General features: G+C 60.1%; 57 protein-coding genes (2 of these 57 only partly in view). 23 read left to right on the top strand and 34 right to left on the bottom strand.

Going from position 1 to position 56500, the window contains the following annotated elements; genetic code table 11:
- Positions 1 to 674: the 3' portion of a murein L,D-transpeptidase catalytic domain family protein gene (locus HX817_RS04790; protein WP_023658766.1), read on the top strand. It extends 40 nt beyond the left edge of the window; the window shows 674 of its 714 coding nt (coding positions 41-714); the start codon falls outside the window, past its left edge; the stop codon is at positions 672 to 674.
- Positions 675 to 760: 86 nt separating this feature from the next.
- Positions 761 to 1510 carry a creatininase family protein gene (locus HX817_RS04785; protein ID WP_008435386.1) on the top strand — a complete coding sequence of 250 codons (750 nt, stop codon included), beginning with the start codon at positions 761 to 763 and terminating at the stop codon, positions 1508 to 1510.
- A 159-nt stretch (positions 1511 to 1669) separates the two neighbouring features.
- Here HX817_RS04785 and HX817_RS04780 read toward each other — a convergent pair whose 3' ends face one another.
- Complete coding sequence (locus HX817_RS04780; protein ID WP_003210199.1) at positions 1670 to 2011, bottom strand: hypothetical protein; 342 nt, start codon at positions 2009 to 2011, stop codon at positions 1670 to 1672.
- A 29-nt stretch (positions 2012 to 2040) separates the two neighbouring features.
- Positions 2041 to 2679, bottom strand: a complete 639-nt coding sequence (locus HX817_RS04775; RefSeq protein ID WP_177039875.1) for an ATPase — start codon at positions 2677 to 2679, stop codon at positions 2041 to 2043.
- A 143-nt stretch (positions 2680 to 2822) separates the two neighbouring features.
- Between HX817_RS04775 and HX817_RS04770 the strand changes: the two genes are divergently transcribed.
- Positions 2823 to 3086 (top strand): hypothetical protein, encoded by a 264-nt coding sequence (locus HX817_RS04770; protein WP_008435390.1) that lies wholly within the window; start codon positions 2823 to 2825, stop codon positions 3084 to 3086.
- Between the two features lie 15 nt (positions 3087 to 3101).
- Here HX817_RS04770 and HX817_RS04765 read toward each other — a convergent pair whose 3' ends face one another.
- Both HX817_RS04765 and yfcF read right to left on the bottom strand, forming a co-directional pair.
- The gene (locus tag HX817_RS04765) at positions 3102 to 3833 is read right to left on the bottom strand and encodes a GntR family transcriptional regulator (protein ID WP_177008612.1); all 732 of its coding nucleotides are present in this window, start codon (positions 3831 to 3833) and stop codon (positions 3102 to 3104) included.
- Between the two features lie 34 nt (positions 3834 to 3867).
- Positions 3868 to 4500: a glutathione transferase gene (gene yfcF / locus HX817_RS04760; protein ID WP_102368834.1), complete on the bottom strand. Its 633-nt coding sequence runs from the start codon at positions 4498 to 4500 to the stop codon at positions 3868 to 3870.
- 171 nt (positions 4501 to 4671) lie between these two features.
- Between yfcF and HX817_RS04755 the strand changes: the two genes are divergently transcribed.
- Positions 4672 to 6102, top strand: a complete 1431-nt coding sequence (locus HX817_RS04755) for a hypothetical protein (protein WP_177039874.1) — start codon at positions 4672 to 4674, stop codon at positions 6100 to 6102.
- On the opposite strand, the gene HX817_RS04750 is transcribed toward HX817_RS04755, so the two are convergent.
- On the bottom strand, positions 6099 to 6623 hold the full coding sequence (locus HX817_RS04750; protein ID WP_008435398.1) for a DUF924 family protein: 525 nt from the start codon (positions 6621 to 6623) through the stop codon (positions 6099 to 6101). The two genes, HX817_RS04755 and HX817_RS04750, sit on opposite strands and share 4 nt — an antisense overlap.
- Positions 6624 to 6750: 127 nt before the next feature.
- Here HX817_RS04750 and HX817_RS04745 point away from each other — a divergent pair, with 127 nt between their 5' ends.
- Positions 6751 to 7809 (top strand): HoxN/HupN/NixA family nickel/cobalt transporter, encoded by a 1059-nt coding sequence (locus tag HX817_RS04745; RefSeq protein WP_177039873.1) that lies wholly within the window; start codon positions 6751 to 6753, stop codon positions 7807 to 7809.
- A gap of 187 nt (positions 7810 to 7996) precedes the next feature.
- Here HX817_RS04745 and HX817_RS04740 read toward each other — a convergent pair whose 3' ends face one another.
- The 6 genes from HX817_RS04740 to HX817_RS04715 form a co-directional block, all read right to left on the bottom strand.
- Entirely contained in the window at positions 7997 to 10438 is a 2442-nt protein-coding gene (locus tag HX817_RS04740; RefSeq protein WP_177039872.1) for a TonB-dependent receptor, read from the bottom strand.
- 88 nt (positions 10439 to 10526) lie between these two features.
- Complete coding sequence (locus HX817_RS04735; RefSeq protein ID WP_177039871.1) at positions 10527 to 11474, bottom strand: FecR domain-containing protein; 948 nt, start codon at positions 11472 to 11474, stop codon at positions 10527 to 10529.
- On the bottom strand, positions 11471 to 11968 hold the full coding sequence (locus HX817_RS04730) for a sigma-70 family RNA polymerase sigma factor (RefSeq protein ID WP_087692459.1): 498 nt from the start codon (positions 11966 to 11968) through the stop codon (positions 11471 to 11473). Before HX817_RS04730 ends, HX817_RS04735 begins: the two co-directional genes overlap by 4 nt.
- A 247-nt stretch (positions 11969 to 12215) precedes the next feature.
- Positions 12216 to 14504, bottom strand: a complete 2289-nt coding sequence (gene metE, locus HX817_RS04725; protein WP_177039870.1) for a 5-methyltetrahydropteroyltriglutamate--homocysteine S-methyltransferase — start codon at positions 14502 to 14504, stop codon at positions 12216 to 12218.
- Positions 14505 to 14892: 388 nt separating this feature from the next.
- Entirely contained in the window at positions 14893 to 15738 is an 846-nt protein-coding gene (locus HX817_RS04720; protein WP_256344163.1) for a LysR family transcriptional regulator, read from the bottom strand.
- A gap of 21 nt (positions 15739 to 15759) precedes the next feature.
- Positions 15760 to 16650, bottom strand: coding sequence for a LysR substrate-binding domain-containing protein (locus tag HX817_RS04715; RefSeq protein WP_003210225.1), 891 nt, complete (start codon positions 16648 to 16650; stop codon positions 15760 to 15762).
- Between the two features lie 117 nt (positions 16651 to 16767).
- Here HX817_RS04715 and HX817_RS04710 point away from each other — a divergent pair, with 117 nt between their 5' ends.
- From HX817_RS04710 to HX817_RS04695, 4 genes are all read left to right on the top strand, one after another.
- Entirely contained in the window at positions 16768 to 18069 is a 1302-nt protein-coding gene (locus HX817_RS04710) for an FAD-binding oxidoreductase (RefSeq protein ID WP_177039869.1), read from the top strand.
- A 29-nt stretch (positions 18070 to 18098) separates the two neighbouring features.
- A complete protein-coding gene (locus HX817_RS04705; protein WP_003210229.1) occupies positions 18099 to 19187 on the top strand; it encodes a polyamine ABC transporter substrate-binding protein in 1089 nt (362 codons plus the stop codon).
- A 75-nt stretch (positions 19188 to 19262) separates the two neighbouring features.
- On the top strand, positions 19263 to 19655 hold the full coding sequence (locus tag HX817_RS04700) for a GFA family protein (RefSeq protein ID WP_003210231.1): 393 nt from the start codon (positions 19263 to 19265) through the stop codon (positions 19653 to 19655).
- A complete protein-coding gene (locus HX817_RS04695) occupies positions 19648 to 20121 on the top strand; it encodes a GNAT family N-acetyltransferase (RefSeq protein WP_177039868.1) in 474 nt (157 codons plus the stop codon). Before HX817_RS04700 ends, HX817_RS04695 begins: the two co-directional genes overlap by 8 nt.
- A 218-nt stretch (positions 20122 to 20339) precedes the next feature.
- On the opposite strand, the gene HX817_RS04690 is transcribed toward HX817_RS04695, so the two are convergent.
- Entirely contained in the window at positions 20340 to 21002 is a 663-nt protein-coding gene (locus tag HX817_RS04690) for a DUF2268 domain-containing putative Zn-dependent protease (protein WP_177039867.1), read from the bottom strand.
- A gap of 184 nt (positions 21003 to 21186) precedes the next feature.
- Between HX817_RS04690 and HX817_RS04685 the strand changes: the two genes are divergently transcribed.
- Together HX817_RS04685 and HX817_RS04680 are read left to right on the top strand one after the other, a co-directional pair.
- Entirely contained in the window at positions 21187 to 22284 is a 1098-nt protein-coding gene (locus tag HX817_RS04685; RefSeq protein ID WP_003211413.1) for a carboxynorspermidine decarboxylase, read from the top strand.
- 29 nt (positions 22285 to 22313) lie between these two features.
- Positions 22314 to 23558, top strand: coding sequence for a saccharopine dehydrogenase family protein (locus tag HX817_RS04680; RefSeq protein ID WP_003211412.1), 1245 nt, complete (start codon positions 22314 to 22316; stop codon positions 23556 to 23558).
- Between the two features lie 213 nt (positions 23559 to 23771).
- Here HX817_RS04680 and HX817_RS04675 read toward each other — a convergent pair whose 3' ends face one another.
- Complete coding sequence (locus HX817_RS04675; protein ID WP_008435411.1) at positions 23772 to 24551, bottom strand: IclR family transcriptional regulator; 780 nt, start codon at positions 24549 to 24551, stop codon at positions 23772 to 23774.
- A 215-nt stretch (positions 24552 to 24766) separates the two neighbouring features.
- Between HX817_RS04675 and HX817_RS04670 the strand changes: the two genes are divergently transcribed.
- Genes HX817_RS04670 through HX817_RS04655 form a run of 4 tightly spaced genes read left to right on the top strand, consistent with a single transcriptional unit; the run spans position 24767 to position 28225 of the window.
- Positions 24767 to 25549, top strand: a complete 783-nt coding sequence (locus tag HX817_RS04670; RefSeq protein ID WP_102605802.1) for an ABC transporter substrate-binding protein — start codon at positions 24767 to 24769, stop codon at positions 25547 to 25549.
- Complete coding sequence (gene ehuD, locus HX817_RS04665) at positions 25546 to 26214, top strand: ectoine/hydroxyectoine ABC transporter permease subunit EhuD (protein ID WP_003211406.1); 669 nt, start codon at positions 25546 to 25548, stop codon at positions 26212 to 26214. Before HX817_RS04670 ends, ehuD begins: the two co-directional genes overlap by 4 nt.
- Positions 26211 to 26963, top strand: a complete 753-nt coding sequence (locus HX817_RS04660) for an amino acid ABC transporter ATP-binding protein (RefSeq protein ID WP_087694235.1) — start codon at positions 26211 to 26213, stop codon at positions 26961 to 26963. Before ehuD ends, HX817_RS04660 begins: the two co-directional genes overlap by 4 nt.
- Positions 26960 to 28225: an FAD-binding oxidoreductase gene (locus tag HX817_RS04655; protein ID WP_177035428.1), complete on the top strand. Its 1266-nt coding sequence runs from the start codon at positions 26960 to 26962 to the stop codon at positions 28223 to 28225. Before HX817_RS04660 ends, HX817_RS04655 begins: the two co-directional genes overlap by 4 nt.
- 62 nt (positions 28226 to 28287) lie before the next feature.
- Here the strand turns inward: HX817_RS04655 and HX817_RS04650 are convergent, their stop codons facing one another.
- Entirely contained in the window at positions 28288 to 28974 is a 687-nt protein-coding gene (locus HX817_RS04650; RefSeq protein WP_177039866.1) for a M24 family metallopeptidase, read from the bottom strand.
- 562 nt (positions 28975 to 29536) lie between these two features.
- On the opposite strand from HX817_RS04650, the gene HX817_RS04645 reads away from it, so the two are divergent.
- Positions 29537 to 29884, top strand: coding sequence for a DUF6124 family protein (locus HX817_RS04645; protein ID WP_003211399.1), 348 nt, complete (start codon positions 29537 to 29539; stop codon positions 29882 to 29884).
- A gap of 115 nt (positions 29885 to 29999) precedes the next feature.
- Here the strand turns inward: HX817_RS04645 and glsB are convergent, their stop codons facing one another.
- Complete coding sequence (gene glsB / locus HX817_RS04640) at positions 30000 to 30908, bottom strand: glutaminase B (RefSeq protein WP_003211397.1); 909 nt, start codon at positions 30906 to 30908, stop codon at positions 30000 to 30002.
- Positions 30909 to 31117: 209 nt separating this feature from the next.
- Between glsB and HX817_RS04635 the strand changes: the two genes are divergently transcribed.
- Positions 31118 to 31576, top strand: a complete 459-nt coding sequence (locus HX817_RS04635; RefSeq protein WP_134327658.1) for a signal peptidase II — start codon at positions 31118 to 31120, stop codon at positions 31574 to 31576.
- A 166-nt stretch (positions 31577 to 31742) separates the two neighbouring features.
- Here HX817_RS04635 and HX817_RS04630 read toward each other — a convergent pair whose 3' ends face one another.
- Genes HX817_RS04630 through HX817_RS04620 form a run of 3 tightly spaced genes read right to left on the bottom strand, consistent with a single transcriptional unit; the run spans position 31743 to position 35197 of the window.
- Positions 31743 to 32957, bottom strand: a complete 1215-nt coding sequence (locus HX817_RS04630; protein ID WP_134326356.1) for a nucleoside permease — start codon at positions 32955 to 32957, stop codon at positions 31743 to 31745.
- Positions 32958 to 32999: 42 nt separating this feature from the next.
- The gene (locus HX817_RS04625; protein WP_008435420.1) at positions 33000 to 34052 is read right to left on the bottom strand and encodes a sugar phosphate isomerase/epimerase; all 1053 of its coding nucleotides are present in this window, start codon (positions 34050 to 34052) and stop codon (positions 33000 to 33002) included.
- Between the two features lie 14 nt (positions 34053 to 34066).
- Complete coding sequence (locus HX817_RS04620; protein ID WP_177039984.1) at positions 34067 to 35197, bottom strand: Gfo/Idh/MocA family protein; 1131 nt, start codon at positions 35195 to 35197, stop codon at positions 34067 to 34069.
- A 167-nt stretch (positions 35198 to 35364) separates the two neighbouring features.
- On the opposite strand from HX817_RS04620, the gene HX817_RS04615 reads away from it, so the two are divergent.
- Positions 35365 to 36360, top strand: coding sequence for a LacI family DNA-binding transcriptional regulator (locus HX817_RS04615; protein WP_008435422.1), 996 nt, complete (start codon positions 35365 to 35367; stop codon positions 36358 to 36360).
- Here the strand turns inward: HX817_RS04615 and HX817_RS04610 are convergent.
- Positions 36354 to 36764 (bottom strand): hypothetical protein, encoded by a 411-nt coding sequence (locus HX817_RS04610; RefSeq protein ID WP_003211385.1) that lies wholly within the window; start codon positions 36762 to 36764, stop codon positions 36354 to 36356. The two genes, HX817_RS04615 and HX817_RS04610, sit on opposite strands and share 7 nt — an antisense overlap.
- 109 nt (positions 36765 to 36873) lie before the next feature.
- Here HX817_RS04610 and HX817_RS04605 point away from each other — a divergent pair, with 109 nt between their 5' ends.
- The 5 genes from HX817_RS04605 (at position 36874) to HX817_RS04585 (ending at position 41830) form a co-directional block, all read left to right on the top strand.
- A complete protein-coding gene (locus tag HX817_RS04605) occupies positions 36874 to 37725 on the top strand; it encodes a helix-turn-helix domain-containing protein (RefSeq protein ID WP_008435424.1) in 852 nt (283 codons plus the stop codon).
- A 291-nt stretch (positions 37726 to 38016) separates the two neighbouring features.
- Positions 38017 to 38745, top strand: coding sequence for a winged helix-turn-helix domain-containing protein (locus HX817_RS04600; RefSeq protein ID WP_003211381.1), 729 nt, complete (start codon positions 38017 to 38019; stop codon positions 38743 to 38745).
- Positions 38738 to 39493, top strand: coding sequence for a hypothetical protein (locus HX817_RS31185; RefSeq protein ID WP_177039865.1), 756 nt, complete (start codon positions 38738 to 38740; stop codon positions 39491 to 39493). The genes HX817_RS04600 and HX817_RS31185 overlap by 8 nt, the downstream gene beginning before the upstream one ends.
- Before the next feature lie 32 nt (positions 39494 to 39525).
- Positions 39526 to 40215 (top strand): winged helix-turn-helix domain-containing protein, encoded by a 690-nt coding sequence (locus HX817_RS04590; protein ID WP_008435430.1) that lies wholly within the window; start codon positions 39526 to 39528, stop codon positions 40213 to 40215.
- A 220-nt stretch (positions 40216 to 40435) separates the two neighbouring features.
- The gene (locus HX817_RS04585) at positions 40436 to 41830 is read left to right on the top strand and encodes an undecaprenyl-phosphate glucose phosphotransferase (protein WP_087694227.1); all 1395 of its coding nucleotides are present in this window, start codon (positions 40436 to 40438) and stop codon (positions 41828 to 41830) included.
- 263 nt (positions 41831 to 42093) lie between these two features.
- On the opposite strand, the gene HX817_RS04580 is transcribed toward HX817_RS04585, so the two are convergent.
- From HX817_RS04580 to HX817_RS04510, 15 genes are all read right to left on the bottom strand, one after another.
- A complete protein-coding gene (locus tag HX817_RS04580; protein WP_177039864.1) occupies positions 42094 to 44184 on the bottom strand; it encodes a YjbH domain-containing protein in 2091 nt (696 codons plus the stop codon).
- The gene (locus tag HX817_RS04575; RefSeq protein WP_177039863.1) at positions 44181 to 44948 is read right to left on the bottom strand and encodes a capsule biosynthesis GfcC family protein; all 768 of its coding nucleotides are present in this window, start codon (positions 44946 to 44948) and stop codon (positions 44181 to 44183) included. The genes HX817_RS04580 and HX817_RS04575 overlap by 4 nt, the downstream gene beginning before the upstream one ends.
- Positions 44945 to 45604, bottom strand: a complete 660-nt coding sequence (locus HX817_RS04570) for a YjbF family lipoprotein (protein ID WP_032899416.1) — start codon at positions 45602 to 45604, stop codon at positions 44945 to 44947. The genes HX817_RS04575 and HX817_RS04570 overlap by 4 nt, the downstream gene beginning before the upstream one ends.
- Before the next feature lie 14 nt (positions 45605 to 45618).
- Positions 45619 to 46731 (bottom strand): polysaccharide export protein, encoded by a 1113-nt coding sequence (locus HX817_RS04565; RefSeq protein ID WP_143495494.1) that lies wholly within the window; start codon positions 46729 to 46731, stop codon positions 45619 to 45621.
- Between the two features lie 85 nt (positions 46732 to 46816).
- On the bottom strand, positions 46817 to 47101 hold the full coding sequence (locus HX817_RS04560; RefSeq protein WP_003211359.1) for a hypothetical protein: 285 nt from the start codon (positions 47099 to 47101) through the stop codon (positions 46817 to 46819).
- Between the two features lie 179 nt (positions 47102 to 47280).
- Entirely contained in the window at positions 47281 to 48624 is a 1344-nt protein-coding gene (locus HX817_RS04555) for a UDP-glucose/GDP-mannose dehydrogenase family protein (RefSeq protein ID WP_003211357.1), read from the bottom strand.
- Positions 48625 to 48636: 12 nt separating this feature from the next.
- Positions 48637 to 50064 carry a mannose-1-phosphate guanylyltransferase/mannose-6-phosphate isomerase gene (locus tag HX817_RS04550; RefSeq protein WP_177019926.1) on the bottom strand — a complete coding sequence of 476 codons (1428 nt, stop codon included), beginning with the start codon at positions 50062 to 50064 and terminating at the stop codon, positions 48637 to 48639.
- A 54-nt stretch (positions 50065 to 50118) separates the two neighbouring features.
- Positions 50119 to 50595: a glycosyltransferase gene (locus tag HX817_RS04545; protein ID WP_003211352.1), complete on the bottom strand. Its 477-nt coding sequence runs from the start codon at positions 50593 to 50595 to the stop codon at positions 50119 to 50121.
- Positions 50596 to 50994 carry a polysaccharide biosynthesis protein gene (locus tag HX817_RS04540; protein WP_003211350.1) on the bottom strand — a complete coding sequence of 133 codons (399 nt, stop codon included), beginning with the start codon at positions 50992 to 50994 and terminating at the stop codon, positions 50596 to 50598.
- Positions 50995 to 51086: 92 nt separating this feature from the next.
- Positions 51087 to 52049 carry a hypothetical protein gene (locus tag HX817_RS04535; RefSeq protein WP_087694223.1) on the bottom strand — a complete coding sequence of 321 codons (963 nt, stop codon included), beginning with the start codon at positions 52047 to 52049 and terminating at the stop codon, positions 51087 to 51089.
- Positions 52050 to 52103: 54 nt separating this feature from the next.
- Entirely contained in the window at positions 52104 to 52646 is a 543-nt protein-coding gene (locus tag HX817_RS04530) for a DapH/DapD/GlmU-related protein (RefSeq protein ID WP_087694222.1), read from the bottom strand.
- Entirely contained in the window at positions 52647 to 53492 is an 846-nt protein-coding gene (locus HX817_RS04525; protein WP_371317768.1) for a polysaccharide lyase, read from the bottom strand.
- 18 nt (positions 53493 to 53510) lie between these two features.
- The gene (locus tag HX817_RS04520) at positions 53511 to 54662 is read right to left on the bottom strand and encodes a polysaccharide pyruvyl transferase family protein (protein ID WP_134326349.1); all 1152 of its coding nucleotides are present in this window, start codon (positions 54660 to 54662) and stop codon (positions 53511 to 53513) included.
- Positions 54659 to 56119 carry an oligosaccharide flippase family protein gene (locus HX817_RS04515; protein ID WP_177022021.1) on the bottom strand — a complete coding sequence of 487 codons (1461 nt, stop codon included), beginning with the start codon at positions 56117 to 56119 and terminating at the stop codon, positions 54659 to 54661. Before HX817_RS04515 ends, HX817_RS04520 begins: the two co-directional genes overlap by 4 nt.
- Positions 56116 to 56500, bottom strand: the final stretch of a protein-coding gene (locus tag HX817_RS04510) for a DUF6369 family protein (protein ID WP_023658751.1). Its footprint extends 887 nt past the window's final position; the window shows 385 of its 1272 coding nt (coding positions 888-1272); its start codon lies beyond the right edge, outside the window — the gene reads right to left on this strand; the stop codon is at positions 56116 to 56118. Before HX817_RS04510 ends, HX817_RS04515 begins: the two co-directional genes overlap by 4 nt.

The following is a 56500-nucleotide window of genomic DNA, read 5'->3' as shown; positions in this document are numbered from 1 at the left end:
CCTTTGCCTCGCTGAGCACCGTTGCGCTCGCAGACACGGGTAAACCTCTTACTCTGTATAGCAGCCTCGCCCACGCCGCTCCAGAACTCAACCCCGATGTACTGAAAAGAGCCTTGAGCGCCATGCAATGCGCGGTGGGCAATGGCATCGAACAGTCCGACCGGCTGGCGGTGATCGACTATTCCCAACCTTCGACCGCTCGTCGCCTATGGATCTTCGACCTGCGCAAGAAGACATTAGTGCTGCGGGATTTGGTGGCCCACGGACAAAAATCCGGGGAAAACTTCGCCACCCAGTTCTCCAACCGTGAAGGCAGTTACCAGTCCAGCATTGGCTTGTTCCGCACCCAGGAGAGCTACGAAGGCGCCCACGGCTACTCGCTGCGCATGGACGGCCTGGAGCCGGGTTTCAATGACCGTGCACGGGACCGCGCCATCGTGATCCATGCCGCCGACTATGTAAGCCCGTTGTGGAGCAAGCGCGAAGGCCGTATCGGCCGCAGCCAGGGCTGCCCCGCCGTACGCCCGCAGGTAGCGCGCCAAGTGGTGGACAAACTCAAGGACGGCCAGTTCATGTTTTCCTGGTACCCCGACCAGCGCTGGCTGAAGTCCTCGGCTTACCTCAACTGCAAGCCGCGCCAGATGGCGAGTGCCGGTACTGTCAAAGGCGGTTGATGCTCTCGCTGTTGCCGTGCACCATGCGGCTCACGCCACCAGGAACTCCACCGTGTTCCTGGGCTTGATGAGAGAGAGAACCTGAGATGCTTTTACATCAATCCACCTGGATCGAGATTGGCCAGTTTCTGGAACGCAGCCGCAGCATCGTGATTCCCATCGGCTCCAACGAACAACACGGCCCCACCGGCCTGTTGGGCACCGACTGGATGTGCCCGGAAATCATTGCCCATGAAGCGCAGAAGAACGCCGACATCCTGATCGGCCCGACCTTCAACATCGGCATGGCCCAGCACCACCTGGGCTTCCCGGGCACCATTTCCCTGCGCCCTTCGACCTTTATCGCGGCGATTGGCGATTGGGTACGTTCGTTGGCAGGCCATGGTTTCGAGAAGATCCTGTTTCTCAATGGCCACGGCGGCAATATTGCCTCGATCGAAGCGGCGTTCTCCGAGCTGTATGCCGAGGCCAGCTTCAGCGGGCGCCCGTCGGGTTATGCGCTGAAACTGTGCAACTGGTGGGACCTGGAAGGCGTGAACGAACTGGCGCACCAGCAGTTCCCGGTGGGCCACGGCAGCCATGCCACGCCGTCGGAGATCGCCGTGACCCAATGGGCCTACCCGGACGCAATCAAGTCGGCAGACTACTCGCCGCAAATCGCCAACACCGGCCCGATTCGCGAAGCCCGCGACTTCCGCGCGCGTTTCCCGGATGGGCGCATGGGTTCAGACCCGGCGCTGGCCACCCCGCAAAAAGGCGGTGAGTTGGTGGCGTTGGCGGCCAAGGGGTTGGTGAAAGCGGTCGAGACGTTCAGCAGCGAGCCAAAGCCGAGCTGAATCATTCGCTCAAGACAATGAAGATCAACTGTGGGAGCTGTCGAGCTTTAGCGAGGCTGCGATGGGATCACCTCGGTGTCACTGTCATACCGCAGCGATGCCATCGCAGCCTCGCCGGGGCTCGACAGCTCCCACAGACCACAGACTGGCCCCAGTCGATTACAGGCAATCCTGCGCCGCATGCTCGAACCGCGACGGCTTGAACGTCGATGCCAACGGCTTGCGCTCGTACAGGAACACCTTGCCGCCGTCCTGGGACTTGTAGACTTCGAGGATGTTGTCCGCGGCGATCTTGCTGCTCACCACGATCCGGGCATGCCGCGAATTCTGCGTGACCGTGGAGGTCATGCCGTTTTTCTCGAACTTGGGCACCACGCACTGCACGTAGGCTTCAGGGTCCTTGGCGGTTTGCAGGGTGAGGGTTGGGGCATTGGGGGCGGATGCACAGCCCGTCATCAATAAAGAAGCAGAAGCCATCGCTGGCACTAACAACACGCGCATAAAAATTCCTGAAAAATAAACGAAGTGGGCTAACCGGCAGCGAGCAACGCCTTGAGCGAGGCATCGAACTGCTTTAATGCGTTCAACTGAACGTCGCGCTGCTGCCCAATCTGTGCAGCGATCTGGGGCGCCGTTTTGTCATGTACCCACACATTAGGCAAGTGCATTTGCATCGAACCCTCGGCTTTGGCGATGTATTGCAGGTCAAGGTCATAGAACTTGGCAACAAACCGCGCTTCCACCAGGTCGTTACGCTGGGTCAGCAATTGGTTGTAGGTATCGAGCATCACCACCACATCCGGGTGCGCCTGCAACAGCGCATCAAGGTTGTCGTAACGGGTGACCGAGGCAAAGGTGTGCCGCAACGAAGCCATCAGCCAGTCAATCGCCAGGTCCGGGTCGGAACTGTCGACGAAGGCCTGGCGAATCTGCTCGTCCAGCTGGCCCTTGGCACCATTGACCGCCATGGCGTGGTAGCGCGCCAGGTACTCAAGGTTGTCGAGGGTGTTGTCGCTGTAGAGCACGCCGACCGATTGCGAATGCTGCAACCCGACCGGGCTGGCGACGATTGGCGCCAGGTGGCTGGCTTGAAGCCCCCCGGCCGACGCAGAGCCAACCATTGTGCTCATCAGCAGCGCCACCAGGGCCAAACCGGTAAAAGTCCTCATCGCAGGGTCCTTGCACATCATGTTCAATGATGGCAATTGTCCTCCTTTTTCAGAAAAACAGAACTCGCAATACTTGATGGTGACTATTATCTAGAGCAATAGTGTCGTGCAGGCCGCCTCACACAAAATGATAAGGAACGCCTATGAAGCCCCACCAGAAAACCTTCGATCGCATCCGTGAAGCTGTGCTTCCGGAGTTTCGCGAGCGGGTTGCCGATTACCTGGTCGACTATGAGGAAGTGCTGCTGGACAACGCCGCCGAACCGGAAGTGGTCTACGCGATTGCCCAGCAATTGCGTGGCTACTTGCGCGGCTTGAACACCACCCGGGTGCTGGGCATGGCCGACTGGGAAGACCTTGACCGCCGGGTGGTGCAAAGCTGGCTGGTGCTGCTCAAAGCCGAATAGCACCGCGCCTCAAGCTCAGCGTATATCCACGCGATAACGGAAATGTTCGGCGTGGCCACGGCCGCGTCGCAACTCCAGGGGTTGGCCGGCGTAATCCCGGGCCAGCCGCTCGATCACCATCACCGGGCTGCCCACCGGCACCTGCAACCAGCGGGCCCACACGTCATCGATGGACTCGGCGGTGAGGGCTTCCTCGGCAGAAGCGACTACTTGCCCGCAGACTTCTTCGTAAGTGGGGTACAACAGCAATCCCTGCCGGGTCAGATCCACGTCCAGCAGCGTCTGGAACCGCTCGCGCGGCAGCCAGATTTCCTCGGCCAGCACTGGCCCGGTGTCCAGCACGTGTACCCGCACGATGCAGATTACCGGCGCATCCGCTGCCAGCCCCAGCACCTCGCTCACCGACAACGGCGCCTTCACCGGCTTGACCGACAGGATCCGGCTCTGCGGCAGCTGGCATTCACCGCCCGGGCCCTGGAAGCGGAAACACCGGAACAACGACGACTGAAACTTCGGGCGGCGCACAAACGTACCACGGCCCTGCTGGCGCTCCAGAATGCCCTCGCCCACCAACGCCTCGATCGCTTTACGCACGGTGCCGGTAGACAGCTGGTACTGGGTGGACAACACCGCTTCAGGGGGAATAGCCGCACCGGCACGCCAGTGATTATTGGCAATCTGCTCAATCAGATGATCCCGAAAACGCTGGTACAGCGGCAGGCGGGAGTCACTCGACAGTATATTCATGGACCAGGATTCACTTTGTAATTGAGGAGTGTGACTACAGCGACGGTCGTGCCTGCTTGACCCATTCCTGGACCGAAGGCCGTTGCCATTGGCGCTGGGCGTATGCCACCAGGTTGGCGGGTACGCTGTCACCGTTGAGGATCAGCCGGTTGAGCATCACGGCCAGGTCCACGTCGGCAATCGACCACGCGCCGAACAGGTAGTCGCGACCGTCGGCCAACAGCGCCTGCGCCGCGTTGATCAGCGTGTGGGCCGCTGCTTCAGCAACCGGCGACAGCGGTTCGCCCTTGAGCCCGTAAAACACCACCAGGGTCGAGCGTTCCTGCCGAATCGGCATCAAGTCACTGCGCAACCACGCCTGCACCTGCCGCGCCCTCGCCCGCTGGCGGGGTTCGGCCGGGTACACCGGCACCTGCGGGAACACATCCTCCAGGTACTCGGTTATCGCCGACGACTCGGACAGCGCAAACTCACCCTGCACCAGGGTCGGTACGCGCCCGGTCAGCGACAAGTGCGTGTACGCGTCAGTCTGGTTCTCGGCCGTGTCGAGGTTCAACGTGAGCAGTTCAAATTCAAGGCCCTTTTCCCGCAGGGTCACAAACGCCGACATCGCGTAGGGACTGGTGAAATGGGCGTCAACGTACAGGCTCAGCGGGCGATGGTTCACGGCGACATCTCCTTGGTGGGAGCACCACACTACGAGATCGCGCCGCGCAAATGAAATGCGCGGTTTTTATGGGGGCATTCCTGGCTGGAATACCATCGATAATGGCAATACTATGGCCCCTTGAACCCCACCCGTAACGCCCCGAAAAGCGGATCAAGGAACGATCACTAGATGAAACAAGCGGTTGTCGTCATCCACGGAATCGGCGAGCAGCGCCCGATGGATACCCTGCGTGGCTTCGTCGAAGCGGCGATCCCGGCGGACACCCCCGAGGCGACGCCTTTCTACTGGAGCAAACCCGACCGGTTTTCGCGCAACTTTGATTTGCGCGTGTTGAAGTCGGCGGGTCGCAACACCACCGATTTCTACGAGTACTACTGGGCCCACAAGATGCAGGGCACCAAGGTCGGGCACCTGCTCAGTTGGCTATGGGACATTTTCAAGCGTCCGCGCCGGGATATCCCGACGGCCATCGTGCCGATCTGGCGCGCCACGCGCTGGGCCTTGCTGGCCCTGCTCGTGCTGCTGGTCAGCGGAATCCTGGCGACGCTGTATGGCCGATTCCCCCACAGCGACAACCCCTTCGCCCTGATCCCGGTGCTGCTGGCGGTGATCGGCCTGGCCCTGAAGTACTCGGCACTGTCATACCTTGGCGATGCCGCCCGCTACCTGAGCCCCAACCCGCAGAACGTGGTGGTGCGCGAACAGATCCGCGCCGATGGCGTCGACCTGCTGCGCGCCCTGCATGACAAGGGTGATTACGACCGCATCATCGTCGTCGGCCACAGTTTGGGCAGCGTGATTGCCTACGACATCGTCGGCTACCTGTGGCACGAGCATCACGATCAGTTACGCCCCGGCGGCCCGGAACTCGCCGCCCGCTACGCCAACCACGAGCGATTGCAACCGGTGGTCCAGGACACGCTGCCAAAGGCTGGAAACGCCCTCGACGGCCGCCTGCAAAGCCTCCTCAGGTTCCGCGAACAGCAAGCCGAAGCCTTTATCGAACAACGCAACCTCGGCAACCCGTGGCGCATCACCGACCTCGTCACCCTCGGCAGCCCGATGGCCCACGCCAGCCTGTTGTTGGGCCGCAGCGTGAGCGACTTCAAGCGCCGCATCGAACGCCGCGAAGCCCCCGCCTGCCCGCCGACGCTCGACGATAAGGGCTACGGCTACAGCGGCCGGCTGCCCGTCACCGTCGGCGGTCGCCCATTTTCCCCCCTGTACTTGCACCATGCCGCGGCCTTCGCCGTGACCCGTTGGACCAACCTCTACTTCCCCGCGCCCCTGGGCCTGTTTGGCGACATCGTCGGCGGCCCGGTCAGCCCGGTGATGGGCCCCGGCGTACTGGACCTGCCGGTCAGCGTGGGCAAATGGAAAGGCTGGCTCGCCAGCTCCTGGCTCAGCCACACCCATTACTGGAGCGAACGCGGCGGCGCCAAGGGCTACCTGAATAAACTGACCACCGATGACGCGGCGATTACCCAAGGCGAACGTCCGTCGGCGACTGAAGCGTTGCGCTGGGCGATTGATCTCAAGGGGGTGCGGCGTTTTCGCCAGGCGGGCGTCAGAGACTTAGTGGCTGAACCCGAGGCCTAGCCCGAAAAGCCACCGTCCTCCAGGAACGCCCGCTCCTCCTCTGTCGTGACCCTGGCCAACACCTCATTACGATGAGGAAAGCGCCCGAACCGCTCGATGATGCGGGCGTGCTCCTTGGCCCAGCGGTAGGTATTGGCATCAAGGTCCTTGTTCAGGGCCACCGACAGCTGTTGATCCCCGGGATCTTCAGAATGCTCGAAGGGCAAATAACAAAACGCCCGCAACGGTGTTTCGATCGACTTGTCCATCCCCGCCTCGACCATCTGCCGCGCGTACAAACGCGCAAGCGGGTCGGTGGCGAACATATGCGCCGTGCCACGGAAGGTATTGCGCGGGAACTGGTCCAGCAGCAACAGCAACGCCAGCGCGCCCTCCGGCGTTTGCATCCAGCTCTCCAGTTCGCGCCGGGCCGCCTGCAAATGCGTGGTGTAGAAAGCCTCGCGAAAACGCCGGTCAAACCCTTCATCCTTGGCAAACCAGAGCTTGGGCCCCGCCTGTTTCCAGAACTCAATAACCGCCATTGCTGCATTTTCGATCGTCGTCACAATCCTCTCCTCACTCACTCCACAAATTTCATCATCACTCTAAACAAAATCTATAAAGTTTCGGAACGTGTCTGAATGTTTCCAACGCACACAGGTAGTGTTGATGATCCTACGCCTTGCCCAGATTTTCAGTGACTCCAGCACCCAGGTTCGCGCCAAGCTGTTTGGCATCTACGGGTTGTTGATCGGCATTAACATGGTCGCCTGGATCTGGGCGCTGGTGGCGTTCCATGAGCATCCGGTGCTGCTCGGCACCGCGCTGTTGGCCTACGGTTTCGGGCTGCGGCATGCGGTGGATGCCGACCATATCGCCGCCATCGACAACGTGACCCGCAAGCTGATGCAGGAAAAGAAACGTCCGGTGGCGGTGGGCTTCTTTTTCTCCCTGGGACATTCTTCGGTGGTGGTCCTGGCATCCATTGGCGTCGCGTTTGCGGCCTCGGTGATGCAGGCGCGGTTTGAAGGGTTCAAGGCCATCGGCGGGGTGATCGGCACGTCGGTCTCGGCCTCGTTCCTGTTGGTCATCGCCTTGATGAACCTGGTGATCCTGCACGCGATCTACAAGGCCTGGCGCCATGTGCGCCAGGGCGGTGCGTATGTGGAGGACGACTTCGACCTGCTGCTGGCGGACCGGGGTTTCATGGCGCGGATTTTCCGCCCGGTGTTTCGCCTGATCAGCCGCAGCTGGCACATGTACCCGTTGGGTTTCCTGTTCGGCCTGGGCTTTGATACGGCCACCGAGATCGGCCTGTTGGGGATTTCTGCGACCCAGGCCTCTCAAGGGCTGTCGCCGTGGGCGATCATGGTGTTCCCGCTGCTGTTCAGCGCCGGCATGTCCCTGGTGGACACGCTGGACGGCCACCTGATGCTGGGGGCATACGGCTGGGCGTACATGAAGCCGATCCGCAAGATCTACTACAACATGACCATCACCCTGGTATCGGTGGTGGTTGCGGTGGTGATCGGCAGTATCGAGGCGTTGGGGTTGATGGGTGACCAGTTGGACCTGAAGGGATCATTCTGGAGTTTTATCGGCTCGCTGAACGACAGTTTCGGGATGCTGGGCTACATGATCATCGGGATCTTCGTGGCCAGTTGGGCGATCTCGGTGATGCTGTATCGCCTCAAGGGCTTTGACCGGATTGAAGTGAACGCGGGTTGACCGAGGGACATTCAGCCTTGTTGTGGCGAGGGAGCTTGCTCCCGCTGGGTCGCGAAGCGGCCCCAATAAGGCAATCGAGAGCCACCTGAAAGAACACCGTGTCCTTTTTTTAGGGCTGCTTCGCAGCCCAGCGGGAGCAAGCTCCCTCGCCACGGGTTGTCCATTCACCCGATAGGGTTTTCCAGGCTCAGAAATCCACCGTCGCCGACAATTTCACTGTCCGCGGCTCACCCTGGGTCAGGTAGTTATTGGCCGTCGACGCCGACGACCAGTACGCCTTGTTCGCTACGTTTTCGACGTTGGCGCGCAGGGTGATGTATTTGTCATCCGCCTTGAAGCCATAACGCGCCCCCAGGTCGACGCGGGTCCAGGCCGGGATGCTCAGGCTGTTGGCGGCGTTGACGTATTCGCCACCGGTGCGCAGCATCCGTGCGCTGACCGCCGCACCCTGGATGCCCGGCACATCCCAATCCGCACCGATGTTGTACTGGAAGCGCGGCACACCCGCGGCGCGGTTGCCGTCGGTGGCACCGTTGGAAGTGCTCTTCTGTTCGGTGTCCATCCAGGTGGCGCCGGCCAGCAGGCGCAGGCCGTCGATGGGCTCGCCGAACACGTTGAGTTCCACGCCTTTGTTGATCTGTTCACCGTCGACAGTGAAGGTGTCGAACTTCTGGCCTGGGAACCGGGTGGTCGCGTTGTTCGGCTGTTCGATGCGGTACACACCCAGCGTGGCGCCATAGTTTTCCCAGTCCAGCTTCACCCCGGCTTCCGTCTGCTTGCTGCGCTTGGGCGGGAAGACTTCGCCGGGGTTGGTCACGTTCGTGAGTGGCGCCGTCGGGCCCTGGGCCAGGCCTTCGATACGGTTGGCGTAGAACGACACGTGCTCCCATGGCTTGATCACCAGGCCATAGACCGGTGTGGTGATGGACTCGGAGTACGGTGTACCCCGTGCCCCCGTGGCCGTGTTCCAACTGTCCACCTCGATGGTCTGGCGCCGTACGCCCAGGGTCAACAGCACCCGATCATCCAAAAAGCCCAGGGTGTCGGACACCGCCGCACTCTTGATGCGGTTCTTGCCGACAACCCGCGGGTCGTGAATATCACTGCCGAAATAGGTGTTGGTAGGTCGCGGCGTTTGCGTCGGGTCGTACAGGTTGCCGGGCTGGCGGTTGGCTTGCAGGATCGCCTCGTAGGACGAGCGCTGCTCGCCCCAGATCCCCGACAGCCCGAAGTTCATCTGATGGGTCACCGGCCCCGTCGCAAAGTGCCCGTTCAAGCCGGCCATGGCGCTTTTGTTGTCTTCGTCATGGGGTGAATAGAGGAAGCCCACCTTGGCGCTGCCATCGTTGGCGACATACAGCGACGAATACTGGCCGTTCTCCCGAGTGTGCTTGGCGCCACCTGCCGCGTAGACCGTCCAGTTATCGTTCAAGTCATATTCGGCGTTGACCATGCCGTAGGTGTCTTCCAGCTGCGACCAGCTCCAGTCCTGGGCGTAGTTGTCCTTGGCCGACGGCGGGCTGGGCACTTTGGTGCCGGTCAGGTAGACCACCGAGCGGCCGTTATTGATGCGTTCTTTCTGGTAGCCAAAGTCGGTGGAGACCCGCAAGCGCTCGCCGCGATAATCCAGGGCGACGGCGATCAACTGCGAGCTTTTGTTTTCGTCATCCACAGCGGTTTCGCCGCCGTGCCGCGCCAGGTTGACCCGGGCGCCAAAGCGGTTGTCTTCGCCAAAGCGTTGGCCGAGGTCGATGTGGCCGCCGGCCTGGCTGTCGCTGGCGTAATCGAGGGTGACGCTGCGGGTGGGCGTGTCTTCAGCGCGCTTGGGCACCAGGTTGACGCTGCCACCGATCCCGCTGCCCGAGGGCGACACGCCGTTGACGAAGGCATTCGGGCCCTTGAACAACTCCACCCGTTCCAGGGCTTCGGTAGTGATGATCTGCCGGGGCAGCACGCCGTACAGGCCATTGAATGCGATGTCATCGGTGCTCAGCGGCAGCCCGCGAATGGTGAACACCTGGGAGAAGTTGCCAAACCCGGACGACTGGCGCACCGACGCGTCGTTGAGCAATACGTCGCCGACGGTTCGCGCTTGTTGGTCGGCGATGGTTTTCGAGGTGTAGCTGACCACGCTGAATGGCACGTCGTTGATGGACCGATTGCCCAACACGCCGAGGCGTGCAGAACGTGCCACCTGGCCACCGGCATACGTGTCTGCCTGCGCCCCGCTCGCTTCACCGCTGATGGTGGTGGCGCCCAACTCCAACGCACCGCCGCTGGCCTGGGGCACCACGGTATAACCGTTGGTGCCGGTGCCTTGCAGGGTGTAGCCGCTGCCTTGCAGCAACTGGGCAAAACCCGATTGTGCGCTGTAGCTGCCTTGCAGCCCCGGGCTTTGTTGATCGTTGAGCAACGTGGAATCGAACGACAACGGCACCCCGGACAACGCCGCAAACTGCGCCAGCACATTCCCCAGCGGCCCCGCCGCGATGTTATAGCTGCGCGCCGCACTGCTTGGCGCAGCGTCTTCTGCCTGGGCGTTCTGCAACGGTGCGACGGCGGCAAGGGCGACCGCCAGGCTCAGTGCCTTCAACGGACGGGGGCAGTACGGGAGCGGTCTGGCGGTCATGGGCATTCCTGTCGGCGCGGAGCAATGTTGAGGGTTCTCCCCTACACCGGGCGACAACGAAAAAGGTATCAGCGAAAGTTGAAAAAGATCAGCGCGGCTCGACCGTCACCCAATACCCCGTCAGGCTGCTGACCTTGACCGGCAAGGTTTCCTGCAACAGGTGCAGGCTGGCATCGGTATCGCGCAGGGGAAACGCACCCGACACCGTGAGGTCGGCAACCGAGGCATGGCAGCGCAATACGCCGGCGCGATAACGCCCCAGCTCATCCAGCAGTTCCGCCAGGCGCATATGCTGGGCCAGCAGCATGCCGTTCTCCCAGGTCAGGGTGCTGACATCCAGCGGCTCGACGGCGGCTACCCGGTCAACACTGAAGGCGCCCTGCTCGCCCGCCTTGACGATCACCCCCTGGCCGGCATGCGCCGCCAGCAACTCCACCGCGCCTTCGGTCACGGCCACTCGGCTTGCCTGCTCACCCACCCGCACGCTGAATCGGGTGCCCAAGGCCCTGGCGGTACCGTGGCGGGTCTGGACGATGAACGGGCGATGGGCCGAATCCTTGGCGGTGGTGATCAGCACTTCGCCTTTGAGCAGCTCGATACGCCGCACCTGCTCGGAGAACGCGATATTCAGCGAGCTGCCGGTGTTGATCAGCAAGCGAGTGCCGTCGGGCAAAGTGAGGTTCCTTTGTTCGCCGATGGCCGTGTGCTGGTCGGCGGTCCACTGCTGCCAAGGCACCTGCCGATACGCCAGCCAGGCCGCCGGGCCGGCCGCCAGCAACAACCCGAGCGCCTGGCGTCGGCCGAGGGATTTTTTGCGCCCGATGCGCTTCAAGGTATCGCCGGCAATCGCCACCGGCACGCTGTTGAAGTCCCCCAGAATAGCCTGCGCCCGTTGCCAGGCCTGGGCATGCTGGGCGCTGCGGCCCTGCCACTGGGCGATGGCGCGGCGGTCCTCATCGGTGGCGCTGCCGGACTGCAACTGCACCATCCAGTCGGCGGCTTCACCGAGGATCAACGGATCAATCGACTGGCTCATGCCACGCTCAGGCAGGCAAGGAAGGCCTCGCGCATGTAGCGTTTGACCGAAATCAGCGACACACCCAGGGCATCGGCAATCTGCTGATAGGTCAGGCCGTCGATCTGCGACATCAGGAAGGCCTGACGGGTTTTTTCCGGCAGATCCCGCAGCATCGCCTCAATGCGGTACAGCGCTTCGAGGATCAGCCAGCGGGTTTCCGGCGAAGGTACATGCTGTTCGGGCAGGTGGGCGATGGTTTCCAGGTAGGCGCGTTCCACTTCCTGGCGGCGCCAGCTGTCGATCATCAGGCCCTTGGCGATATGGGTCAGCAATGCCCGTGGCTCGGCGCCCAGGTGGGTGCTGGTTTGCCGGGTGAGCAGGCGCATGAACGTGTCATGGGCCAGGTCTGCGGCATCGCTGGCGTTGCCCAGCTTGCGGTCCAGCCAACGGTGCAACCATCCATGGTGTTCGCAGTACAGGTCCTGGATATGCAGATTGAGGGGAGACGACATGCCGATCACCGGGGCGTGCCGGGCGGTGAGACCCAAGCGTAATTAAGAATTGATCGCATTCTAGACTGCGCGGGGTAATGCTGGCAATTTCATGATTTTGATAACGCCGGTGACCCAATGTGGGAGCGGGCTTGCTCGCGAATGCGGTGGGTCAGTCGACATCTCCAGCGGCTGATACTCCGTATTCGCGAGCAAGCCCGCTCCCACATTTTTGATCTTCACCCGGCGTTTGATTCCGGGTGTCTGATCAGGCCAGTTCAGCCCGCAGTTGACGCGCCGCTGTCACCATGTGAATCAGCGCCGCTTCAGTCTCCGGCCAGCCACGGGTTTTCAAGCCGCAATCCGGGTTGACCCACAGGCGTTCGGCCGGGATGCGTTTGGCTGCCTTGCGCAGCAGGTTGGCCATTTCCGAGGCATCCGGCACCCGTGGCGAGTGGATGTCATACACACCTGGGCCAATGTCGTTCGGGTAAGCGAAGGCTTCGAATGCCTCCAGCAGTTCCATGTCCGAGCGCGAGGTTTCGATGGTGATCACGTCGGCATCCATCGCCGCGATGGACTCGATCACATCGTTGAACTCGCTGTAGCACATGTGGGTGTGAATCTGGGTTTCGTCACGCACACCGGAGGCGCACAGGCGGAAGACTTCGGTGGCCCAGTCCAGGTATTCCTTCCACTGCGCCCGGCGCAACGGCAAGCCTTCGCGGAACGCGGCTTCGTCGATCTGCACGATCTTGATCCCGGCGGCTTCCAGGTCCACCACTTCGTCACGAATCGCCAGGGCGAGTTGCCGCGCCTGTTCTTCGCGGCTCACGTCTTCACGGGGGAACGACCACATCAGCATGGTCACCGGGCCGGTCAGCATGCCCTTCATCACCTTGTTGGTGAGGCCCTGGGCGTAGCGGATCCACTCCACGGTCATGGCTTTCGGACGACTCAGGTCACCGAAAATCACCGCCGGTTTCACACAACGGGAACCGTAGCTCTGCACCCAGCCGAAGCGGGTAAATACATAACCGTCCAACTGTTCGGCGAAGTATTCGACCATGTCGTTACGCTCGGCCTCACCATGCACCAGCACGTCCAGGCCAAGGTTTTCCTGCACTTCGACAGCGTGGCGGATCTCGCTGTGCATGGCTTCGACGTATTCGGCTTCGCTCAACTTGCCGGCCTTGTAGGACTGGCGAGCCAGGCGGATCGAGGCAGTTTGCGGGAACGAACCGATGGTGGTGGTCGGGAACAGCGGCAGGTTAAGGCCGGCACGCTGTTTCTCGATACGTTGGGCAAACAGCGAGTCACGCTGGCTGTCCTTGGCGGTGATCGCCGCCACACGGGCTTGCACCGCCGGCTTGTGGATACGCGGCGAAGCGGCACGGGCCGCCTGCACGGCACGGCTTTCGGCCAGGGCAGCGATCACGTTCGGCGCTTCAGGCTGGTTCACGGCCTGGGCCAGCACCGCCACCTCTTCGCACTTCTGCACGGCAAACGCCAGCCAGCTTTTCAGCTCGGCATCCAGCTTGTCTTCACGGCACAGGTCTACCGGGCTGTGCAGCAACGAGCAGGATGGCGCCACCCACAGGCGATCACCCAGGCGCTCATGAGCATGCTGCAAGGTGGCCAGGGCTTTTTCCAGGTCGCAGCGCCATACGTTACGGCCGTTGACCACGCCCAGGGACAGCACCTTATAAGCCGGCAGGCGATCGAGGATGGTCGGGTACTGATCCGGTGCACGCACCAGGTCGATGTGCAGGCCGTCCACCGGCAGGTTGGCTGCCAGGCCGAGGTTCTCTTCCAGGCCGCCAAAATAGGTGGCCACCAGCTTCTTCAGCGGGTCGCGCTGGATCAGGTTGTAGGCACGCTCGAAGGCGTTTTTCCAATCCTGCGGCAGGTCCAGCACCAGGATCGGCTCGTCGATCTGCACCCACTCCACGCCCAGGTCCGCCAGGCGCTGGAAGATCTGGCCGTACAGCGGCAGCAGGCGGTCCAGCAGGTCGAGTTTGTCGAAATCACCACCCTTGGCCTTGCCCAGCCACAGGTAGGTCAGCGGGCCGATGACCACTGGCTTGACGGTGTGGCCGAGGTCACGAGCTTCCTTGACCTCTTCGAACAGTTGCTTCCAACCCAGCTGGAATTGCTGGTCGGCGCTGAATTCAGGGACCAGGTAGTGATAGTTGGTGTCGAACCACTTGGTCATTTCCTGGGCGTGGGCACCGCCGCAGCAGTTGTCACTGACGCCACGGGCCATACCGAACAGGGTGTGCAGGGTGGCTTTGCCGTCGGCCGGGCGGAAACGCTCGGGGATCACACCGAACATCAGCGAGTGAGTCAGTACCTGGTCGTACCAGGCGAAGTCACCGGCGGGCAACAGTTCGATGCCGGCTTTCTTTTGCAGGTCCCAGTGCGTCTTGCGCAGTTCACGACCTACGGCGCGCAGGCCGGCTTCGTCGAGCTCGCCCTTCCAAAACGCTTCCTGCGCTTTTTTCAGTTCACGATCGCGACCAATGCGCGGGAATCCAAGGGAATGGGCAACAGCCATGACGTAAAGCTCCAATGTGTTTGTATGGGAGCCATTGTCGGGATCGAGTGATAGTGAGACAAACTCATTTTATTTGAGATGATCACAAGTTCCACTCATGATGAAATGCACCGCCCAGGCTTGAGTGATCGCGCGGCGCTCACGCTCCATGCGCACGGGAGTGGGTGGGCCTTGGTTTTGCTTATCACTGAAATAGCTGGCGGCGTCTGTTTCGGTGCCCGGCCGCTCAGCATACTTTTGCTTCCCAAGCCCCAAGGAAGCCCCCACATGGAACAGCAGCCGCCACTGACCACCCTCCTCGTTCACTTCGTAGCCCTTGGGCTCACACTCCTCGGCATCGGCAGCCTGGCGCTGCTGATGGCCTGGGCCGGGCGTCTGATTTTCTAGTTCAATCGGCGGGAATATCGGCGCTCAACGTGCGGATCAACGCTTGCGCCTGAGAGTCCCGCTGCGCCGTATACAGCACCACTTCGCGACTGGGCAGCGGCGGCAGGTCGAAACGCTGCTCCACGTCGACGCAGCCACCGGGCGCCATCCGCCCCACCATCGCACCGATGCCAATCCCCGCCACCACAGCAGCGCCGATCGCCAGGATCCCGCTGCCCACAAACGCCTCTTCCCAGGCACGGTTCTGCTCGGCCAGCGCCGCCATCACCATGCTGCGCATGCCGCAGGGTTCCGGCTGGATCGCCAGGGGCAACGCCCCGCCCTGGCGCAATTCGAAGTCGTGGGAAGCCATCCAGCCAAAGCGTTCGATGCCCACCACTTCGCCGTCCTGGCGACGGTTGTCGTGCCGCAGGATCATCGCCACATCCAGCTTGCCCTGCTCGTAGTTCATCAACATATCCCGCGAGGTGCCGAGGCTGAACGCCACGATCACGTCCGGGTCGGTGGTCGCCAAACGTCGCAGCCACAGGCTGAGATCGGCGCCGACAATGTGGTGGCTGACGCCCACGCGCAAGGTGCGTTTCTGCGGGCCAAAACAATTCATCGCATCCTGGTAGTTGTCCAGCAAGCGGCGGGCGCTGGCCAAAAACATCTGGCCATGGGCCGACAGCGTGACCCGTCGCGGCGTGCGCTCCAGCAGCTTGCGGCCAAGGCTTTCTTCGAGGCGTTTTATCTTCAGGCTGATAGCCGCCTGGGTGCCGCCGATGGCATCGGCAGCGCGGGTAAAGCTCTTGAGTTCGGCGACCAGGACGAACGCCTGGATGGCGTCGATATCGGGCATTTTCATGGATGGGCTGGCGATAGAGAGTCAAGACGTGACGTTAGCATGCCGCGCCTGCTGACCAAACCACTGCATGATGAGCACGCAGCCTGGGTGTGACGCCGCCGATGACTGCAAGCACAATGCATACACCCCGCCGGTCACCAGCGGCTGACCAAACGGCACCACCAACACACCCCGTTCGATCGACTCGGCCGCCAGCGTCAGATCCGTCATCGCCACCCCAAGCCCGCGCGCGGCGGCATCCAGCGCCAATTCGTCAAGGTTGAACGGGATATGCCGGTAGTCGTCCAGCGACCGCGCGCCATTGGCCGCCAGCCAGGTCATCCAGTCCTGCTTGTCGGCTGAACGATGCAGCAGCGCAAAGTGTTCGAGCTGTTCCACGGAAGCCAGTGGCCCCAAACCCGGCGCGCAGACCGGCACCAATGATTCGTGGAACAAGGTCAGCCGCGCAGGATCGTTGTCGGGCTTGGGCAGGTAAAGGATGTAGGCATCGCTGTCACTCGCCGGCTCGACCACCTCGGTGGCGACGGTCTCGATTGCCAGGGAAATATCGGGATGGTTGCGATAGAAATCGCTGAGCTTGGGCAGCAGCCAGCGCACCGCCAGCGACACATGCAGGCGGATGCGAAACGGACGTTTACGAGGCGAGAGCCGATCCTCCAGCCCCTTCAGTTGCGCCAGGATGCTCCGGGCACTGGCCAGCACCTGCTCACCTTCGGAGGTCAGGCGCAGGCTGCGGCTGGTCCGGGTGAACATCGGCACGCCGAAATGGCTTTCCAGTTGCTGGATTTTGCGGCTCACCGCGCTTTGGGTCAGGCACAGCTTCTGCGCAGCCACGGTGAAGCTCGCGCAGTCGCTGACTTCAACCAACGCCTGAAGGCCCTGCAGCGAAGGCACGTGACGGATGTTATCCATGCGTTTTCCGAATGGCTGGATGATTTTATAACGTTGGTTGTATCACCGCAGGCCCTATAGATTCCAGCTGCAGCCCGAACTTATTTATGCCAGCAACGCATACAGCCGAGGATCTTCATGGAAAACACATGTGGCTGGATTGCCCAGACTGAAAGCCTCCCCGCCCGGGACCGACTCACCGGCCTACAAAAAGCCGACTGGCTGGTGATCGGCGCCGGCATCACCGGTTTGTGTGCGGCGCACAACCTGGCCGAGATGCACCCCGAGGCGCGCATCGTGATCGTCGACCGCCAGCGCGCCGCCCAAGGTGCCTCAGCGCGTAATTCCGGTTTTGTGGTGGCCCATGAGCATCCCGCTGCAAGTGAACTGATGGGCAACGCAGGCTTCGCTGACTTTGAGGTGGACACCGCGATCTCCCGCGCAGCCAGCGATGAAGTGCGCGAGCGCATCGCCCGCCATGCCATCGACTGCGACTTTCGGGACAGCGGCTACTACTTCGCCGTGCACGATCGCGACAAGCTTGCGCATGTGGATGCCAAGTTGGCGACCTTGCGTGCCGCGGGTGCTTCAGCGCAGTTCCTGCAAGGTGCCGCACTCGCGCAGACACTCGGCACCGAGCATTACCAGGCCGCCATCTGGTGCGGCCACGGCAACGCCTTGCTGCAACCGGCGAAGTATGTGAAGGGTTTGCTCGAAGCGCTGCCGGACAACGTGACGCTTTATGAGAACACCGACATCACCGGCCTTGAGCGCATGGCCAATGGCGGCATTCGCGCCAACGGCCTGGACGCCTGCATTGAAGCCGGCCAGGTGCTGGTGTGCCTCAACGCCTTTATTCCACGGGTGGGCCTTGAGGCCAGTGCGACGTTCCCGATGGAACTCAGCGCCAGCCTCACCCGCCCTCTCAGCGATGAGGAATACCGCCGGATCGGCGCAGTGGAACCGTGGGGCGTGCTGTCCACGCGGCCACTGGGTGCCACGGTGCGCCTGACACCGGACCATCGGGTGATGATCCGCAACACAGCGGAGTACCGCACCCGGGACTTGTCCAACGGCGACCTGTTGCACCGGCGCCAACACCATGTAAAGGGCTTGCAGCGACGCTTCCCGTGGCTGAGCGAACAAGACATCCACTACACCTGGACCGGCCACTTGAGCGCCTCCCGCAGCGGCCAACCGTATTTCGCGCGGATCGAAAGCAACCTGTATGCCGTCGCGGGCTGCAACGGTTCAGGCGTGGCCCGCGGCACGCTGTGGGGTCGACTGCTGGCCGAGTGGGCGTCGGGCCAGACTTCCTCGCTCCTGCACTCTGTGATGCACAGGGCACAGCCCGGCTGGCTGCCACCCCGGCCGTTGTTCGACATCGGTGCCATGCTGCGTATGGGCGTGGAAACGGTTCGAGCACGGACAGAAATCTAGAACAAGAAACCTCGATAAAGGTGATTCACATGCACATCAACAGTCTGTCCCTGGCGGTCATCCTCAGCGCGCTCCCGGCGGCTGTGTACGCCGCCGAAGAAGTGAACATTTCCAACTGGAACGGCTACATCGCCGATGACACCTTGACCAGTTTTACCAAAGCGACCGGGATCAAGGCGACCTACGACATTCACGACAGCAATGAAGTGCTGGAATCCAAGCTGATGACCGGCAATACCGGTTATGACGTGGTGAGCCCGTCCAACCACTTCCTCTCGCGGCTGATCAAGGCCGGGGCGATCCAGAAGCTCGACCGAAGCCAACTGCCCAACTGGAAAAACCTCGACCCGTTGCTGATGAAAAAGCTGGAGACCAACGACCCGGGCAACCAGTACGGCTTCCCGTATATGTGGGGCACGGCGGGGATTGGCTACAACGTCGAGAAGATCAAGGCGATCTTCGGCACCACCGACGTCACCCATTCCTGGAGCCTGTTCTTTGATGAAAACAACATCAAGAAACTCAGCGCCTGCGGCGTGGCGATTATCGACAACCCCACGCAGATCCTGCCGATCACCCTCAACTACCTGGGCCTGCCGCACCACAGCCACGAACCGGCCGACTACAAAAAGGCCGAGCAGGCGCTGTTGAAAATCCGCCCCTACATCCAGTACTTCCATGCCTCCAAGTACATCAGCGACCTGGCGAACGGCAATATCTGCGCAGTGATCGGCTTTAACGGCGACGTGGTACAGGCTGCCGCCAGCGCCAGGGAAGCGAAAAACGGTATCAGCATCGCCTACTCGATCCCGGACGAAGGCTCGACATTGTGGCTGGACATGGTGGTGATGCCCAAGGGTGCACCGCACGAGAAAAACGGCTATGCCTATATGAATTACCTGCTGGAGCCCAAGGTGATTGCCAACATTAGCAACAGCATCCACTACGCCAACCCCAACAGCGCGGCGGATGAGCTGGTGACCCCTGAGGTGAAGCAAGACCTGGCGATCTACCCGCCGAAAAGCGTGATGGACAAGCTGTTTATCGTGGAGGACCTGCCGCCAGCGATTGCGCGGCTGGCCACTCGGTTGTGGACCAAGTTGAAGACCAATACGTGATACCGAAAACCGGACTTGCTCAAGGCTCATGGGAGAGCGGTATAGTCACTCCATTGAGCTTGGGATTGAATCAACATGGAAGGACTTCACCAGGGTAGCTGCCTGTGCGGCGCGGTCAGCTACCGAGTATCGACACCGCTGAAAGCTGTGACGCATTGCCACTGCAAAAAATGCCAAAAGAGTCATGGCTCCGCCTTCGCGACATACGCGAGTGCTCCGAAATCGTCGGTGCACATCGAGTCTTCGCTGCAAACGCTCAAGGCTTATGAATCTTCCGAGGGTGTGTTTCGTGAGTTTTGCTCACGCTGCGGCTCGTCGATGTTCTGGTCCGATATCAATGGTGTTTACCCAGACTGGGTCTCGATAGCAATCGCTACACTCGATACGCCGCTCTTGCCTGGCAAGCAGGAGCACTCCTGCGTTGACTCCAAGGCCGCTTGGCTGGATCTGGAGAATCGCAGTGGCTGAATCAGAGGACGGTTTGTCGATACGCACCCTCTCGGCGTTGCCCGAAGAGATCCTGGTATTGGAAGCAGAAGCCGTCGCCGAAGGATTCAGGTTTCTCACGCGACTCGTTGCAGAGTGGCACAACGGCGCCAACCGATTCGACCAGCCAGGCGAATGTCTTATGGGCGTATTCAGCAACGGGCAGTTGATCGCCGTTGGCGGTTTGTCCCATGACCCTTACGCCGGTCCGGAGGTTGGCAGGCTGCGCCGGGTGTACGTCGCACGGGCATCAAGGGGACGCCAGGTGGGCAAAGCGTTGGTGGGCCAGCTTTTGGCACGCGCTGCGCAATCCTTCCATGTCGTGCGCCTGTCTACCGACACCCACGAGGGCGCAAGCTTTTATCTGCGCTGCGGGTTTGAGCCGGTACAGGACGAACATGCAACCCACGCTAAATCATTAATTGATCAGGAGGCTTCATGCAGGTGATCAACGACAACCGGCCTGAATACGTTCGGGGGAGATGACGGTTTGATGTCAGTGTGGGTGCGTTTTTGTCATGTGGGAGCTGTCGAGCTTTAGCGAGGCTGCGATAGCGGTGTGTCAGGCAGCTTATTTATCGGCTGTGCCGCCGCCTTCGCAGCCTCGCTGAGGCTCGACAGCTCCCACAGGGGATAGGGGTTGTTTGGTGGGCTTGTGTTTCAAAGTCAGGCCACCAACCCCGCTTTGGCGGCATTGGCGAGTATGTCTTGGGCGGGTACATTGACCCATGTGGCGGCGTCCACCTCGCCCTGTTTTGCCAGCCAGGCCTCCACCATCTGGTAGCCCAGCGTGTATCCCAGCCATCTTGGCCGCGCGCCGGTACCAAAGAACCATTCGCTGTGATCGTAATACGTGGCGTCTAGAAGCTGGCGGTCTACCGGGGCACTCAGCAGTTCCTGGGGTGCAAGCGCCCTCTCCCACTGCTCCGGCTCACTGCCCAGCACCTGCCGCACAAACTGCCCGGCCAGGCCCTCACTGACCATCGCCTCCCCCAGCGTCCAGCCATAACCGGGGCCCGCCATGCGCAGGCAATGGTGCACCTCATGCACCACGTGTCGACGCAATGCACCGCTTCGCAGGCTGGTGAGGAAATTCGGGTTATCGGGATCAAGGGTCATGCTGAACATCGTGCTGCGATAAGCACGGCCCACCAGGCCGAGTTCCGGAAGGGTCTCCCCCGGCAACCGCTGGATCAGAATGTCCAGCCGCGGCGGCGGCAGCAGTTGCGCGATTGCCTCGTAGGCAACCTCAAACTCTCGGATCAACTCCGGGCGAAACTGCGCCAGGCTCCCCGAAGCTTCCAGCCAATGCAGCGTCCATGCGTCCATTCTCACCTCTCGTCGCCCAAGCCGTGGTCCGTTATCAAAGCGGCTCATCATACCTACGGCCTGTCATATTCACAGGCCAGCTTATAACCGGGCCAGCAAATTCCGCTGACTAACCTTTCGATCTGTCCCAAGTGCGGGCACAATGCGTGTCCTTTTTTGGCAGGCACCGCCGCAGGCTCTGAAAATGATCAAAACGCCGTACTACCTCATCGACAAACAGAAGCTTCTGGTCAACATGCAGAAGATCGCCTACGTGCGCGAACAGTCCGGCGCCAAGGCTCTGCTGGCCCTCAAATGCTTCGCCACCTGGTCGGTGTTCGACCTGATGCAGGAATACATGGACGGCACCACCTCGTCGTCGCTGTACGAGCTCAAGCTGGGTCGCCAGAAGTTCGAAGGTGAAGCCCACGCCTACAGCGTGGCCTGGGCCGACGATGAAATCGAAGAGATGCTCGACAACTGCGACAAGATCATCTTCAACTCCATCAGCCAACTGCAGCGCTTTGCCGAGCGCAGCGAAGGCAAGACCCGTGGCCTGCGCGTCAACCCGCAAGTGAGCAGCTCCGACTACCTGCTGGCCGACCCGGCGCGCCCGTTCAGCCGTCTGGGCGAGTGGGACCCGGTGAAGATCGAAGGTGTGATCGAGCAAATCTCCGGTTTCATGTTCCACAACAACTGCGAGAACGGTGATTTCAACCTGTTCGACCAGATGCTCAACACCATCGAAGAACGCTTCGGCGCGCTGCTGCACAAGGTCAACTGGGTCAGCCTCGGCGGCGGCATCCACTTCACCGGTGAAGGCTATGCCATCGACGCCTTCTGCCAGCGCCTCAAGGCGTTCTCGCAGAAGTACGACGTGCAGGTGTACCTGGAACCCGGCGAAGCGGCGATCACCAACAGCGCCTCCCTGGAAGTGACCGTGCTCGACACCCTCTACAACGGCAAGAACCTCGCCGTGGTAGACAGCTCCATCGAAGCCCACCTGCTGGACCTGCTGATCTATCGCCTGAACGCCAAGCTGGCGCCAAGCAATGGCGAACACACCTACATGGTGTGCGGCAAGTCGTGCCTGGCCGGGGACATCTTCGGTGAGTACCAATTTGATCAGCCGCTGGCCATCGGCGATCGACTGTCGTTCATCGACACGGCAGGCTACACCATGGTCAAGAAAAACTGGTTCAACGGCCTGAAAATGCCGTCCATCGTAGTGAAACAACTCGACGGTACAGTCGAAGTGGTTCGTGAATTTGGTTACGACGACTACCTGTCCAGCCTTTCGTAAAGCGGACAGATAAAGGAGAGATAAAGCAATTGAAAAAGAACGTTCTTATCATTGGTGCAGGAGGTGTCGCCAAGGTGGTGGCCCACAAGTGCGCGCAGCACAACGACGAACTCGGTCGTATTGCTATCGCGTCGCGCAACATCTCCAAATGCCAGGCCATCATCGACAGCGTCAAGGCCAAGGGTAGCCTCAAGGTACCCGCCGACATCCAGGCCTTCGCGCTGAACGCTTTGGACGTGGAAGCGACCAAGGCACTGATCCGCGAGACTGAATCGCAGATCGTCATCAACGTCGGTTCCGCGTTCCTCAACATGTCGGTATTGCGTGCCTGCATCGACACCGGCGTGGCGTACCTCGACACCGCCATCCACGAAGAGCCGGGCAAGGTCTGCGAGACCCCGCCGTGGTACGGCAACTACGAATGGAACCACCTGGAAGAGTGCAAACAGAAGAACATCACGGCCATCCTTGGCGTGGGCTTCGACCCGGGTGTGGTCAACGCTTATGCAGCGCTGGCGCAACAAAAGCATTTCGACCGCATTGATTCGATCGACATTCTCGACGTCAATGCCGGCTCCCATGGCAAATATTTCGCCACCAATTTCGACCCGGAAATCAACTTCCGCGAATTCACCGGACAGGTGTGGAGCTGGCAGAACAGCCAGTGGACCAGCAACACCATGTTCGAAGTCAAACGCACCGACGACCTGCCTGTGGTCGGTTCGCAGAACCTGTACCTGACCGGCCACGATGAAGTGCACTCGCTGTCGAAAAACCTCGACGTGCCCAATGTGCGTTTCTGGATGAGCTTCGGCGAACACTACATCAACGTGTTCACCGTGCTGAAAAACCTCGGCCTGCTCTCCGAAAAACCGGTCACCACCGCCGAAGGCCTGGAAGTCGTGCCGCTGAAACTGGTCAAGGCCGTGCTGCCTGACCCGTCGTCGCTGGCGCCTGGCTACACCGGCAAGACCTGCATCGGCGACCTGGTCAAGGGCACCAAGGATGGCCAGCCACGCGAGCTGTTCATCTACAACGTGGCCTGCCACGAAGAAGCCTTCGCCGAGACCGACAGCCAGGGCATCTCCTACACCGCCGGCGTACCGCCTGTAGCCGCAGCGCTGCTGGTTGCCCGTGGCGAGTGGGACGTGAAGCACATGGCCAACGTCGAGGAACTGCCGGCTGAGCCGTTCCTGAAGGCGCTGGACGTGATGGGCTTGCCGACTCGGATCAAAGACGAGAACGGTGACCGTGCCTGGGATGCGATTGCCTGATAGGCGATAGTTGACCGAACAAAAAAATGCGCCCTCAGGGGCGCATTTTTTGTTGGGGCTCACATAAATATCAAAGAACAATGAAGATCAAAATGTGGGAGCGGGCTTGCTCGCGAATGCGGTGTGCCAGTCACTGCATCTGGCGACTGATACACCGCATTCGCGAGCAAGCCCGCTCCCACATTTTGGATTTGCTGTGTTCTTGAGAGCGGGTTACTCCAGGTTACGCGCCGAATTGCTCAACGCTCTTGAGCACTGCAACAACGCCGGCGCCAACTGTTTCTCTGCATCCGCCCGGCTCCAGCGACTGGTCGGCGCCACCACATGCACCGCCGCCACCGGCCGACCGTTCGCCCCCAGCACCGGCGCGCCGATGGTCATGTCCCCCAGGAACAGTTCCTGGCCATTCACCGCATAGCCCTGCTCGCGCACCTGCTGCAACGACTCCATGATCCTGTCGACCTCAGTCAACGTCTGGCTGGTGTGCGCCACCCGCTGGCTGTGCTCGATCAATGCCAGCGCCTCATCCTGCGGCAACGCACTCAGATACGCGCGCCCCGACGCCGTGCAATACATCGGCACCCGCGAGCCAATCGGCATGTGTACCGGCACGAAGCCCGAGCTGACAAACCGCGCGATATACGTCATGTCGTAACCCGCAGGCTCGGTCAGGCACGAGGTTTCTCCCGTCAGGCGGGTCAATTCCGAGAGGAACGGGTTGGCCACTTCAATCAGCGAATGCGCATCCAGATAACTGAAGCCCAACTCCAGCACCCGTGGTGTGAGTTGGTAATGACGGGTGCGCGAGTGTTTCCGAAGGTAACCCAGGCTCTCGAGGGTAAACACCATGCGCTGGGCCGAGCTTTTGGTCATCCCGGCGGCCTCGGCCACCTCTGCAAGGCTCATGCTGCGGCGCTGGGCGCTGAATGCCTTGAGCACCGACAGGCCCTTTTCCAGGGATTGGTTGTGCAAGCTGTTGCGTTCTTCGGACATGGCGAACTCGCGGTCAGGTCGATCAAGCGTGGCGATATTTCTACACGAAATCGCAAAATTCGACCACTAAAAATCGCATACCGATACGAATGGTTCATTTTCTTCAATTTCCATAGCGTAAAACGATTTTGTTTAATCGAAATGGCACAGAGCTTGCGGTTTGCTCGGTAACCGCTCGCGGTACTGACGATCCGTTTTCCTTCTGGAGTAACCCGATGAACAGTCTTTCGCCCTTGTTTCGCCGCCTCGCCTTCGGTCTTTGCGCCACCTTTTGCGTGGCCACCGTGCACGCCGCCGGTGCAGCCTCGTACAAAGTCGGTGCAACGGCCAGCGGTTCGCCGTTCACCTTCCTCGACATCAAGAGCAACAGCATCCAGGGCGTGATGGTCGACGTCGCCAACGCAGTGGGCAAGGCCGGTGGTTTCACCAGCGAAATCGAGCAGACCAACTTTGCCGCGCTGATCCCGTCCCTCACCTCGGGCAAGCTCGACTTCATCGCCGCCGGCATGCTCAAGACCCCGGAGCGTGCCCAGGTGGTGGACTTCAGCGCGCCGGTGTACGCCTACGGTGAAGGGCTGATCGTGAGTGCCGACGACAACGCGACCTATACCGACCTCAGCTCCTTGAAGGACCAGGTAGTGGGTGTACAAGCCGGCACGATCTTCTACGACATGCTCAACAAGCTGGGAATCTTCAAGGAAATCCGCACCTACGACTCCATCGGCGAAATGGTCCGCGACCTGAGCCTGGGCCGCATCAAGGCCGCCGTGGGTGACCAGCCGGTGGTGGCGTACCAGATCCGCCAGAAGCTGTTCAAGGGCGTGAAGCTCGCCGCCGACTACAAGCCGGTCAACGTCGGCGAGGTGTGCCTGGTGGTGCGCAAAGGCGACAGCGAAACCCTCGAACGCCTGAACCAGGCCATCGCCAGCATCAAGGCCGACGGCACCCTGGACGCGATCCTGAAGAAGTGGGGGCTTGATGCCCAGGTGCAGCCATGAACCCGGCTGAATTCCTGCAAAATGCCCGGGACTTCCTGCCGATCCTGCTGCAAGGCGCCTGGGTGACGATCCAGATCACCGTGCTGTCGTTCCTGCTCAGCAGCGCGATCGGCCTGGTGCTGGCGCTGCTCAAACTGTCGCCGATCAAGGCGCTGTCGTGGGCGGCGAGCACCGTGATCAATGTGATTCGCGGCCTGCCGATCATCGTGCAGCTGTTCTACATCTACTTCGTGCTGCCGGACATGGGCGTGCACCTCAGTGCATTCCAGGCGGGTGTGATCGGCATGGGCATCGCCTACTCGGCGTATCAGGCGGAGAACTTCCGTACCGGCATCATCGCCGTCGAACAGGGCCAGCGTGAAGCCGCCGAAGCCCTGGGCATGCGCTCGGTGCTGATGATGCGCCGGGTGATCCTGCCCCAGGCGTTTCGCATCGCCTTGCCGCCCTACGGCAACACCCTGGTGATGATGCTCAAGGACTCATCGCTGGTGTCGACCATCACCGTGGCCGAGATGACGCGCCAGGGCCAACTGATCGCCTCGTCCACCTTCCAGAACATGACCGTCTACACCCTGGTCGCCCTGCTCTACCTGCTGATGAGCCTGCCGCTGGTGTATGGCCTGCGCCGCATGGAACAGCACCTGGGCCGGAGGAAAAAAGCATGATCGAGATTCGCCAACTGCAAAAGCACTACGGCACCCATCGCGTGCTGCACGGCGTCGACCTGGACGTGGCCAAGGGCGAAGTGGTGTGCCTGATCGGCCCGTCCGGCTCGGGCAAATCCACCCTGCTGCGCTGCATCAACGCCCTGGAAGCCTACGACGGCGGCACCATCAACGTGTTCGGCGAAACCGTGCAACGTGGCAGCAAGACCGTACACGCCCTGCGCAGCCGCATGGGCATGGTGTTCCAGCGCTTCAACCTGTTCCCCCATCGCACCGTGCTGGAAAACGTGATGGAAGGCCCGGTGTACGTCAAGGGCGAACCGCTGCAACAGGCCCGGGAAGAAGCCTTGGCGCTGCTGGATAAAGTCGGCCTGTCGGCCAAGGCCGATGCCTACCCGGAACAACTCTCCGGCGGCCAGCAACAGCGGGTTGCCATCGCCCGCGCACTGGCGATGAAACCCGACGCCATGCTGTTCGACGAACCCACTTCGGCCCTCGACCCGGAACTGGTGGGCGATGTGCTGGAGGTCATGCGCACCCTCGCCGACGAAGGCATGACCATGATCGTGGTGACCCACGAAATGGGCTTTGCCCGGGAAGTGGCCGACCGCGTGTGCTTCCTGCACGGCGGCTACATCGTGGAGAGCGGGCCGGCCGAGCAGGTGCTGGGCAACCCGCAACAACCGCGCACCCAGGACTTCCTGCGCCGCGTGCTGCACCCGACGGCCAACACCCGGAGCCTGCCATGAAGTCACTCTGGGCCGCGACGGCGCCCGCTGCACCGCCGACACCCGCGCTGGCTGAGTCATTGAAGGTGGACGTGGCCATCGTCGGCGCCGGGTATACCGGTTTGTCCACGGCGCTGCACCTGGCGGAGCGCGGCGTCAGCGTGTGCGTGCTGGAGGCCAACGAACCTGGCTGGGGCGCGTCGGGGCGCAATGGCGGGCAGGTCAACCCGACACTCAAATACGACCCGGATCAACTGGTGCAGATGTACGGTGCCGAGCGCGCCGAGCCACTGATCAACACCGTGTCCAACTCTGCCGACCTGGTGTTCAACCTGATCGAGCGCCATGGCATTGACTGTGCGCCCACACGCAAGGGCTGGATGCAGGTTTCCTATTCCGAAAAAGGCGTGGCGGGCCTGCACGCCCGGGCCGAACAGTGGGCACGTCGCGGGGTGCCGGTGCAGCGCCTGGATGCCGGCGCGGTGTCCGCCCGCATGGGCAGCCAGGCGTTTGCCGGTGGCTGGCTGGACGGTCGCGCGGGCGCCATCCAACCCTTGGCCTATGCTCGGGGCCTGGTGCGTGCAGCCCAGGCGGCGGGCGTGCGCATTCATGGGCAGAGCGCAGTGACCGCGATGCAACAGGCGGGCGCGGGCTGGAAGTTGCAGACCGCGAGCGGCGCGCAGGTGTCGGCCGGCCAGGTGGTACTGGCCACCAACGGCTACAGCGGCGACTTGTGGCCCGGCATGGCCCAGAGTGTGCTCGCGGCCAACAGTTTTATCGTCGCCACCCGGCCCTTGAGCGGGCCTGCGGCCGAGAGCATTTTGCCGGGGCAGGAAACCGTCTCAACCGCACAGCGCCTGTTGCTTTACTTTCGCAAGGATGCCCATGGCCGCCTGCTGATGGGCGGGCGCGGGTTGTTCGAAGATCCCACCGGGCCCGCGGATTTTGCGCACCTGGAGCGCTCGCTGGCACTGTTGTTTCCCCAGTTGGGCAAGCTGGACTTCGAGTACCGCTGGGCGGGCCGGATCGCGATCACCCGGGACTTTATGCCCCACGTCCACGAGCCTGCACCGGGGCTGACCCTGGCACTGGGCTGCAACGGGCGCGGGATTGCCTTGTGCACCAGCCTCGGCCAGCAACTGGCCGGGCGCCTGTGTGACAGCCGCTCCGACTTCGCTTACCCGGTAACGCCTTTGCAGCGGTTGCCACTGCATGGCTTGCAACGCTTCTACATCGGCGCGGGCGTGGCGTGGTACAGCCTGCTGGATCGCCTCTCCCTGTAGGAGCGAGCTTGCTCGCGAAAAAACCGAAGGCGCCGCGTGTCCTCAGGAGACCGGCGCCTTCGTCAAAGCTCGCAGACCTTTCCCTCATCACTGAAGAAATAGATATTTTCATGCTTGTAGCCCCAGCGACCGCCTCGCTCGCGAGCATGCGGCTCGAAGGTAAAGCACGTCACCTCCTCCAGGCGCCGATCATTGCCCGCCTCGATGTAGAGCCTTTGGTCACGCTGCTCGCAGATGCTGTGGCCGACGTTGCCGGCGAAATCGAGGTTCTCGAAACCCTCGGATGCGATCAGGTCATTGGCGAACGCGTGGAGATCGTTGAACGTGGTTTCAGGCCGGGCGAATGTGCGCATCATCGCGTGTAGCAGGTGCTCGACTTCATAACCCCTGCTGAACTCGGCCCCCACCGGCACCGCCCGGCACACGCCCTCCTCCACATAGAAAGAGCGGGCACAGTCGCCCCACACATTGCCTGCTCTCGGGCTCAAATCCACCGTGATCAGATTGTGTAAACCAACGGCTTCATCACTGGGCCGATAGTCGCGTCCCGACACCGAAAGCGCACTGCGCGAACCCAGCAATACGAAGGCCGGGCAGTCGTAATACCAGGTCTGCGGATAGCCGGAATCCGCGAGCATCTGCGTCGCCATTTCGGCGATGGAGGCTTCGGTGGACTGTGGCGTGATTCGCGTAACGAGGTGCTGCAGCACCGACTTGGCTGCGGCCTGGACCACGCGATTAGGCAACATGGATTGTCTCTGACTGATGAGGGATTGCGTCGATGGTAGCAGCACTCTCCTCGACAGCGAGACGCACTCGGATTTTAAGCTCGTTCCCACGCTCCGCGTGGGAATGCCTACGGTGACGCTCCGCGTCACAAAGGCAGACGCAGAGCGTCCAGGGCTGCGCTCCCACGCAGAGCGTGGGAGCGATCAATAGCCGGAGCACCGACTTGGCGGGGCCTGGACGACACGATTGGGCAACATGGACCGTCTCTGACTGAGGGAGACATGCTCGGATTTTTCCGACAACTGTTTCAGGTTGTCGGTCGGACCCGGGCTGACTAACCTCCCGCAGTCGCTGCCAATTCAGCGACCGGATTTGACCGTCCGACCAATCGACGACTGCAACGCCCACACCTATTCCAGGCGTTTTTTTTATGCCTGAGGTATCGTGTCGCGGCGGCTGTGCGCGGGATACCTTCGGGTATGCCGGGTTCGTTGATAACCGGTCGGTCAACCCGCGTACAGCTGCCACCCTCCTCGTTTGACCGCGAACGGTGGTGGCTCCACTTATCGACGGAGCTTCACCATGATTAAAGACAGCCCAAATCCCCCACCGCATACCGACCGGCTTCAAGAAGCCGCTTACCGCGCCATTCACCACTATCTGAAACCTGACGCCCAACCCCAACCGCCTGAACCCACCGAGCTACCGTTCGATGGATTATTTACCGTGCGTACGGACCTGGACACGGAAACCTTGCTGGCCAATGCCTCGCAAGACCTGGCGTCGATCAATGTCATCGCCGCTCACCTGGCCTTCGAAGTCGATGGTACCCAGCGCAACGTGGCGCTGGGCATTTGCCGGATGCTGGAAGGTGTGCAGATGCTGGTCGACAAAGCGCTGGATCGATGCGCGCAAACCAGCCCGCGCTGAGCTCGTTCCCACGCTCCGCGTGGGAATGCAGACCGTGACGCTCCGCGTCACAAAGGCAGACGCAGAGCGTCCAGGGCAGCGCTCCCACGCAGAGCGTGGGAGCGATCAAGTCTCTTCAAAAAACCGACCATCCGATCCGCTCGCTCAACAACTCCAACGCCTTCATCCCCGCCAGCGAATTGCCTGCCGCATTCAACTCCGGCGACCACACGCACACCGTAAACTGCCCCGGCACCACCGCGAGAATCCCGCCGCCTACCCCGCTCTTGCCCGGCAACCCGACGCGATACGCAAAATTCCCCGCCTCGTCATACAGCCCGCTGGTGGCCATGATCGAGTTCACTTGCTTGGTCTGGCGCGCCGTCAGAATCTGCTCGCCGCTGTGGGTGCACACCCCCTCATTCGCCAGGAAGCAAAATGCCTTGGCCAGGTCCAGGCAGCTCATCTGCAATGCGCAATAGTTGAAGTAGCTGTGCAGCACTGCATCCACGTCATTGTGGAAGTTGCCGAAGGACTTCATCAGGTACGCCATGGCCGCATTACGCGCACCGTGCTGGGCTTCGGATTCGGCCACCACGCTGTTGACCAGAATCTGCGGGTTGCCCGAAAGCCGCCGCACAAAATCACGCATGGACAAAATAGGCACGGCAAAGCGCGATTGGTTGATGTCGCAGATCACCAGCGCACCGGCGTTGATAAACGGGTTACGTGGCCGCCCACGCTCGAACTCCAGCTGCACCATGGAGTTGAACGGCTGCCCCGAAGGTTCGTGGCCCAGGCGTTCCCAGATGCTTTCGCCGCCATGGTCGATGGCCTGCACCAGGCTGAATACCTTGGAGATGCTCTGTACGGAGAACAAGGTGTGAGCATCACCCGCGCAGTAGGACGAGCCGTCATTGCCATACACGGCAATGCCCAGTTGCTGGGCCGGCACGTCGGCGAGCGCGGGGATGTAGTCGGCGACCTTGCCGAGGCCGATCAGTGGACGGACTTCGTCGAGGATCGACTCCAACAGGGCCTGCATGTTGTGTTCTGGCATGGTTTGGGAATAGTTGTTGAGCGGGGCGCGGAGGATACCTGAAACGCCGGGGCCAGGCAGGCTGCCGGTGCAAAGATGGACGCTGTGCAGGCCGTGCTATATCTTCGGGGCGCCGCCGGCTCAGGCGAAAAACATGAAGGAGTGAAACGTTGAAGAAGCAGGACGCCTTGAGAGGACGAAGCTTTGCGGTGCTGATGGGCATTGCGTTTATCGCCGTGGACCAGTTGATCAAACTGCTGGCGCTGTTTTCGCTTCAAGCCACAACGTTCCGGTTCGGTTCAAGCCCGGTCAACATGGCCTTGGAGCTGAGCTTGAACCCGGGTGCGTTCCTCAGCTTGGGCGCTAGCCTGCCAACCCAGGTCAAGCAACTGATCTTTATCGTCGGCGTGGCCGCGGTGGTGTGCTGGGCGGGTTATTGGGCCTGGACGAACTGGAACCATTCCCTGCGCAAGGCCGCACCACTTTTCCTGATTGCCCTGGGCGGCGCCGGGAACCTGATTGACCGGGTCTTTCGCGACGGCCATGTCGTCGATTATCTGGTGGTGAATGTCGGCCCGCTGCATACGGGTGTGTTCAATCTCGCCGATATCGCGATCACTCTGGGTGCGTTGTTGCTGATGCTTGATCTGTTCAAGAGCCCCGGTAAAGCCTGAGTTCCACACCAGCCAACAACACGCTCAAACAGGCAAAGAGAATCAGTGTGGGAGCTGGCTTGCCTGCGATGCAGACACCTCGATGTATTTGTTGCACCGAGGCGATGTTATCGCTGGCAAGCCAGCTCCCACCTTTGATTTTGGCTGGCCTTGACATCGTACTCAGTCAGCCAGCCACCCGCTCCCGCCCCTTGAACGCCAGCGAAAAACAAAAAAAGATCACCAGCGCAAACCCCGCCGGAAACAACCAGATGCTGCGCCAGTCATGGCTGCCACCCGCCGCCACATAGTGGTCGGTCACCTGCCCTGCCACCCAGAACCCAATCAACATGCCCACACCGTACGTAGCCAGGGTAATCAGCCCCTGCGCCGAACTCCTGAAGCGCTCCGGGGCCTTGGCGTCGGTGTAGATCTGCCCCGAGACAAAGAAGAAGTCATAGCAGATGCCATGCAGCGCAATCCCGGTAAACAGCATGAAGGCCAGCTCGCCATTATTGCCGTAGGCGAACAGCGCATAGCGCAGCGCCCACGCCAGCATGCCCACCAACAGGGCGACCTTGATGCCAAAACGCTGGATGAACAGCGGCAATAGCAGCATGAACAGCACCTCGGACACTTGCCCAATGGCCATTTTTGCCGTGGGGTTGGTCACGCCGATTTCCGCGAGAAACGGGTTGGCGTTCTGGTAGTAGAACGCCAGGGGAATGCAGATCAGGATCGAGGCGATGAAGAACACCAGGTAGCTGCGATCCTTGAGCAACCCCAGCGCATCCAGCCCCAGCAGTTGCTTGATATCACCCTTGCCCGCCTCGGCTTTCAAGGGCGCGGTACGCGGCAAGGTGAAGCTGTAGAAACCCAGCATCACTGACGCGATGGCAGACATCAGGAAGGTGTTGCGCAACGCGCCCGTGGTGATCGACTGCTGCGAATCCCAGGCGAACACAAAGCTGATCACCAGCCCCGCAACAATCCAGCCCAAGGTGCCCCACACACGGATGCGCGAAAACTCCTGGGCCGGGTCGCTCATTTGCCGGAAGGCCACCGAGTTCACCAGTGCCAGGGTCGGCATGTAGATGACCATGTATGCCAGCACGTAGGGATAAAAGCCGACGAAGTCCGGCGCGCGGTACAGCTGGTACAGCAGCACCGCGCCGATCAGGTGCAGCACCGCCAGGATGCGCTCGGCGTTGAAGTAGCGGTCGGCGATCAGGCCGATGATAAACGGGGCGATGATCGCCCCCCACGACTGGGTGGAAAACGCCATGCCGATCTGCCCGCCGCTGGCCCCCAGGTTGCTGGCGAGGAAGGTGCCGAGGGTGACGAACCAGCCGCCCCAGATGAAGAATTGCAGGAACATCATGACGCTCAGTCGCGCTTTCATTGTGGTCACCGTTTTATTGTTATTTTGAGTCAGAAGCGCTGTTCAGGCGTCGGGCAGGCCCAGCAGCCGTCGGTTGGATTGCTCGTCGGATGTCACGCCGGCGAAGTCATCGAATGCCTTGCTGGTCTTGCGGATCATGTGCTGGCGGATGAACTCCGCCCCTTCTGCCGCGCCTTGTTGCGCGTCCTTCAGGCAGCACTCCCACTCCAGCACGGCCCAACCGTTGAAGTCGTATTGGGTGAGCTTGCTGAAGATCGATTTGAAGTCGATCTGACCATCGCCCAATGAGCGAAAACGGCCAGGGCGGTCGACCCATCCTTGGTAGCCGCCATACACGCCGGAGCGCGCGTCGGGGCGAAACTCGGCGTCCTTGACGTGGAACATGCGGATGCGCGCGTGGTAGCGGTCGATGAAGCCCAGGTAATCCATTTGCTGCAGCAGCAGGTGGCTGGGGTCGTAGAGAATGTTGGCCCGGGGATGGTGGTCGACGGCTTCGAGGAAGCGCTCGAAAGAGGCGCCGTCGTGAAGGTCTTCGCCGGGGTGGATTTCGTAGCACAGGTCGACGCCGGCCGCCTCGAAGCAATCGAGAATCGGCAGCCAGCGCTTGGCCAACTCGGCAAAGCCTTGCTCCACCAGGCCGCTGGGGCGTTGTGGCCAGGGGTAGATGTACGGCCAGAGCAGCGCGCCGGAGAAGGTCGCGTGGGCCGTCAAGCCAAGGCGCTGGCTGGCGCGGGCGGCGAGTTTCAATTGGTCGATGGCCCACTCGGTCCGTGCCTGGGGCTGGCCGCGCAGATGGGCCGGGGCGAAGTCGTCGAACAGCGTGTCGAATGCCGGGTGCACGGCCACAAGTTGGCCCTGCAGGTGGGTCGATAGCTCGCTGATTTCGACGCCGGCATGGGCGCAGGTCGCCTTGAGTTCATCGCAGTAGGCCTGGCTTTCTGCAGCGCGGGCCAGGTCAATGTAGCGGGTGCCGAGTGTGGGCAACTGGATCGCCTTGTAGCCCTGGGACGCCGCCCATTGGGCGATGTTGGCCAGGGTGTCGAAAGGCGCTTCGTCCGAGATGAACTGGGCGAGAAAAATGCCTGGGCCGCGCATGTCTGTAGTCTCCTTCATGGGTGGTTCGCCAAGGTGGTCCACTTCGCCTCGCCGTGATGGTTGGCGATCACGGCTTCGATAAAGGCCATGCCGCGCACGCCGACTTCGATGCCGGGTACGCCAACGGCCTCGGTGCCTTGGCGAATGGCCTTGGCGAAGTCGCGGTAGAGGTTGGCCATGGCTTCCAGGTAACCCTCGGGATGCCCGGCGGGCAGGCGCATGCGCTGCAATGCCGCGTCGCACAGCCAGGGCTGGCCGACGCCGGAACGCAGGATGCGCAGCGGTTGGTCGAGGGAACGATGGATCAGACTGGCGGGTTCTTCCTGGCGCCATTCCAGGCCGCCCTTGTCGCCATAGAGGCGGATCTTCAGCGGGTTCTCTTCACCGGCACACACTTGGCTGGCGATCAGCACGCCGCTGGCGCCGGAGGCCATCTTGAACAGCATGGCGGCATCGTCATCCAGTTGCCGGCCGGGTACATGGATGCCCAGGTTCGCGCAAAGCTGTTCGATCGGTTGGTCGGCGATGAACTCGGCCAGGGAAAAGGCGTGGGTGCCGATGTCGCCGATGCAGCCGCCCAGTCCCGACAGCTCGGGCCGGCTGCGCCAGTCCGCCTGTTTGTTGCCCTGCCCGCCCACGTCCTGGCTGAGCCAGCCTTGTGGGTACTCGACGATCACTTTGCGCAACGCGCCGATCACGCCATTGCGCACCATGTCGCGGGCCTGCCACACCATCGGGTAACCCAGGTAGGTGTGTGCCAGCCCATAAAGCCCGGAACTGTTTTTGACAACGTCTGCCAGCGCCTGCACTTCAGCAAGATTGAGCGCGGCCGGCTTCTCGCTGAACACGTGGAAGCCCGCCTGCAGCGCCTGGGTCGCAATCGGTGCATGCAGATGATTGGGGGTGACGATCACCAGCAGCTGCATGCGCTGCTCGGCCGGGAGTGCCTGTTCGCCGGCGAGCATCTGCTGCCATTCGCTGTAACAGCGGGACGCGGGCAGGCCCAGCGCATTGCCGGTGCTCCGGTTGTTCTCGGGCTCACGGCTGAAGGCACCGCACACCAGTTCATAACACCCATCCAGCCCCGCCGCCTGGCGGTGAGCCTGGCCGATGAAGGCGCCTTCGCCGCCGCCAACAAAGCCCATTCTTATTTTTTGCACAGCAACCGTCATCGCAAGTCTTCTCTTTATGGGCAATTACCGATCATGATGTAACCGGTTACATCGTGCCGGAAATTTAGGCCTGGTTGCTCGCGATGTCAAACCCCGACTGCGGTAAACTTGCAGGCTGCTGTTCTGATAATGAGGTGGTCTTGTCCAATATTCGTGAAGTCGCCCGGCTGGCCGGGGTCTCGGTGGCCACCGTGTCCAGGACCCTGGCCAGCCCTGAACGCGTGTTGCCCGAGACCCGCGACAAGGTCAACGCCGCCGTGGAACAGACCGGCTACCGGCCGAACCGCATGGCGGTGCAATTCCGTTCGCGGCGCACCGGCAACCTGGTGATCCTGGTGCCGGCGATTGCCAACACGTTTTTCGCCCGGGTCATCAGCGGTGCACAGCAAGCGGCGCAGGCATCGGGTTATCGGTTGCTGTTGTGCGACACCCGGGGCCAGGCAGAAATCGAAAAACAGTTCGCCGAACTGGTCCACGCCCATCAGGCCGACGGTGTGATTCAGTTGCGGGCCTCGGACCCGTTCAGCGACTGCAGCGACTCACCGCCACTGGTGAACGCCTGCGAGGTGATCCAGGACGGTCGCCACCCCACCATCAGCCTCGACAACCGTGGCGCCGCCCGGGCCATGACCCAGCACTTGATCGACCTCGGCCACCGCCGCATCGGCTTGATCAAAGGCCCGAAAAGCAGCCCACTGACCCGTGACCGCGTGGCCGGTTATGAAGATGCCTTGCTCGCGGCGGGCATCCCCCGCGACCCGGCGCTTATCTGCCACGGCGACTTCACCCTGCACGCCGGTTTCGAGGGCGCAGGCAACATGCTCGCCCTGCCCAAGCGGCCCACTGCGCTGTTCTGCGAGAACGACGAAATGGCCATCGGCGCCTTGAAGCGCATCAAGCAACAGGGCCTGCGCGTGCCCCAGGATATTTCCCTGGTGGGCTTTGATGACATCCCCTTCGCGGCCTACTGCGACCCGCCCCTGACCACCATTGCACAGCCTGCCGAAATCTTCGGCCGCAAGGCGGTCGAGATGCTCATCGCACTGATCGAGAAAACGCCGCTGTCGGAGCGTCAGGTTGTAGTGCCGTTCGAACTCACAGTACGCGGCAGCACGGCAGCGCCCCACACTCAATAGTGCGCCACATCCGACACCTGGGTATCCAGCACGTCCCGCGCCAATGCCCAGGCCTGATCCGTGGATTCCACCACCAGCAACGGGTAGCCCCACGCCTTGCCGAACATCACGGCAAACGGCTTGAGCGCCAGGCGCTTGGCTGCGCTGGGCTCCACCTGGATCATGCCTTTGACGAAAGTACGCAGGGCCACCTTGTGCTTCTTCATCCAGATCGAGGCCTGTTTGCGTTCTTCGTGTGAATGCTCGTGAGTGCTTTCATCCACGGCTTTCTCGTGCAGCAGGACGAAGGGTTCCTCGCGCTGCAACAAGGCCTCGAATGCGCCAAAGGTATCTTGCGGGGGAGTGTCGCTGGGGGCGTCAAACACGATTTTCACCACGGGGAATGTTGAACTGTCGAGTTGCATGGGAAGCTCCTTTAACGAGAATGTTTCTCATGATAGCCATGCCATCACTGGACGCCATTGCACAGAATGGCCAGAATGTTTCGCATTCCAGCCAAGACGCCGCGCCGCCATGTACAACCACCGCCTCGAAACCCGTGACCCCTTGCGCCCGGCCCTTGCCGATGCAATTCCCCGTGCGGTGGTTGCAGTGAGCGCTTCAAGCACCTCTGCGAGTTGGGAGCACGCACCGCACCAGCACCGCAAGGGCCAGTTGATGTACACATTGCGCGGGGTGATTCATTGCGTCATCGAAGAAGGTATCTGGATCGTGCCCCCCCAGTGCGCGTTGTGGATTCCGGGCGGCCTTTCCCATGCCGCGCGCGGGTCGGGGGCAGCGGATGTCTACTGTCTGTTGGTCGACCCCGACGCTGCCGGCGCCCTGCCCCGGCAATGCTGCACCCTGGCGGTATCGCCGTTGTTACACGAATTGATCAGCAAGGCCGTCAGCTTCCCACCGCTGTACGACACCGAGGGCGCCCAGGGCCGGTTGGTGGCCACGCTGCTGGACGAACTGGCACTGGCACCGGTGGAGGCCCTGCACCTGCCCATGCCCCGGGACACTCGGCTGCGGCGCCTGGCCGACAGTTTGCTGGCCAACCCCAGCGACAAGGCCACCCTGGGCGAATGGGCCGTACGCATCGGCATGAGCGAACGCAGCATGACGCGCTTGTTGCTGGAGGAGATCGGCCTGAGTTTCGGCCGCTGGCGCAGGCAACTGCATGTGATCCTGTCACTGCAGCGCCTGGCGAAAGGCGAAAGTGTGCAGACGGTGGCACTGGACCTCGGCTATGAAAACGCCAGCGGCTTTATCACCATGTTCCGCAAGGCCATCGGCCAACCGCCGGCGCGCTACCTGGCCGACCGCGCGAGCATCCCCCAGCACACGACGCCCGCTATCGCCTTGCTGGATTATTATAAATAGTCACGTATAAGCATTTTTAGAGCTAAGGGACTAGAAGGCTTAAATCATTCCAGCCAAAAAAAATCAACCCGCCTAAAATACTTATCGCACACTAAAAAATTTGCACTAGCATATGAGTACTCCGGTCCACAAACCCGCTCTCAACACCCGCCTGAAATCCGCCTTACCCCCCGCAAATAAAGTGCCGAATGTTAAAATTTGTCACGTTTTGGCGTATTCAATTCGATTAACATCTAAACGCCTGCAGCGATTGAATTGACGGCCTCGCATGCCGGAAAAGGGAGCAACGTGATGCATTTTTCCAACGTCCTCGCTATTGCACGGACCCCATCGAAATCCGAGGACTTCAGCGAGCTTATAGTTCGTACTGTACCGAAAAATCTAAAAGTCGATACACGCTCCTACGGCCAACTAATCGGTCCCTATGCAAGCCATGGACATTACCGTGCCATCATCATAGAGATCGACACCCCCTCTGCCAGCACCCAAACGCTGGACATCATTAAAAAAACCAGATCGGAAAATCCTGGCAGCACCATTTTCCTGGTTGTCACCTTCGCCACTACACTAAGCAAAACCAAATATTATCTCGCAGGCGCTGATTACTGCATAAAGGTCGTCGAGAGCTCGCCCGAGAAAAAACTTGCCCTGTTTGCCGCGTTCCTCAGCGAGACATACTGGCTAAGTAATACTGATTTGCTACTCGATCAGGACCGCATGTGCATCTACGGGGGTGGCAAAAAGCTCGAAGTGTCCTTTGTCGAAATGAAAGTACTGGAAGCGCTCATTCATAATCGATTGCTCAGCCATGATGAAATCGCCGTGGTAATGGGGCTGAATCCCCGATTTTATGATTCAAGGGCCCTCGAAAAATCGATTAGCCGGTTACGTGGCAAAATAAAATCACATTACGGAAGCAATATAATTCAGAGCATTCGCGGTTACGGCTACAAACTAAGCAGAGGGCTGGCTTCGGTTAATCATATCCACCCCGTCAGGGAGCGGTCGAACCGTGAATAGCGGAACCTTATTACGTGAGGCGTCAGCCTGCTTCACCTTTTCGCGGCAAGCGATACTTGAACGAAGTTGCACGCTGTGGGGCAGTGAGATCCGCGTCCACGCCGAGCCTGCGCTCGACAGCCCGCGTGATGGCGCCTGCCCGTTTTATTCCGAACAACTTAAAGACGCCTACAGCGAAGCCCTGCAACATGCCAGGCCGAGTTCATTTGCCCGCACAAGTAAACGTTTGCGCGCGGATAAAAGCCCGGACCTCCACAAGTTTTTCCGAGTTGAGCAATCGCTGTTGATGAATGAGGACCTGCTCAAGGAAATTATCGATACTTCACACACGCTGGAAAAAAACAGACAACAACTCATTGTCAGCGTTGAAAATACACTGGACACCCTTCCGGGCCCGCTGGAACGCCGGAGCATGATCCGTCAACTGTATAGCCTGAAAGACCAGAGCAACCTGAAGCTTGCCTATAACAATTACACATTAAATACAAAAAACACCGACCTGCTGATCGACTTGAGTCTTTATGACTATATAAAAATGCCTTTTCCAGACTCGGCCCTCAGGCTCAGTCTGAACACCCGCTCGGGCCTGTTCGACCGGCTTTACGACCAGATGCTGGGGCTGATGAGCGCCACCCGGGTCTCCTTCATCGCCGACAACGTCGAGCACGCCGACAGCGCACTTCTCGCCAGACGCTTGCCTTTTGACTATTTTCAGGGCCCCTACTTCTCCCCTGCTGATAGTTTATGAACCCCCGTACTTTCCTGGAATCGGTGAATGCCATGAGTTCTCTCAAGAAACACACATTTACATCGACGTACCCGTCAATCGCACTGCACGATTTCACGCCAAATGTGGCATTTTTACATTACGACGTTGACAGCGGGCCGCTGATCGAAACCGTGGAAAAAACATCGGACGCTTCGACCAGTTCCTACGCTGTTACCAAAGAGCAGAATTTCAATCTGTGGCTCAGTAACTATGTCGCCGCCAAAAGACTTTACGAAGCCAGTAATCGACTGACCCGACAACTTTACGACGCGTCAAAAAAACCTAACATCACGGCTCTAAAATCAGACGTCACACACCCGGACCTGAATAACACCACCACGGAAACAGTTAACTCATCCTCTGCATTACGCGGCCCCGATGTCTGGCTACTTACCCAGCAAGATCGTGCGCTGGTGAAAGGTGGGCTACGCATTTCCTTGACCACTATTGAGTCGGCATTGATTAAGAAAATGTTGAACCATGAAGAACGTGTGGTCAGCAAGGAAGAACTTATCCGCAACATCGGACGTGAGCCCGACCTCTATCGCGGGCTTGAAATGTGCCTTAGCCGATTGCAGGACAAGTTCAAACGCGTGAATGATGGCGAACGCCTGTTCCGCGCGGTGCGTAACCGTGGCTACTGCCTGACACAAAAAATAAAAAGCCCGCTGAGCAGTCGCGCGAACGTCACAGAACAATAATTATTTCATAAAAATTACAATTCACCCTGCCTATTAGAACGCCTTTCTATCTGCCATTTTATAACAACATGACCGCGTTATAAGTCGTCAGCCATTGCTCCCTGCCATTTATTACTATCAATACGCACGCCTACGCGTGCGCCTGTCATTTGATAGTCATTAAAACCACGCCTCGCTTTAACCTGCCAGCACGTGAGTGGATACCACAGGGAGCAGAAGTATGCTTAACAACAGAAGAATGCATCGTAACCTTACACCCAAAGGCCTGACCTTTTGGGGACAGTGGGCAATTGCCCTGAGTGTGGTCGTTGTACTTTTGTTTTCACTGGTACTTTTCAAGACCGGGCAATTGGAATCCCACTACCGGATATTGGCAGCCATTACAATACTGGCCTCTATACCGGCCTACATGTTATGTGACGTCTATAGCAAAAAAGATGACTTTTTTGTTGGGTTGGGACGATTATTCACCGGCTGGTTATTGACCCTGGGCATATTGTTCGCGGTCGGCATAGCCTGTAATGCCAGTTCGCTGTTTCCCTTCGAGATCCTGCTACTGTGGGCCGCTGTCAGCTATCCAATACTAGCCCTTTGCTACATTCCCATTCACAGTCTATCCAGGTACTACCACCGGCAACTACATGAGCGCCAGAAATCGCTGATTATTGGTACGGGAAAACTTGCAACCGACTTGGCCAATACTCTCGCCAGGCAAAAACGCTCCCCTCTGGTCGGTCTCGTAGGTCCCCGCACCACCTCCCCCCAGGCCGGCACCCAGCCTCAGATCCTCGGTGACTTGCCCGATCTTCCCGCGCTGATCCGCCAGCACGGTATCCGCCGCCTGTACATCACTCACTCTCTCCAGGAAGCGACCCACATCGAGGCGCTGTACCTCAACCTGCTGGAGATCAGCGTGGACGTGATCTGGGTGCCCGACCTCAACAACATGCTGCTGCTCAACCACAGCGTGGCCGAGGTGGATGGATTGCCCGCGATCTTCCTCAATGAAAGCCCGCTGACCAGCCGGCCGACCGCAGCACTGAGCAAGTCGCTGCTGGACAAGAGCCTGGCCCTGTTGGCGATCATCCTGCTCAGCCCGTTGCTGCTGCTGTTCGCCCTGCTGATCAAACTTACCTCTCCCGGCCCGGTAATTTTCAAGCAGGATCGTCACGGCTGGAACGGCGAGGTGATCAAGGTCTGGAAGTTCCGCTCGATGCGCGTGCATGACGACCACGAAGTGCGCCAGGCGAGCCGCAACGACTCACGCATTACCCCCGTAGGGCGCTTTATCCGCCGCACCTCCATCGACGAGCTGCCCCAGCTGTTCAACGTGCTGCAAGGGCATATGGCACTGGTCGGCCCACGCCCGCATGCCGTCGCCCACAATGACTACTACTCGGGCAAGATTCGCGCGTACATGGCGCGGCATCGCATCAAGCCCGGCATCACCGGCCTGGCGCAGGTCAATGGCTGCCGGGGTGAAACCGAGACCCTGGAGAAGATGCAGCAACGCGTCGATATCGACCTGCGCTATATCAACAACTGGTCGCTGTGGCTGGACATCAAGATCCTGTTCAAGACGCCGTTTACCCTGCTGTCCAAAGACATCTACTGACCCCGCCCTTCCCCGTGCCGCTGCATCGGCGGCGCGGGGCACCAGGCGCGCTTTGCGCCCTCCCCGCCACCACTCCCCGCAAGGCGCAACGATAGCGCCCACAGCAACGCCCGGCCCGGGCCATTCGCATAGTCATCAAAGAGGAAAGTCAGGCAAGTGTTGCGCGCCGGCATTGCACCTGGCGCTGTAGCGTTCTGGCTTGGCGACTGCCCGGCGCATTCAACGCCGGGCAGTCGACAACCTGGTCGGCAGATGCCGCACCGTCACTCAGTGATCTTCTCGAAGTTGTTGTAGAACAACTCGCTGTCACGCCCGTCGGTCATGGTCTGCAGCGAATAGCCGCGGTTCAGGCGTGCGCCGCCGTCACGGGTCAGTGGCGCCCATACGACGTTGGCCCGACGCATCGTCGAGGTGCTCATCAATTCGTCGAAGGGGACGGAAATATAGATACCCTTGTCGAAGCTGCCTTCGCCATATTCTTCCTTCGAGGCGGTGGTCAGCGTCACCCAGCCACCAAACTTCACGCCGTTCTTGAACTGGCGCGAGATGTCGACGGTGGTGCCCCAGTCCCGCGCCAGGTAACGCCCCACACTGACGGCGGCCAGGGTGTCATAGGGCAGCTCGGTATAGCTGGTGACATGGCCGGTGATGGTCTGGTAATCCCGCAGGCCGAAGCCCTGGTTGAAATCACGCTGGCGCACGAAGTTCAGGTCTGCGCCCACTGACCAGTGCTTGCCCGCCGGCCGGAACAACACCTCGCCGCCCACCCCGGCGTACATGGACTCCAGGTAGCCGCCGTAGACCATGCCATACAGGTCGCGGTCCAGGCGCTGCGCATGATTGACCTGGAAGTTCGGCATCGTCACATCGGACGTGGTCATGTATTGGCGCAGGTCGGTGCGTACTCGCGGCAACCCGCTGGGTGCGTCGTAGGTGAACTTGTCGTAGTTGTTCAGCAGGTTGGCGCTGAGCAAGCCGCTCCACCAGGTATTGCGGGTAAAACGGTACTCCGCGTCGGCGTCGGCAGTGAACTGATAAAGCAAGCCGTCGGGGCCACCGATGTTCTGTTTGTAACCCAGGCCAAGGCCATAGTTGAACGGCTCGGATTGTCTGCTGTAGAGCGTGGTTTCCCGATGGGCAACCGCCGGGTTGACCTCGGTATTACGGTGCAGGTCCGTCAACGGCTGCTGGTTGTTCACCACTGCGCGGAAGGTGTCACGGGGCACGCTGGTTTCTTCGATGGGCATGTCATAGCGCTTGTTCACCAGGGTGAACCAGTCGATATCCTGATTGGCGCTGTTGTCGAGAATCCGGCTGGCGCGTCCCACGGCCTTGGCTGAATAGAAGTAGCGTTGCTGCTCGCCATACACCATCAATTCCGAGCCGCGCCGGGCAATGCGCTCCACCTTGTAGCCGGCATTCTGCTGCAGCCTGTCGGCGACGTTGGCCCAGTTGACCTGGTCGGCCGGGGTGGTGGGCATGCGCGCCGGCAACGGTTCGGCGGGCGGGTCATAGGTCTTGACCGGTGCCTTGCGGCTGACAAAGTTGGTGTGCAGGGTGATGCCGAACATCGCGGTATTCCCGCGTTCCCAGGCCGCACTCAGGTCGACGCTGTCAGCCAGCTTATAGACCACGCCAATGTTTACCGGCGAGTCCTGCTTGATCGGGTTGTCCAACGGCTCGTGCTTGTAGTCATTGCCCTCGTATTCGAGTTTCAGGCTCAAGGGTTCCCAGGGCGTTTGATAGGCGATCCCGCCGAACAACGAAGGGCGGCCCCTGAAATAGGCGTTGGAGTTCACATCCCCTGCCCTGGCGACGACCGCAGTGCTCTTGGGCCGGTCGTTGAACTTGCTGCCGAACACCGACAGCGGGTTGCCGAAGTCGCCTCGGTTTCCCAGGTAGCCCCAGGCGATGCCGAGGCTGAAATCCAGGTTGCCGTGGCGCTTGTTGGCGACAAAGTATTCGCTGGAAAACAGCCCGGTACCGCCGATGTCCCGGGCACCGAAAGCCACCTGCGGTGCCCACCGGCTTTCCTCCCAGAGCCGCGCCTTGAAGTCGATGGCCTTGTCCTTGAAGCTCTGGCTTCCGCTCAACGCCTCGGCGCCGTACCTGCGGTTGCTGATGGCGGTATAACGAAACGAACCCTCCAGCCAATCAAACGGTTGCAGGGAAAAACTGTAGCGCGAGTAGGGATCGGTGCGGTTGGCGTTGGCGCTCAACTCTCCCGCCGGGGCCATGCGTGCGGTGGGGGTCTGTAGCAGGCCCACGCCGCCGAAATCATTTTGGGTGTAACGGGGGTCACCGTGAGCCAACCCGCAAGGCAACAGCAGTACAGCCGCAAAACGTAAATTCAAGGGTTCACCTCAGCCAACGGTTGAGTGGCGAAAAACTCGGCCAGTTGTTGGTTGAGATCAGGGGTCGGCGTCTCAAGGTCGTCGCTGCGGATCGGCACCAGGATCCTGCTGCCGGGGGCCGCCACCACGCCGTCCTCGCGATTCCACGCCGCCACGCCCACGCGCCGTACCTGGCCGTCGGGCTGGATCAGCCACAGGTCATCGCGCTCGGCGTCATCGAGGACCGTGCAGTCGCCAACATAATCCCGCACCTCGCGCATGGCCCGGTACGGCACATCACAGGACTGCGCGACCGCCCCGAGCACCTGCACGGTGGACGGCCTCACGGGGTAGACCAGCCGGTCCCCGTCATCCAGCAATGCGTTGCGCGCGAACCCCGTCTCCACGGCGATCGGGTCCAGCACTTGCACCTGGCGGCCGGTGACCGGCAACTGTTCGACCTGTCGATACAGACGCGCACTCAAGTCCGCCCGGGAGCCACGGTCATCCAGCAAGGCCCCTCGTTGCAGCAGTTTCAGATCGAACAAAACCCCTGCCTTCAAGCGTTCCTGCGTGCTCACCAACGACTGGTGCAGCCACGCGGCGCCCAACCAGTAGCTTTCTGCATTGGGTTGGGCCACACGAATAACGTCCAGCAAACGCGCCCCCGGCTTGACCTCGAAGGCGCCAGGGCTGCGCACCTCGCCACTGACTGTAACGGCCGCCTGGCCAGTGCCGGGGCCGATCAGCAACAGGCCCAGCCATAAAAGCTTCGAACACTTCATCGGGCTGCCTCCCGGTCGGGACGCAACTGCACGATTTTCAGGGCCAACCGGGGCGTCAAATGCTGCTCGCTGCGCCAGATGAAACCATCCTGCGGGTCGACCCAATAATGGTTGGTGGCGCGGAAATTCAAGGTGGGAGCGTCCACCTGCTCGTCGATGCGCAGCAAGGCGTAATCCTTGTCCAGAATGCGGAGGGTCTCGATACCGTGGCTGCTGAAACGGCTGTTGACCGCGATACCGATTCGGTTGCCGTCGTAGAGGTCGATCCAGCGTGTGCCGGTGTAGCCGTCGGGCAGATGCTGGAGCCCGCGCTTGAACGGCGATTCGCCACTGAAACGCGTGCCATCCAGGGAAACACCCAGCCCGACAGTGCGTACCACCAGGCCGTCACGCATCATCACCACTTGCTTGCCGGAAGCGACCCAAAACTGCAGGTCGCCCCGGCGCCGGGCCATGGCCATCACGCCCTCGCTGACGGCGGTGGTCACCAGGATCTGCGGGTATGGCACCGCGTCGACCTGGGCGCGGGTCACGTTGATCGGGGCCGGGCCCGTCACAGAGGTTTCGAGGGTGTACCACGACGCCCTCATCAACGGGTTACACCCGCACAACAAGAGCGCCATCGACAGGCAGGCGCTGGTAGGCAACATTTTCACCACGGGATAACGCCTTATCTGCTGTTGACTTCACTGAGGTCATTGGCCGATCGGGCACCAATCCCAATGGCACTGGCGGTCGGCAGCAACTGGCTGATCAGGCGGTTCCAGCGCGTCACGCCGGCCGGCCCGACGTACACGATGTCCTGGGGTTGCAAGTCGAACCGGGTGGCCAGCACCAGCGCGGAAGGTGATTGGGCATCGAGTTGGAACACCTTGGCCGGTTCGGCTTCCAGGTTGTCCACGCCGCGAATCACATAGACCGCATTGCCATTGGAAGTGGTCTGGTTCAAGCCGCCTACGGTACCCAGGGCATCGGTCAGGTTGATCGACTTGCCCTTGAAGCTCAGGGCCCGGGGCTGATTGACTTCGCCCATCAGGTAGACACGTTTCTGGTCGTTATAGGGCAGGTACAAACGGTCGCCGCCCTTGAGGTAGATGCCCTGCAGTTGCGAGCCCTGGCGATTGAGGCTGTCCAGGTCAAGCGTGTACTCACGGCCGTCGCGCGTCAGGGTCAGGCTCGAGAGGTCGGCATTCGTGGGGTCGACACCGGCCGCCCCAATGGCCTCGACGGCGCTCAATGGCGTGGTGGTGATCGGCTGTTGCCCGGCCTTGATCACCGCCCCGGTCACCACCACTGTCTGGCTGGCAAACCGCAAGACGCTGACGTCGACCTGTGGGCTTTCAATAAATTGCGACAAGCGCCCGGCGATAAAGGCCCGCAGCTCTTCGATGGTCTTGCCGGCCACCGGGACGTTGCCGATATACGGATAAAACAACGTGCCATCGGGGCGAACCAGGCGCCCGTTGGCGTCGATCTGCTGTTGCGGCCCGGACGGTGCCGTCAACTCGGGATGGTCCCAAACCGTGATAAACAACAGGTCATTGGCACCGACGCGATAGCCACCGGGCACATAAGACAACAGTTCTGCCGGCACCGATTCACGAACATGCGTGGCGGCATCCATGGCAATCAATTTGGGGGTGATGGGAATCAACTCTACCCGAGTACTTTCGGAAGAACCCTCACTGGACATTTGACTGGTGTCCATATGTTGACCAGGCGAAAACATGCAGCCGTGCAAGCTGAAACTTGCCAGCAAAAGAACAGGTAACCTACGAATCATAATGGCACTACGCTAGTCGAGGGCGAGTCTAAAAAAGATCACCCAGAAGTTCCGGGTGATCTTGAACAACACACATTGCGGGTTATTAGTTGGTACCGGTGGTACCGCCTGTACCGGTGGTGCCGCCGGTGCCGGAAGTACCGCCATTGGAACTGCCGCCCGAGTTGGAAGCCGCCGCCGCAGCGCCGACTACCGCGGTACCGACCCCGACGGTTTCACCGAGCGTCACGCCGCCCACGAGCGGGGTGCTCAACGACAGGGGCTCGCTCGCGCCGGCCGCATCGCTCAAGGCCTCGCTCGCGACTTCACCTGCCGCCAATGCCGCAGTACTGCTAAAGGCCAGCACGCCGGCCAACAGTATTTTCCTCATATCAGACTCCTTCTCGATATTTACCCCTTATCAAATAATGCAATAAGGGCGTAGTGATGGAACGGAGATAAACAGGCTATGCAAACTGCGCAAAGATCCTGTTGGATCACGCACTTAACCTCCTCGAAATCATCTCACTTGTGGATAGCTCAAACCACCAATGTTAATAATCGTCAGGATTAAACAACGGGGCGTACCGATAACCCGCGACCAATACCGTAATACTCGAAACCATTGGCTTTCATACGCTGCGGATCAAATATATTGCGGCCGTCAAAGATCACCGGCGTGCTCAGTTTTTCTTTTATCAAGTCCAGGTCCGGGGCCTTGAACTCCCGCCATTCGGTCACGATCACCAGCGCATCGGCACCTTGCAACGCCGCTTCCTTGGTGCCCATCAGCAACAGGTCTTCGTTCATCCCGTAAATGCGCTGGGTCTCGGCCATCGCTTCGGGGTCGAATGCCTGGACCCGGGCACCCACGCTGCGCAGTTGTTCGATCAACACGCGGCTCGAGGCTTCGCGCATGTCATCCGTATTGGGCTTGAAGGCCAGGCCCCAGATGGCGAAGGTCTTGCCCTCCAGCTGGCCGCCGAAGTGGTGGTGAATATGCCCGAACAGGTGCTGCTTCTGGCGCTTGTTGACTTCCTCGACGGCAGACAACAGCGTTGCCTGATAGCCGATCGACGACGCGGTGCGCTCCAGCGCCTGCACATCTTTCGGGAAGCACGAGCCGCCATAACCGCAGCCTGGGTAGATAAAGTCGTAGCCGATCCGTGGATCGGAGCCAATGCCTTTACGAACCGCCTCAATGTCGGCGCCCAAGCGTTCGGCGAAATTGGCCATTTCATTCATGAAGGAAATCTTGGTGGCCAGCAGGCAGTTGGCCGCGTACTTGGTCAGCTCGGCACTCCTGATGTCCATCGTGATGATCTTTTCGTGGTTGCGGTTGAAGGGTTCATACAGCTCCCGCATGCGGTCCACGGCGTAACTGCTGTCGCTGCCGATGATGATCCGGTCGGGCCGGGTGCAGTCGGCGACCGCCGAACCTTCCTTGAGGAACTCGGGGTTCGAGATCACGTGGAACTCCACCTCGAGCCCCCGCGACGTCAACACCTCGGACACCTTCGCCCGGACCTTGTCCGCCGTCCCCACCGGCACCGTGGACTTGTTAACGATAATCTTCGGCTCGGTCATGTTGAGCGCAATGGTCGCGGCAACGGAGAGCACGTACTTGATGTCTGCGCTGCCATCGTCATCAGGCGGGGTGCCCACGGCGATGAACTGCACCTCTCCATGCCGCACGCCTTGCGCGGCGTCGGTGGTGAAGTGCAAGCGTCCGGCATCATGGTTCTTCTGGACGAGCGCACTCAGCCCGGGCTCAAAGATCGGAATAATGCCGGCCTTGAGGTTCTCGACTTTAGTCGCGTCCACGTCGACACAACACACCTCATGCCCCGCGTCGGCCAGCACCGCTGCCTGCACCAGACCCACATAGCCGATTCCAAATACAGTTACATTCATTTCAATCTTCCTTTAAACAAGCTCGAGGCGGCCATAGCGGTCTTCAAAGCGGATGATGTCGTCCTCGCCCAGGTACGAGCCCGATTGGACTTCAATCAGCTCCAGCGGGATTCGCCCCGGGTTTTCGAGGGAGTGCACAACGCCAATGGGGATGTAGGTGGACTGGTTCTCGGTCAGCAGCACTTGCTTGTCGGCGATTTGCACATTCGCGGTGCCGGACACCACGATCCAGTGCTCGGCCCGGTGGTGGTGCAGTTGCACCGACAGCTTGTGCCCCGGCTTCACCGTGATCCGCTTCACCTGGTACCGATAGCCCTGGTCCACCGAGTCATATTTGCCCCACGGCCGATAGACTTCGCGGTGGCTGGTGCTCTCGATCCGGTGCTTTTCAGTCAGCTGCGCGACTATTTTCTTGACGTCTTGCGCGTGGTCCTTGGTGGTCACCAAAATCGCGTCGGCGGTCTCGACGACCACCACATCATTAATCCCTGCAACCGTGACCAGGCGGTGGCTGGCATGCACATAGCTGTTGGTGACGTCCTGCAGCAGCACGTCGCCCTGGGTGCAGTTCTGGTTCTGATCCTTGAGGCCCGCTTCCCACACTGAGTCCCAGGCACCCAGGTCGCTCCACGGCGAATCGAGGATGACCACCGACGCGATGTCGGTCTTTTCCATCACCGCGTAATCGATCGACACGTTGGGTGCGTTCACAAAATCCACCTGGCTGAGCCGGGTGAAATCCTGGTCATGGGCCGCGTTGGAGAGGGACAGTTCCGCGGCCACCATGATCTCCGGGCTCAGGCGCTCCAGCTCGGTCTTCATCACCGAGGCGCGGAACATGAACATGCCGCTGTTCCAGAAGTAGTTGCCTTGTTCCAGGTAGCCTTGCGCGGTCGCCAGGTCGGGCTTTTCCACGAAGGCATCGACATGCGCGGCGCCGTCCACCGCAGCCTCTTGAGTACGGATATAGCCGTAGCCGGTCTCCGGCTTGGTGGGCACAACCCCGAAGGTGACGATCTTGCCTTTGTTGACTTCCACCTTGGCCAGCGTCAAGGCCGCATTAAAGGCTTGGGTATCGCCGATCACATGGTCCGCCGCCAGCACCAGCAGGATCGGATCGTCCCCATCCGCCAGCGCCGACAGGGTTGCCGCCGCAATCGCCGGGGCGGTGTTGCGGGCGGTCGGCTCAAGGAGGATTTTCTGCGGGATCACGTCCAGTGATCGACTTTGCTCGGCCACGATGAAACGGTGTTCTTCGTTGCACACAATGATCGGCGGGCTGACGGTCTCGCCCTCTATCGACAGGTTCTTGATGCGATCCAAGGTGGCTTGAAACAAACTCAAGTCACCGTGCAGCGCAATAAACTGCTTTGGTTTAAGCGCTCTTGAAAGCGGCCACAGGCGCGTGCCTGAACCGCCAGACAATATAACTGGGATCATAACGATTACTCGATGATTAAAGGCAATAAGAGCGGATTGACAAACAGCCGAAACTTAAGAAGTGAATGACTTCACATAACTGATCAAGCGGTCCCTTTCGGTAAAGTCCAGTGAACTTTCGGCACTGCTGTAGTTAAGCGCCGAATCAATCGCCGAAAAGAACGCATCTTTATCATGGGCGATAAACACAGAGGGAAGGTCTGAAAAGTTTTCGGCGGTGTCGTACTGGTGATTATTGATGTGTTCACCGCGCCGACTGTCGCGCGGGACAATAACAATCGGTTTGCCCAGTTCAAGGGAGCGAATGATATTGCCCATGCCCGCATGGGAAACAATCACCTTTGACGCATTGAAGTTTTTGGAAAACAGCGGCTCGGCGATGGTCTTGTAAGCCGTAATGCGCCCCAGGTCATTTTCGTTATTGCCCACCTGGGCAACAATCGGGACCTGCGGGTTTGCATGACTCCACTCATGCAAGTAGCCGAGCATTCTTTCAAAGGGTGCTTGAGTGCCAACGCTGCAAAATATCATTTATACAATCCTCCCTTTATATTGGGCGCGGCTGTTTTGCGACAGCGTGGGCCACTGGGTCAGCAACTCATCGACAAAATACACAGCGATCCTGCCGGACAACGAGAGCTTCTTGGGATTGGCAATGCTGTCGATCCACAGGGTCTTTTTGCCCATCAGTTTTCCCGCGACCAGCCCCAGCAACCCCGGTGCCGCCCCGGTGGAGATCACGTACCTGGCCTTGCTGCGGTAAACGATCGCAAAGATCTGGCAAAAGCCCTTGATGATCTTCAACGGTTCACTGCGATTAAAGTCCGGGACTTGCGCGAAGGCATGGGTTGGATACTGCGAGCCAATGCTGATATCCACGGTGGCGATGGTAACTTTTTGACCGTCGAAGGCAGGCAGCAACTTGCTCATTTGTACCCAGTGCCCACCTCCAGAACAAATCAATAAAACATCACTTGATTGACTCATGACGGTTCCCTTCCTGTCAGGTGTAATAGACATCATTAAATAGTGGCGGCAGTTCTTAACAGTTGGGCCTGGCCTTTCCAGCGGGTTATTCGCTTGGCTTTGAGCAAGGCCGATTTCTCTTTATAGGTTTCTTGATTGGCGATGAGCTGCGCGACGCCGGCCTTGATGGACAGCGGGTCCAGGGTGTCGACAAACACCGCCGCCTCGGAAAACAACGAGCGCAGTACCGTGGTATTCGAAAGCGCCATCGGCCTGCCGGCGCTGACCGCTTCGTTGGCCACGCTCAGTTGGACGTTGTCGCGGGTGGTCAGGCCGAGCACCACATTCGCGTGGCACAGCAGCTGTTCAAAGGTCGCCTTGCTGAGGAAGCCGGTCAGCTTGATGTTCTCGGGGAGTGACGCCACGAGCTCCTCGGAGAGCTTGCCCTGATGCTTGCCGGTGATCAGGAAGTCGACACCGGGCATTTCCCGGGCGGCGTTGATCACGATCTCGATCGGTTCATCGATATCAAACGAGCACGGAAACAGTACATAGGGTGTCTCGCGCTCACTGGCGGGCGCCGCGTGAAAGTCACACGGCAAGTCTTCCAGGATAAAGATATTGGTGTCCTTGACGCCCAGGCCGGCCAACTCTTCTTTGACTTTAAAATTATGAACGACGACGGCATCGATTCTATTCAACAGCGCTACCGTGCCCGGAAAGCCTATCCATTGTTTGCGCAACAGGCTGTTGTGGGCATCGGCGATAATCTTCAGCCGCCGGTTGAATATAAACTTGTAGGCCAGTGCTATATGCAATACCGGGCTCGGCGGCAACTGCACCCACAGCACGTCAGGCGAACCGGCCAACAGGGTCTTCAGGGTTTTAAACGACTTGATCAAGTAATCCAGCGGCCGCGCGGATTTCTTCTTGAACTGGTTGGGCAGATGCAGAATGTCATACGCCCAGTATTGCTTCATGGTATCGGCGCGTCGTTGATAGCCAATCCATGCAATCATTAATGATTTCACGTCAGAGTCCTGCATAAATAAAGGTGGGGCCAGTGAGATTGCTTACACTGCAAACCAGATCGGAAAGTCGGCGTTGTATCGAATAGTGTTGTTTCTGAAGCGGATATGTTTGGCCGGATTGCCACCCACGATCGAATACGCTGCAACGTTGCGCGTGACCACACTGCCCGGATAAACAACCGCGCCTGTTCCGATGGTGACGCCTGGCATCACCATCACATTGGGAAAGATCCAGGCATTGTCTTCAATCAACACCGGCTTCCCCACCAGGCAACTCATGGGGTCATCGATATCGTGGCCCAGCGTATAAACCCGGGTGTTATGGGAAATATTGACGTTGTCGCCGATGCGGATGCCCGCCCGGTTATCCAGGTAGCAGTCGTAATTGACCGTGCAGTTTTTCCCGACCGAGAAGTTGCCGAAGGAGAAAAACACCACGTTGCGGTGGATCGTGGTCCGGGCGCCCACCCGGCATCCGGTTGCCCGGAGCAACGCGCGTCGCAGATTGAAAAACAACGCCAGGCTGAGCAGCGTATTGAACAGCGCAACAGCGGCCTTCTTGATGTTCAGTTTCAGGTTCTTCATCTACTCACCCTGCCCTGAAGTATCCGTTACGCGCTGTGAACTCATCACAAAATTCCTGAAGCGGATATTGGTACTCACCGGCGTGGCGAAAGACGGGTTATTGCCACCGAAGAACGTCGAAAACAGCAAGCCGTCGATGGTGATCTCCGGCGTGTCTCTAAACGTCAGCCCGGTTTCCGAGTGCACCAGCTGGTTGTCGTACCAAATGGAAATCACACCGTCGGCCTGCCCCGGCGTATTCAACTTCACCAGTTGCTCCAACCTGTGCCATTGCCCCACCGTAAAGATCCAGGAACCCAACCCGATTGCCGTGCCCCAGGTTTTACTGGTGGGCAAATACGCGTAAATGGCGCCGACGCCCTTTTCTTTCCAGATGTAGCGCGTGGAAAAGCCGTCATGGCCGTTCGGTATCTTGCCGCCCGTATTGCCGGTGCCACCGTAGAGGCCCGGGAGCTTGCCGCCTTTTACAAAGTCGAAATTCCTGTCGAACTTCAACTCATAGGTCAGTACCAGGCATTCCCTGCCCGGTTGCGGCAGTGGGGATTTGAATTCAATGCCGCCGTAGGGCAACCCAAGGCGCACCATCGAACCCGGGTCATAGGAGCCGGCCGGAAAATGCACGGCAATGTCCTTGATCTTTTGGCTGTAGGCCTTGTTCGTCAGATTGGCCCTGCCCTTTATGCTGCTTTGCGCCTGGGGCCCGTCGGCCATCTGCGAAATGTCCGGCAGTAACGGGTAGATGTTCTTGATGCCTGGCTCGCAACGGTCGTTCAACTCAGATGCGCCGCTGGCAGCCACCTGCAGGGCGAACGCCACAATGAGTAGCGTCGAGGCTGTCTTTTTCACGTCGGTTGCCCCTCCACTTTATTTTTCATCGACCCATTTCAAAAAGTCGTCGACCGCTTTTTGCGCAAGGGAAGAACGCTGGGCGATCTCCTGCTTGAGGTGCTCGGCCATTTGCGCCTTGGATTGCCGGAATTCGCTGATGGTGGCCTTGATCACCTCAGGGTCTGGGGTGCTGACCAGCCGGGTGCCCTGCGGCAGCATTTCATGGACTTTTTTCAGCTTGTTTTCGATTTCAACCGCGATGGTGGGAAAGCCCAGGGAAGCCGGCAGCAGTACACCGTGTGCACGGGCGCTGATGATCACGTCGGACTCGACGATCAGTTTCGCCATGAAGGTTTCTGGCGTATCGCCCGCCGCGTCCCAGCACAACCATTCGAACGTGTGGTACTTGTCGATCAGGTGCTGGTCACGTTCCTTGTACAGCGAGACCAGGCGTACCTGCTCGCCACGCTTGGCGAGCTCATCCGCGGCCTGGACCATCGCCTTGATGAACTGTTGCCCGTTCGCGTCATGGGGCCAGTCGCGCAGGATGAAGGACAGGTACTTGCCCTTCTTGAGGCTGCCGACCTCCAGGTCTTTGCTGGAGATCCACAGGTCGGAAAGCAGGCTGGGGTCGGTGTACACCTCGACGTCGGACTTTCCGAAGGCCTTGCAATGCTGCTGGCTGGTACCGTCCCGCACGGAAATGTAGTCACAGCGATTGATCACGCTGACGGCGCGGGTCAGCAGCTTGCCGCCGCCATCGAAGGGGCCCAGGCCAATGCAGAACGCTGCCAGGCGCCGGTGGAAATAGATCCTGTCGACACCACCGCGCAACCCGACATACAAACGCAGAAGCGTGGACTTCAGGTCGGTCTGCGCCTTGATGCTCTTGCACAGCTTCGCCACGATGCCTTTGTTGGCAGCCGCCTCTTTGGCCGGTGGGATAAACGAGAAGAACTGGCCCCCACCGCCCAACACCACCAGGTCAGCCTTGACCGGCTCCTTGATGTGCAGCCACTTGATACGCGGGTTGAAGTTCCTGGCGATCTGCGGATGATCGACACCCACCGCTATATCCGATTCCTTAAAGCGTTTTTTCAGAATATTGATCACGCATAGCATTAATACGTCATCACCCAAATTACCAGGACCGTATGCCCCCCGGATATATACTTTGCTGACATTCATGCTGGGCTTCCATTTTCCACGGGGTCATTAAACACGGCATTCAAGGCAAACGTTGTTGCGAGAATGTAGATAAATATCAGCGCCATGATCATCAATCGATACAGCACACTTTCGACGTAGGCGCTTGATATGAAACTGATGAGAGGCAATGTCCACAAGATCAGGATCCTGGGAGATACGAGCAACTCCAGAGGTAATATCTTCTTGTAGACGAAATACGGCAGTCCCAGCAGGAAGTGAATAAACTGCGAACCGATAAATGCCTTGGCAATCCCGATTGCACCTTCTTCCCGAAGCCACAGTGCTCCGGCAATGAATAACACTCCCCATAGAATGTTACTCATCACACTGAACCAGGCCAGGTTCATCACGATCATTTTTCTTGAAATACCGGACTTGAATGCACTGAGCAGCGAACCCAGGATTACCAGGACTAATGTCACTTCAAAATCCCGCCCCAGGAAACTGCTGCCATACAGTTTGGCCAGCAACTCGGGGAACATGATCACCGGCTGTATGATCACCAACACCACCAGCCAGCCCGACAGAAAGTTCAAGGCGTCCAACTTGCGGCTTTTACCGCCCAGCGCGGCGGCCAGCATCGGCACCAGCACAGAGCCCAACACCACGGAAACATGGGAAAAGATCGCGTTCCATTGCATCGCGGCGGCGTACATGCCCAATGCGGCAAGGCCGTTAGTTGTTTCCGCCAGCAACTTGTTGGCGAACCAGTTCATCGGGGCGACCATCAACCCCGTCAGCAATACCGGCAGGCCAACCGACAGCACTGCGTGCTTTTCAGTCATTGCACCTTTGAAACTCAGCGTGGTATTTCGGGCCTTCAATGTCTTCCAGCAGGCCAGTGCGCTGAAGAACACGATCAGCAATTGAGAACCGGCCAAGCCCAGCAGCGCACCGTTGAGTCGGAACTGCAGGGTCAGGAAGTACGTCGCCGGAATCGCGACAATCGCAATGATTCCGTTGATGGTCGCGATTGTCCGGTATTGGCCCCAACCGGTCAGGCAGCCCTGGGTCCATCCCGACAGGATAATCAACGTGATGGTGCTCAATACGATCAGCGATGCAGCGCTGAGGCTGTCTGCCCCCAGGATAACGCTGGAGAAAAAGTGCGGGAAAAACAGCGCTGTCCCGATGATCATCCCGCTGAACACAACCGAGAACAGCAGCGTCAGCGCGATGCCCCTGCCGGTCTTCTCGGGACAGGTCTCCTTGAACTGCCCGATATGCTTGGCCGTCGCCGTGGTGGTGGCTTGGGCGGCGACGTTGGCAAGCATCACAATCGCGCTCTGGATCAAGCCATACTCGCCAAACGATTGCGCACCCAATACCCGGGCAACCAGGATGCCGGTGATGACCACCGACACTTTGGTGGCCACGGCAGAAACGAAACTCCATGCCGTACTGGACACGAACTTTTTCAACAGTGTGCTGTTCATCCGGCATTCACCTGCAAGGGTGTGGTTATCAGCGGCTGGTCAGGCTTGAGGATCTTTTTGCGTTGCCTGGCGGTGTGTTCGGAACAGACCCGCAGCACAATCGCGCCATACGCGATACCGATGGCGTACGGCTGATAAGGCGTGGCCGAGACAACGAACATCACCCCCAGAAAGATGGCGATCGAAACCGCCACCCGGCTGTTCATGTGCTGGGTAATCGAGGTAATGAACACGTACAGCAAGTACACGCCGATCAGCCCGTACTTAACGAAGTAGGTTAGGTAGGCACTGTCGATATTCGAGTTCTTGTCATCGAGGCCACGGTACTCGAACCAGGGAATCTCGAACGGCGTGCCCGCGCCCAGTCCCACAAAGTAATGC

The sequence above is a fragment of the Pseudomonas sp. C6002 genome (genome assembly GCF_013385805.1).
Lineage (GTDB): Bacteria > Pseudomonadota > Gammaproteobacteria > Pseudomonadales > Pseudomonadaceae > Aquipseudomonas.
Note: the sequence above shows the minus strand (reverse complement) of the source record. Positions and strands in the feature narration are given on the sequence as shown.

Coding starts and splice junctions, on each gene's coding strand:
- HX817_RS04785 (WP_008435386.1), top strand. CDS start 761: ATGCTTTTACATCAATCCACCTGGATCGAGATTGGCCAGTTTCTGGAA.
- HX817_RS04780 (WP_003210199.1), bottom strand. CDS start 2,011: ATGCGCGTGTTGTTAGTGCCAGCGATGGCTTCTGCTTCTTTATTGATG.
- HX817_RS04775 (WP_177039875.1), bottom strand. CDS start 2,679: ATGAGGACTTTTACCGGTTTGGCCCTGGTGGCGCTGCTGATGAGCACA.
- HX817_RS04770 (WP_008435390.1), top strand. CDS start 2,823: ATGAAGCCCCACCAGAAAACCTTCGATCGCATCCGTGAAGCTGTGCTT.
- HX817_RS04765 (WP_177008612.1), bottom strand. CDS start 3,833: ATGAATATACTGTCGAGTGACTCCCGCCTGCCGCTGTACCAGCGTTTT.
- HX817_RS04755 (WP_177039874.1), top strand. CDS start 4,672: ATGAAACAAGCGGTTGTCGTCATCCACGGAATCGGCGAGCAGCGCCCG.
- HX817_RS04750 (WP_008435398.1), bottom strand. CDS start 6,623: ATGGCGGTTATTGAGTTCTGGAAACAGGCGGGGCCCAAGCTCTGGTTT.
- HX817_RS04745 (WP_177039873.1), top strand. CDS start 6,751: ATGATCCTACGCCTTGCCCAGATTTTCAGTGACTCCAGCACCCAGGTT.
- HX817_RS04740 (WP_177039872.1), bottom strand. CDS start 10,438: ATGACCGCCAGACCGCTCCCGTACTGCCCCCGTCCGTTGAAGGCACTG.
- HX817_RS04735 (WP_177039871.1), bottom strand. CDS start 11,474: ATGAGCCAGTCGATTGATCCGTTGATCCTCGGTGAAGCCGCCGACTGG.
- HX817_RS04730 (WP_087692459.1), bottom strand. CDS start 11,968: ATGTCGTCTCCCCTCAATCTGCATATCCAGGACCTGTACTGCGAACAC.
- metE (WP_177039870.1), bottom strand. CDS start 14,504: ATGGCTGTTGCCCATTCCCTTGGATTCCCGCGCATTGGTCGCGATCGT.
- HX817_RS04720 (WP_256344163.1), bottom strand. CDS start 15,738: ATGAAAATGCCCGATATCGACGCCATCCAGGCGTTCGTCCTGGTCGCC.
- HX817_RS04715 (WP_003210225.1), bottom strand. CDS start 16,650: ATGGATAACATCCGTCACGTGCCTTCGCTGCAGGGCCTTCAGGCGTTG.
- HX817_RS04710 (WP_177039869.1), top strand. CDS start 16,768: ATGGAAAACACATGTGGCTGGATTGCCCAGACTGAAAGCCTCCCCGCC.
- HX817_RS04705 (WP_003210229.1), top strand. CDS start 18,099: ATGCACATCAACAGTCTGTCCCTGGCGGTCATCCTCAGCGCGCTCCCG.
- HX817_RS04700 (WP_003210231.1), top strand. CDS start 19,263: ATGGAAGGACTTCACCAGGGTAGCTGCCTGTGCGGCGCGGTCAGCTAC.
- HX817_RS04690 (WP_177039867.1), bottom strand. CDS start 21,002: ATGGACGCATGGACGCTGCATTGGCTGGAAGCTTCGGGGAGCCTGGCG.
- HX817_RS04685 (WP_003211413.1), top strand. CDS start 21,187: ATGATCAAAACGCCGTACTACCTCATCGACAAACAGAAGCTTCTGGTC.
- HX817_RS04675 (WP_008435411.1), bottom strand. CDS start 24,551: ATGTCCGAAGAACGCAACAGCTTGCACAACCAATCCCTGGAAAAGGGC.
- HX817_RS04670 (WP_102605802.1), top strand. CDS start 24,767: ATGAACAGTCTTTCGCCCTTGTTTCGCCGCCTCGCCTTCGGTCTTTGC.
- ehuD (WP_003211406.1), top strand. CDS start 25,546: ATGAACCCGGCTGAATTCCTGCAAAATGCCCGGGACTTCCTGCCGATC.
- HX817_RS04660 (WP_087694235.1), top strand. CDS start 26,211: ATGATCGAGATTCGCCAACTGCAAAAGCACTACGGCACCCATCGCGTG.
- HX817_RS04655 (WP_177035428.1), top strand. CDS start 26,960: ATGAAGTCACTCTGGGCCGCGACGGCGCCCGCTGCACCGCCGACACCC.
- HX817_RS04650 (WP_177039866.1), bottom strand. CDS start 28,974: ATGTTGCCTAATCGCGTGGTCCAGGCCGCAGCCAAGTCGGTGCTGCAG.
- HX817_RS04645 (WP_003211399.1), top strand. CDS start 29,537: ATGATTAAAGACAGCCCAAATCCCCCACCGCATACCGACCGGCTTCAA.
- glsB (WP_003211397.1), bottom strand. CDS start 30,908: ATGCAGGCCCTGTTGGAGTCGATCCTCGACGAAGTCCGTCCACTGATC.
- HX817_RS04635 (WP_134327658.1), top strand. CDS start 31,118: ATGGGCATTGCGTTTATCGCCGTGGACCAGTTGATCAAACTGCTGGCG.
- HX817_RS04630 (WP_134326356.1), bottom strand. CDS start 32,957: ATGAAAGCGCGACTGAGCGTCATGATGTTCCTGCAATTCTTCATCTGG.
- HX817_RS04625 (WP_008435420.1), bottom strand. CDS start 34,052: ATGCGCGGCCCAGGCATTTTTCTCGCCCAGTTCATCTCGGACGAAGCG.
- HX817_RS04620 (WP_177039984.1), bottom strand. CDS start 35,197: ATGGGCTTTGTTGGCGGCGGCGAAGGCGCCTTCATCGGCCAGGCTCAC.
- HX817_RS04610 (WP_003211385.1), bottom strand. CDS start 36,764: ATGCAACTCGACAGTTCAACATTCCCCGTGGTGAAAATCGTGTTTGAC.
- HX817_RS04605 (WP_008435424.1), top strand. CDS start 36,874: ATGTACAACCACCGCCTCGAAACCCGTGACCCCTTGCGCCCGGCCCTT.
- HX817_RS04600 (WP_003211381.1), top strand. CDS start 38,017: ATGCATTTTTCCAACGTCCTCGCTATTGCACGGACCCCATCGAAATCC.
- HX817_RS04590 (WP_008435430.1), top strand. CDS start 39,526: ATGAGTTCTCTCAAGAAACACACATTTACATCGACGTACCCGTCAATC.
- HX817_RS04585 (WP_087694227.1), top strand. CDS start 40,436: ATGCTTAACAACAGAAGAATGCATCGTAACCTTACACCCAAAGGCCTG.
- HX817_RS04575 (WP_177039863.1), bottom strand. CDS start 44,948: ATGAAGTGTTCGAAGCTTTTATGGCTGGGCCTGTTGCTGATCGGCCCC.
- HX817_RS04565 (WP_143495494.1), bottom strand. CDS start 46,731: ATGATTCGTAGGTTACCTGTTCTTTTGCTGGCAAGTTTCAGCTTGCAC.
- HX817_RS04560 (WP_003211359.1), bottom strand. CDS start 47,101: ATGAGGAAAATACTGTTGGCCGGCGTGCTGGCCTTTAGCAGTACTGCG.
- HX817_RS04555 (WP_003211357.1), bottom strand. CDS start 48,624: ATGAATGTAACTGTATTTGGAATCGGCTATGTGGGTCTGGTGCAGGCA.
- HX817_RS04550 (WP_177019926.1), bottom strand. CDS start 50,064: ATGATCCCAGTTATATTGTCTGGCGGTTCAGGCACGCGCCTGTGGCCG.
- HX817_RS04545 (WP_003211352.1), bottom strand. CDS start 50,595: ATGATATTTTGCAGCGTTGGCACTCAAGCACCCTTTGAAAGAATGCTC.
- HX817_RS04540 (WP_003211350.1), bottom strand. CDS start 50,994: ATGAGCAAGTTGCTGCCTGCCTTCGACGGTCAAAAAGTTACCATCGCC.
- HX817_RS04535 (WP_087694223.1), bottom strand. CDS start 52,049: ATGATTGCATGGATTGGCTATCAACGACGCGCCGATACCATGAAGCAA.
- HX817_RS04530 (WP_087694222.1), bottom strand. CDS start 52,646: ATGAAGAACCTGAAACTGAACATCAAGAAGGCCGCTGTTGCGCTGTTC.
- HX817_RS04520 (WP_134326349.1), bottom strand. CDS start 54,662: ATGAATGTCAGCAAAGTATATATCCGGGGGGCATACGGTCCTGGTAAT.
- HX817_RS04515 (WP_177022021.1), bottom strand. CDS start 56,119: ATGAACAGCACACTGTTGAAAAAGTTCGTGTCCAGTACGGCATGGAGT.